The following is a 41113-nucleotide window of genomic DNA, read 5'->3' as shown; positions in this document are numbered from 1 at the left end:
TAATGCCAAATGGTTTAGTTACCTCTTTTATCGATTCGGTTCCATTGGCAGATGGCTCTTATCGTATTGGTGGTACAGAAGCGCCAACAGTACGTATCGAACTGCAAGGAGATCGCTCTTTTGTACGTGAAACGCTTGATTATGGTTATATTCCTGCCATGCGTAACATTACTTTAAAGCGTCAAACAACGTCTACAGCCTCGATAGCTGTAGCAACTGAGGTCTGAGAGAATGCATGACATTCTACTCTGTAAGGTTTGCTTCAAGTTCTTCTTTTAGCAAGATGAAAGAGGAGGTCTCTATGTCCCATCAAGTACAGTTGTTAGAAGTGCTTCGGTTATGGTGGCAAGAGGGTATTACATTGAATGGAATTTTAATGTCTATCACGATTGCAGTATTACGGATGATGTACTCAGGTGCATCATGGACTGCCACAGTTTTTGAAGGGTTATTATGTGGAGCACTTTCGATGACCGCAGTGTCAACGATGGATTATTTTAATATCCCTAAAGATTTAACTGTTGCTATTGGAGGATTTATTGGGTTTATTGGGGTGAAAAAAGTATCTCTCCTCATTAACCGTATCTTAGATAAAAAGTTTAAATAATTATTAGCGTTTAGAAGCTCCTCTTTAAGAAAGGGGAGCTTCTTTTATACAAATAGATATATTTAAATGTTAGAACTTAATCCACATATAAGTTAATCCATTTCGATCTGGAACAACACCTTTTGCTTGGTTTATTAAACCTGTTGTACAATTTCTACTTGAAAATGAATTCACTGTATAGTTTGTGCCATTGGCAAGCTGTAAATTTAGCATAATCCATTGGTTATTTTTAAGATGTCTATTCGATAAACCATAACAAACCCCATCTCGTGCTACCTGAAAAAAATCTGTGCCTACAACAGAAATTGAACCAGCCGCATTCCAATTAGTTTGAATCTGCATCATATGTGTGCCGTCGTCTGCAAATACTGTAGAAGATATAAATGTACTAACCAATAAAGCAAAAATTGTATTTTTCATTCATAAAGCTCTTTTAAGAGAGAAAGTTAAATCATATTAAATGCATCCAAAATTTAGCGGACGCATAATATTTTTGCATAAAAATTAACAAAAATATCTTTATTTGTGACTTATTTAACAAAATACTTTATATGTTCTATTTGTTAAGTAATGTTTAACATAAAAAATCATGTCTCATATAGAAAAGTATTTTGAATCAAAGTAATTTAGTTAGATCTTATTTGCTTTAAAAGTATGGATACTTTGTATTATGAAGACGTTATTTGCCTATACTGTGCTAATGCTTACATCAGTGAATCTCTTTGCACAGGACTGTAAAAGTGCAGTGACACAAACGGATATGAATAGTTGTGCAAATATTGCCTTTAAGACCTCAGATAAAAAACTTAATGAGGCATATCAAAAACTTATGGATAATAAGGATATAAACTTCAAAAATCTTTTGAAAGAATCACAACGCTCATGGATAAAATTTCGTGACAATGATTGTAAAGTACAAAGCTATCCCACTAGAGGAGGTTCAGCACAAGCAATGGTTCGTTTAGATTGTTTAAAAGAAAGAACCGACCAGCGATACAATGAGTTAAATTCAATGCTGACTTGTGAGGAAGGCGATTTGGCTTGCCAACCAAAATTATAAAACTTTAAGTAATATAGATAAATATTTATTCTCTTTGTTAAAAAATCATTATATTACAATAGCTTGTAATTAGGTTTTCTACTGAGTGAATTTATTTATCTATTTAAAATTTAATAATATTATATTGTATGAATGGAGTGCATAGGCTAGAAAATAAAGCGTCTGTAGCGTAATATTGAAGAATAATACAGATTAAGAATTTAATATTATAAGACATGAAAAATTTATTCTATTTTCTCTTAACTACAATATTTTTTTTGTTTATTTCAATAAGATATACTCAATATTTAATTATGAGTCCAATTTGGATTATTAATGTATTTATTTCCTATTATCTAATAAAATTTAGAAAAATTATCAAATCTACTTTTTTTGGCATATGTATGTCTTTTGTGGTTATTTTTGTATCGGCCTATTTTTTTGATCAAGGAAAGGATCTAAAAACTAAGTTTTTGTTAAGTACAATTAGTACAGTAAATATACTTATTTTTGTTTATTCATTTTATTATATTCGACTATTTTTTCTAAAATCAAAACGTTTTTATAAAACAATATTAATTTCCCTTCCAAATATTATTGGAGCGTTTGTAGGGGGAATTTTATTTATGCTCTCTTTTAAAATAGGAGAAAGATACTATGAATTTTTAGACTATTTCTTAGAACAATTTGCCACAGGAATTAGTATTTTTTGTATTTTATAGGGGATAAAAGAATGGTATAAAATTGACTATAAAGATTATATTTTAGTTGCTATATTTCTATTTGTTCAATATGTAATTTCAACAGATTCAATATTTTATGCGTGTTTCATTTTCCCATTTTTAATGTGCTATATTTCTGTTAAATATAAGTTTAAAGAGATCTGTTTTCTATTTGGTTTGTTGGCATTTATATGTAGTGTATATATTACAATTCCACTTTCTGGAGAATATTGGAACCAACAAGAAATATATATGCTTTCTAAAATTAGCTCATATCGTCTAGCGCTTGGTTGCTACTTAATTGTCTTCTTATTTATTAGTGAAATTTATTCTAGAAATAGACAGTTAAATTATGAATATAAAAGAATGATGTTTTGTGATGAATTAACTGGATTAAAAAATAGAAGATATGTAAGAGAAAAAGTATTAGAAAAATATATTTTTCAGGACGGGTACATTCTACTATTAGATATTGATGACTTTAAAAAAGTAAACGATAAATATGGTCATCATATAGGTGATTTAGTAATTAAGCATATTAGTAACCTACTAATTCATTTTAATCTTGAAAATAAGGTTATTTCTAGATGGGGAGGTGAAGAATTTCTTATTATATCGAGTAATAAGACTAAGCAAGAATGTATTGCAACTTGTAACCAGATTCTGGAATTATGTAATAAAATACCATTTGGTAAAGAAAATATTAAAATTCACGCAACTGTAAGTATTGGAGCAGTCAGCTTTAATTCTTTTGACTCTAATAGTTATGAAAAGCTTATTCAGGAAGTAGACCGTTGTTTATATGATGCAAAAGGATTAGGAAAACGACAATATAAATACGGTGGCATTTTTTAATTAAATGAAGAAACATAAGAAGAAGGGAAGGATAATTAATATTACCCTTCCCATAAATTATAGTTGTTGAAGAACAGGAGAAACTGCTTTAAAAGATCCGAATACCACTATAACATCTGATGGATCTGCTGAAATATCTGCAGCTTGCCAAGCATCTTTGATATGTCCATATTCATGTGCATTCGCTAAATATTTGGAAATATCTTTAACATTCGAACTTCTTGGACCATCTTCTAATCCAGCACAGTACCATTGGTCTGACAATGTTTGAGTTAATTGTATAACACCTTCAATATCTTTGTTTTTGAGTAAACCTACAACGAAAATATATTTTCCTATCTTGGGAAAAGCTTCTAACTTTTTACGTAGGTAATCTGCAGAAGCAGGATTATGTGCAACATCTAAAATAACAGTTGCTTTGTTTGGTCGATCTATGACTTGAAATCGTCCTGGTAAATTGTCTTCAATCAAAACCTGTTTAAATACATCTAGTTTAAAGTTAAGTTGACTTTCTTTTAACGCAACTAAAGCCAGTGCAGTATTTTCTAAGGGCATAAGTGGGATTGGCAAATCTGTTGCGTATGTATTTCCCTGAATACTTAAACTCCAACTGGTTTCATTTTTGTTTTGTATAATCCAATCCTTATTACGAATTAATCCTTTTGCCTGAATCTCCTGAATATAATTGATCACAGACTCAGGTGGATTCTGATCTCCAACTAAAGCAATTTTATTTTCTCTAAAAATACCTGCTTTAGTTGTACCAATTTCATCTCTATTCTGACCAAGCCAATCAACATGATCTAATGCAACATTTGTAAGTATAGAGATATCAACATCAATGATGTTTGTTGCATCTGTCGCACCCCCCATACCTACTTCAATAATGGCAACATCACTTTGATTTTGCTGAATGAGAAAAAATGCAGCCAATGTATTAAATTCAAACGGGGTGAGTGAAATATCTCCACGAATTTGGTTAATATATTTAAATGCTTGAACAAAGCTTGCATCATCTAATTGTTGGTTCTGTATACGAACACTTTCATTATATTCTTCAATGACAGGGGAGCTATACACACCTACTTTATAACCAGATTTAAGCAATGTCATTTCTAGAGTATGGCAGGTTGTCCCTTTGCCATTTGTTCCTCCAACAAGAAAAACAAATGGTGCGGGTTTAAGGACATTCATTTTTGCTGCGACAGCTTTAATACGTTCCAATCCCATATCAATATTCTGTCCATGTAGGCTGTCAATATAATTGAGCCACTCTTTCATTGTATTCATAATTTAACCGTCAGATGAAATATTGCTTACATCACTATATTGTATATAAAAGTTATAAAATATACATAATAGTTAAAGATATGTCATATTTCTGAGTAAGATTAACGATTTATTTTTACAATTTGTCGCCCACCAATTCTCAGTAATATTCTTCTAATTAATGAAACTGTTGGTGTAGCAGGACAAAAAACTTGTGATTTTATTGGAACCAATAATCGATGCTTTTTAATCATTGGTCTCATTTTCTTTTCCCAAGCTTCAAGAGCCACATGAATGTTTTCATGTGCACTAATTGCTTCAGCCAACTCGTATCCGCCATCGATCGCTGCACTTGCTCCCATACCTGAATATAACGTTAAGCACCAAGCTGAATCACCGACCAAAACAACCCTACCTTTTGACCATTTTTCCATATTCACCGTATTGACGGAGTCAAATAAATAATCTTTACTGTCTTTTAAACTTTCTAAAGCTTCTTGAATAAGCGCTTGATTTGGCATGTCCTTATATTCATGCTCTAAATTCTCAATCGCTGTACGTTTGAACTGATCTGTAGGATCCTTACAACGATATGCAAAGAGTGCAGTATTTGGATGATCTGCTAATGGAAAAATCCAAAGTGATTTTTGGGGTTGTACAAGCATAATGCCATCATTTTCTTCGGAATGATGTATGCCCGTTTTAAGCTGATAGGCACAAATCATAGAACCCATATACTGAAGATATTTCTCATGTGGCCCAAAAACAATTTTTCTAACGGTTGATCGTAAGCCATCACATCCCACGACTAAATCAAATTGCTCATGGTACTGTGTTTTATCACTATTTTTTTGCAATGTGACCTCTACTTGGTCACCTGACTCTTGGATTGAAATAGGTATAAGATCATATTTTACCGATATATTTTCCTTTTCAATATGTGTCCATAAACCTTCTTCAATATCTCCACGTAGTAGAACCGCAGGTTTAGTTAACTGGTCAGCAAAACCTGCAACACGAATTCGACTCCCATCATCTAGTAAGTCCCAATTGTTTGATTTTGAAGGTGTTCTTGTATGTATATCTGGAAGTACTCCAAGCTTTGAGGCTGCCTGTTTACCAGTACCTTGTAAACCAATGAAATACCCCCCTGTTCTTCTTTCTGTTGCTCGTTCGATAATAAGAGGTTCCCATCCTTTTTTCTTCAAGGCAATCGCTGTTGCCATACCACCAATACCCATTCCAACAATTAATACTTTTTTTTCATTTTGCCAATCCAAAATTTTCTATTATCAATTATTATTACATAGTAAGTTAAACTTGCAAGTTTGGCTTACTATTTTAATATATTGCAGCATAAAGGTATCTTATGGATCATATCTCTTCTTTAGAGCAAAATGTAATTGATCAATTACGCCAAGTGGTTTCAGTTTTAAAAAAGCGTTTATCTACTCAACCTACATTCGCTAGTTTAAGCTCATCACAATTAAATGCACTTATTTATCTCTATAAAAATCATACTGGTACAGTGAGTGAATTAGCAAAAGAAGAAGAGATTTCTGTTCAGTCTATGGGGGTAAATATTCAGTATCTAAAACAAAAAAATCTAATCACAGCCGTGAAAGACCCTAACGATGGTCGGAAAGTATTACTTTCCTTAACACAAGAATGTGCATCAAACATCGAAAAATTTAAAAAGACAAGTGACTTATGGGTTGCAAAAAAAATTAGAAATAAGCTAACAACATCTGAACAAGAAGAGTTATTACGTGGCGTTCAGCTACTTAAGTCTATATTTTCAGAGGATTAAAAGTATTGTTTTATGAGTTCTTTTATATTTCATAAGAAATTTTCTACCTAAAGATCAAAAATTAAGTGAATTTTTTCTAAAAACAACTTGAAGAATTTATATATATATTTAACATACCTACCAAATGGTATGTTTGAGATTTGGTGATGAACAATATTTTATTTGCATATATATTACTGAGCTGTGCAATTATTTCGGAGGTTATTGGGAGTAGCTTTCTTGTAAAGTCCGAAGGGTTCACAAAAATAATTCCCAGTATTATGGTCTTTATTCTTTTTAGTATAGCCTTTTATCTGTTATCACAAGTGATAAAAGTCATTCCACTAGGTATTGCATATGCGATATGGGGAGGTGTTGGCATCGTATTAACTGCCCTCATCGGTTATTTCATATTTAAGCAGACGTTAGATCTAGCAGCAATAATTGGAATAGGATTTATTGTATGTGGTGTAATTATTATTAATGTATTTTCTCATTCTGCTGGACATTAAATAATTAATATATTTAGGTAAAATAGTATTTAGATCCCTTCTTTAAAAAAATCTAGGGATTCTATCTAACTAAATATAGAACACTATGAATAGAATTGTCTCTTGAGAGTACATAAAGTATCTAGTTAGTCCAGATTACTACGCCAATACTCGCTTAGCCAAATTTCATCTATCTATGCTAATACTTCAGAGACTATCGTAGCACCTCATATTAAGATAATGAAAGAATGACTCAAATATAGACAAGAATATATTTATTTTAAATAAGTGGAAATCCCTTGAAGGGTTTAATTTCTTTTAAAACAAACATACTTTGCATTTCTTTAATACCAGGTAATCGACGAATCACAAACATTGAAAAATCTGCATATGTATCTAAGTTAGAGGAAACTATTTGTAATAAAAAGTCTGCATCACCACCCATACTATAACAGGCCACAACGTTATCTAATGCAATTACCTCTTCTTCAAATTTTCTAGCCTCTTTTTCGCTATGACTGTCAATAGATACTCTTATAAACACCATTACACTGAGATTTAATTTTCTACGATCTAAAAATACGCCATATCCCTGAATGATTTTAGTCTCTTCTAACCGCTTTACTCTACGCCAACATGGTGAAGTAGAGAGGTTCAATCTTTCAGACAATTGCGATGTCATTACCCGAGAGTCTGACTGTAATATTTCTAGAATTTTTAGATCAGTTTTGTCTAAATTTTTATTAGGCATCATTTACCTCAAATGAATATAAGATAGGAAATAAATACCTATTTTTTAGAAATTTATAGCATAAATAAGCTAAAAATACCCTTATATTTATTCAAAAATAATTTAAGTATTCAATTAAAGATGTCTAAACATGTCATATTCGTCTCAAACTCTTTTATATGCTGGAAGTTTATTCTTGGCAGCTTTATTACCCGGCCCAGGTATGCTCGCAATCATGCTACAAACTTTGAAACATGGAAAAAATAGTGGTTTTGGTATGTTATGTGGTCTTATTACAGGAGATATTATTTTTTTATGCATTGCTATTTTTGTTGTTAACCCGATTATTCATCAAATATTAGGTATGTCATATTATCTATTTATTACCTGTAGCTGCTACTTATTTTATTTTTCTTACCGACTATGGTTTTTTAAAGGAGATTTACTATATTTAAACCCTGAAATTTCGAAAAAGAATATATTTTCTACCTATGGTAATGGATTATTCATCACTTTAAATAACCCTAAAACCATTTCGTTTTATATTGCCTTTATACCTACTATTTTAAGCTCACCTACAATAGGCATAGAAAGTGGATATATTATCTTCACAACCATATTCATTCTTACAATAGTTGGACTCATCTACATCTTTTCTTCTTTATTTATAAAGAGATATCTAATCCCTCTAAAAAATCAAAAGGTTTTTCTGAAATCCTTAGCTATAGTTATATGTCTATTGGCTTTAACCATGTTATATAACACAATCTAAAATAAAATACGCTTATTTATGCTATCTAAAAATAGTTTTATTATAAAAGCTATTGGCACATAATTTGCTAAAGATATTTACTAAAGCCAGCTATTAAAATCAGGTCTATGTGTATTGTGTATAGCAATAACACCATTAAGTTATGCTTTAGCTCCAACCAATAATGCACTAACACGATATGATTATGAAACAGATATTTTTCACCCTATTCATGCACACAATGGAATGGTTGCATCGGAACAAGCTTTAGCAACGCAAGTTGGTGTAGATATTTTAAAAAAGGGAGGAAATGCCGTAGATGCTGCCGTAGCGATGGGGTTTGCTCTAGCGGTCGTACTTCCTAACGCAGGAAATATTGGTGGTGGTGGGTTCATGGTCTTGCATGATGCTAAGACTGGTAAAGATTTCACCCTAGACTTTCGTGAAATGGCACCAGAAAAAGCAACTCGTAATATGTATTTAGACCATAAGGGCAATGTAATTCCCGATGCTTCACTACATACACATAATGCGATAGGTGTGCCCGGTACTGTAGCAGGCATGGAATATGCCTTAAAGAAGTGGGGAACTTTACCACTTTCAGAAGTGATTCAGCTTTCAATTGCATTAGCAAAAAACGGTATACCCGTTAGCCCTATATTTGCCAAAATACTCAAGGCTGAAGGAGACTATTTAGGAAAGTGGGACAGTACAAAAGCCATTTTCTTTAAAAACAATATGCCACTTCAAGAAGGCGACCTTCTCGTTCAAAAGGATCTGGCAAACTCACTGCAACTGATTGCAAAACATGGTAGTCAGGTCTTTTATTCTGGTGAAATTGGGAAAAAAATTATTGCAGAGATACAACGTCATGGCGGCATTATGACAGAAAAAGATCTACATAATTATAAGGTCGTTGAACGTGCTCCTATTGTGGGTGACTATCGCGGATATAAAATTATAACTATGCCACCGCCAAGTTCTGGAGGTATACATATTGTACAAATGCTGAATATACTCGAGCATTATCCAATGAGTAGCTATGGCGTTAATAGCGCTCAATCGATTCATTACATGGCCGAGGCAATGAAATTAGCCTATGCAGATCGTTCAAAATATTTAGGCGATCCAGATTTTACACATGTTCCAGTCTCTGGGCTCATCTCAAAAAAATATGCAGATCATTTAGCAGAAAGTATTTCACCTGATACCGCCCGACCATCAAATACCATTCAGCCAAATAATCCTGTCCCATATGAGAGTGATCAAACTACACATTTTTCAACGGTAGATCGATATGGAAATGCTGTAGCAGTCACCTATACTCTTAACTTTAATTTTGGTTCAGGTATTGTTGCTACAGGTACAGGGATTTTACTGAATGATGAAATGGATGATTTTTCAGCCAAACCAAGCGTACCGAATGGTTTTGGTCTTATTGGAGGAGAAGCAAATGCAATCGAAGGGAAAAAGCGACCATTGTCATCAATGTCACCAACCATTGTACTCAAAGATAATCAGCCATGGTTAGTCACAGGTAGTCCAGGTGGTTCTCGCATTATTACGACGGTACTACAAACGATTATAGATAGCATAGATTTTAAAATGAACCCTGCAGAAGCTGCCTCTACATCTCGTATTCACCATCAATGGCTACCCGATGAGTTATATATTGAAAAAGGTATCAGCGCAGATACTGTTCGTATATTAGAAAAACAAGGCTATAAAATTAAGCAGAATGCAACAATGGGACGCACACAGACAATTCAGATTTTGCCAGATGGTCTATATGGCTATTCTGACCCACGTAATCTTGATGGTGCAACTCAAGGCTACTAAGTAAAAATCCTACGATGCACAATGTTTAAAGAGAATATCTCTTTAAACATCTTATTCATTATTATGATTGTAGAAATATTTTAAAGTTGATGAGGAGTATTTATCAAAAGAATATCGACAAGATCTTCCGGAAAAATTTGCTCTTTTTTTTGCCTTAAATTTTTTAGATTCCACCACTTGTACGCACAGATTGTTTTTATTTCATTCAAAGTCCAATGACTGGTGTCTATTTCACTTTGTTGTACAAATACAATAAAAAATTGTTCTTCGGCAAAAACAATCTCTGCACTAGGCAGTTGCATTTGAAAATCCCTTTTAGCAATACAAGAACCGACGCTTTTTCTTAAAATTCCTGTCTCTTCATAAAGCTCTCTAGAAGCAGCTTCTTGGAAAGATTCATTTTCTTTTAAACCACCTCCAATTGTTGCCCAATATTTTTTACCTGCCAAAGCACCTTGAATATGAGAAAATTGAAACAGTAAAACTTCTAATTGCTCATTAATAACTAATATTCTTGAAGACTTCCTTGTACGCATTAGATTGATCTCTTTATATTTAAAAATTTTATATTTCCAATTTTTAAACTCTTAATATTCATTTAAATTTAATCAAAAATAAATTTGCTATATAAATTCCAACCAAATAACCAAAAAAAATTAGTGAAGAGGACTTTTAAATACACAATATTATGTGAATAATTTTTTTTTACATATACCGAAAATAATCAATAAATCTAGCCTATTGGTTAAAGTATTTAACTTTCTCTCGCCATTTTCCATGAATAAGTTGTCGACTGGTTACTGTAACTTTATTTTCTGTTGCTTCTTGAATCGTTTCTTCAACCAATAATAAGTCTTTTTTGGGTACAACTATATATTCTGAAGTTGTGTGATAACAGCATCCACTTTTATTAAAAGTTATAATACGTTTACGTGCTTCATCTATGGTGAACATGCCTAAGTTTTCTTGCGTTAGCGACGAGAGCTCTTTACTGAACACAAACTTATGCTTTGTCTTATTAAAAACATAAATATCGTAAACTGGCCCTCCATAAGCGCCATCATTACCATTACGAATAGCAACATCTTCAGTACCATCAAAGTTAAAATCACCAAAAATTAATGGACTTTGCTCACCGTAAATCTGTACAACATTTGCACTAGGCTTCGAATTATTATCTAAATACATAGTCAACTCATCAGAATAGAATTTCTGAAATACAGTCTTTTGACCTTTTTTAAATAACTTAATTTCTGCTTTCGCATCACATAGTTCTTGTTCACATGTGGTATTGATGAATGCATTATATTGTTTTGAACCATCTTGAATTTCAAAACTCTGTGCATATATTGTTGGTAACGATATGATAGAAAAAACACCAAATAGCTTAATGAATAATTTAATCAATTGGTTTCTCCTTTATATTTACCAATATATAATCTAGATTTTACAAAGTAATCTAATCTATTCAGATATCGAATGATTTTCACTTTTTGAAAAGGCTTTCTTTAGAGCACGTACAATATCTTCAGTTGTTTTTTCTTTCACGTAGTATTTACTTTTTTGTGCATCTTTTTCTTTATATAGTATGTTTTCATCACACATTTTCGTTAAATGCTGAGAAGCTGCAGATATGCTCAAATCACACTCCGCCGCAATTTCTCCATTGGTCAGTCCCGGACGATTCATCACAGCACAGATCATAAGTAAGCGCTGAGGATTACTGATAATCTTTAGGAAAGTAGTCGCTTTAACTGCATCTTCAAAAGTATCCGTTAGATCTTTCATAAAGTTCCTTTTCATATATGGGTTCAAAAACACTAAGATTAGAGAGGCATAATTACTGTGTCAAGGCATGTCATCCATTTAAAATATTCATCAAGTTCACTTGCTTCGTTTTATTTCATAAGAGTGACATAAAAAATTAGCGCCGATTTGGCGCTAAAATTAGATATTATCTTTTAAAAATCGAAACTTGCACTGAGCATAAATGTTCTTGGCGCACCTGCATTCAGATAGCCATAGTTTTCATATCCTCCAACAGAAGCCCAGTAGTCTTTATTGAATACATTATTTACAGTAAAGTTAAATTTGGTCGGAATATTAGAAATATGAGTCTTATAAATAGCACCTAAGTCAAATCTTGTCCAACTTGGCACTTTGAGTTTATTGGCATTATCTGCATACGATGCGCCTGTATATACAATGCGACCATTTACAGCAATGTCATTTGGAATAGGTAACTGCCATGTTGTTTCTAAATTCGCTTGGAATTTTGGAACACCAATCACACGTTTCCCATCGTAAGTTCCACTTGTGGTTTCTTTTTGTTTAGCATCCAACCATGTTGCTCCGCCTAAAAGCTTTACTCCATCGGATACTTTTCCATAAGTTGTCAACTCAATACCATTATGACGATCTTTGCCATCTGCAACATAATATAAGCTGTTATTAACAATACCGCGTTGCTTTTCTGTCGAGAAAAAATCAGCCGTCAGACCAAACAGTTGGTTATCAAATTTAATCCCTACTTCCTTTTGTTTAGAAACGTAAGGACTTAGTTGTTTTCCTAAAGATTGAATAGCAGTTGAAGGTGCTGTACCTCCTGCTATTAATGCTTCAATATAATTACCATACACTGCTATTTCAGGCGTAAGCTTATAACTTAACCCAACTGCAGGTGTGAATTTCCCTTTACTATAGCGCGTATTTATACTCGTATTATATGTATAGCTATCTGCAACCATTTTCTGATAACGCCCACCCAACATTACAATGAGTTTTTCATCAAATGCTTTAAGATTATCTCCCAGTGCGAAGCTTTGTGAACGATTCCGTGCCGTAAGTTTTGGATTATCTAAGGTATTTCCTTTAAATGCATTTGCTAATACTGTAGGTTGATCAGATTGAGTGGGCTGATACAAGTTGTTCCTAATATTATTGAAGTAGTCCATCACATAAGCATTTTTAGTATCTTGTTGAAATGCTAATCCAGATAAGACAAGATCATGCTCAACAGAACCGGTAAATGCTTTCATCTTAAGCCCGAGTTCACCTGTATTAATATCATCTTTTCTTGCATTGTCGAACCGATAGAATGTTCCTGCGCCAGTAGAAGCATTAGACAGTGTAAGATTTGCTATACTATTATGTTCTTCTCCATGTCTAAACCCATAAGCAGCATAAGCTGTTATACGGTCTGACAAGTCATATTCAGCACGATAACTCCCAAAAATGTCTTCTTCATTTGAATACGACCATTTTTGAGCAAAATTACTTGAGGCTTTAGGAGCATAAGGTACGGATGTTACTGTACTTCCTAATGTAACATTCGGTCTTGTTGCTTTTAGACGATTATTGCTATAACCCATATCGCCCGATAAACGTAAGCGATCATTATGATAATCTAATCCAACTGCAAATAATCCAAGTGATGCTTTTTCATTATCAATACTGGTATTACCATCTCGAAAAGCCGTATTTACACGTATACCAAATTGTTTTTCTGTACCAAATCTACGAGAAATGTCAGCAGAAACTTCACCACTATTGAAATCACTACCAACTGTTAAACGTGTCATAGGTTCATTTTTTGCTCGCTTAGGCAATAAATTAATTGCTCCACCTACACCGCCATTTCCCGGAGTTGAACCATTTAAAAAAGCAGATGCGCCTTTCAAAACTTCTACACGCTCAAACAACTGAGAAGGAATATATTGACGAGGTAAAATACCATATAACCCGTTATAAGCAGTGTCGTCAGACCCTAAGATAAAGCCACGTATAAAATAAGATTCCTGAAAGTTACCAAAACCTCTTGCAAGTCTTACGCTTGGATCACCCTGTAATACATCGCCTACACTTCTTGCATTATGTTCTTGGATATATTCGTTGGTATAACTTGTAAGATTAAATGGGGTGTCTATATTTTTTTGATTACCAAATAATCCAACTTTGCCACCTACAGCGACTTGACCACCAGCATAACTTGGCATTAACCCATTGGCTGATGCATCGGCACTTGCAACAACTTTAATTACATTTAACTGTTGAACTGCTGAATTTGTATCAGATGACATAAGATCATCACTATGTGCAGCAGTTTGTAAAATGATTGCTCCGATCATAAGAGTAAGTCGTTTAACTTGAAGCATACCAATAGGCCTAGGAAATGTTACAAACATGTAATTATGAATGATAATTATTACTATTAATACTTATTTTTCAGAAATTTTTAATCCCCCCTATCAAAAAATAAAATATAATTAAAATTCAATATCTTATAATTAAAGAATAGTAGATTTTGAGGTGTTCTATATTTTTGTAAGCTTCAATTGTTGTTAATTTTTTATACTAAGAATCTATACTAAAGTAAAACTACTTTATTGCCTTATAGAACTCGCCCTATTTATACTTTTTTTATATATTAAAATATTATGTTTTATCTATTTTTAGTATTATTACAGTGATCTACGTCTATTTATATTTACTATTTTAATGATCGATAAATTTAATTTTACCGTGTAAATGTATACATAATTTAAAATAATGTCTATTGCATCAATATCATGATCGAAAAGACAAGATATTTAGATTGTTACCATCTGAAATATTATCGTTACTAGAATTAAACAATTAAAAATAATTGATATAATAATACTATGTGAAAAAGCTTTAAAAGGCGATTATAAAAAGATTGACCTATAAATCTTGTTTACATCCTTTTTATTAAAAGTTTAGCAAGGTCATATTATGAATAAGGTCTCTTTAGTATTATCAGTAGCTTTAATTAACTTAGCAATAACGAATATAGCGCTTGCAGCTACAGCGACAGGTACGCTAACCGTTAAAGCCACAATTACCAATAGCTGTGTTGTGAATACAAGTGCAACAGGTACCGTAGCTGGCGCAGTACTCGATTTTGGAACAGTAAGCTCATTTACAACTGCTGTAACTGCAGATACCACAACAACTGGTGGTACCTCTATTAAAGTATTGTGTAATAACACTGTGCCATGGACGCTAGCCCTTGATGGTGGTAAAAACGCATCAAGTAGCCAACGTCGTATGATTGGAGGTGCATCAAGTAATGAATATATTCCTTATAACCTTTTTTCAGACTCTGCACGCTCAACAGCAATAGGTATTAGTACAACTGCATCAAGTGGTACGGGCACAGGTGCGGTTCAAACTGTAAACGTATACGGTACAATTCCTGCAGGAACAACTCTTCCAAGTGCTGGGAGCTATTTAGATACTGTAACGTTAACAGTAACATATTAATTCAACTGAGATAAGCATCTCATCTAAAGGTGCTTATCTTCTGTCTATCTATAGTAGCTTAAAAAAATGAAAAATAATGCACTCATCGCTTTTATATTGATGCTATTCCCAAGCATGATATTTGCAGCTTCAATGCGAATTTCGCCAATTAGTGTTGAAATTTTAGATACTCAAAATGCGTCGTCTATTAGTTTGTATAATCAATCAAATGAAAGTACAGACTTACAAGTTAGAGTCTTTGAGTGGACACAAAAAAATGGACAAGATGTGTTGACCCCTACGGATGATATCGCAGTCAGTCCACCTATTCTCAGTTTACAAGCTGATGATTCTTTCAATTTAAGAGTAGTTAGAGTTGACTCTACTCCTGTTTTAAATGAAAAAGCTTATCGTATTATTATTGATGAACTGCCAAAACCTATTGACCATCGTAAGGCAGATCAAGGTTTAAATATTTTATTAAGATCTTCTTTACCTATGTTCATTACAAATAAAAATGCAACGAGCAAAATAGAAGGAAAAATAAATACAGTTTCAGATAATAGCTTTGCTGTCATTAATAATACTGGTAGCAGACACATTTTTTTAAGTAAGCTAGTTATTATTGATAAGACCGAAAATAAAAGTTATCCAATTAAAGTGAATACATTAAATGGATATTTGCTCGCAGGACAAACAAAAAACTACTTCATTGAAAATTTTAAATACCAACAAAGTCACCAATATATGATTTCTACAACGGTTAATGGTAAAGATACTGAGCTCTAATAGGTATATATGAGATATATATTAAATGTCTTATGTGTCACTTCCTTTTCTTGTCATGTGTATGCTGCAACACTACACGATGACACAAATCCAGTGACACCTGAGATACCTGAAATTTTGACAAAATCAAATCGCCTAAACAGCACATTTGACACAGATCAGTATGTCCAACTTTTTTTGAATATTTCCATTAATACAAATAAAACATCAGATTTGATCGCTGTTCGTCAGTATAAGAATGGCGACTTCTACATAAGAAAGAAAGACTTAACTATTTTAAGAATAAAGACAAATGATGATATATCTCCAACTCAGTGGCTGAATTTAAAAGATTTTGCAACCATTAAACCTATATACATAGAAAAAGATCAGGCACTTGTCTTAAATGTTCCTTCAGCGCTATTAAACCCTCTAATTATTGATTTATATGGTCAGAAAAATATTGTAGAAAATTTAAAAAAACTCCCTCACTTAAATGCACTCATCTTAAATTACAGCCTTTATAATACACTTACTAATCGGAAGAACACCTTCTCTGGGGCTTTAGACGCCTTGTACAATAGCCATTTTGGTAATTTCTCATCTGGATTTTTATATAACGGAACTGACAATAATATAAATCATGAAAAATGGGTTAGATTAGAAACGAAATGGCAATATGTAGATGCTGATAAAATCAGAATCTACACTTTAGGTGACTTCATCTCTAACAGTTCCGATTGGGGAAGTAGTGTCCGTCTAGGGGGCTTACAATGGTCAAGTGCATATACACAACGCACAGATATTGTGACATCTGCACTTCCTCAATTTTCGGGTTCTGCAGCTCTTCCGTCTACATTAGATTTATATGTTAATCAACAGAAGATTTACTCAGGATTAGTCTCTTCAGGACCGTTTGACCTAAAGCAACTTCCATTTATTTCAGGAAATGAAGTTACCCTAGTGACCACCGATGCAACTGGAAAACAAACGATAACCAAGAAACCCTATTACTTTTCATCACAAATTCTAAATAAAGGAATTAATGAGTTCTCTATAGATCTCGGATCACCTCGTTACAATTATGGTTTATATTCAAATGATTATGATAAAGATGTAATCTTTGGTTCTGGCAGTATTCGTTATGGATATACAAATACACTCACGTTAAGTAGTGGTATTGAAAGCTCAACTGATGGTTTAGTAAATTTAGGTGCAGGTTTATCAAAGAATTTATTTGGTTTAGGTGTTTTACAACTTAACTTTGCAGCAAGCGACTATAAAAATGAATCAGGTTATTCCACACTGCTTGGACTTGAAGGAAGAATAACCAAAAATCTTTCCTTTAATACAAGCTATAAAAAAATATTTAATGATTATAATGACCTAGCACGTGTTTCTGAATTGCGTTATCAAACAAAATATAATCGTAATACACAGCTAACCGAAGACCTTACATACAGTTCGCTTGCAAGTGAATCTCTTAGATTAGGGCTAAACTATAATTTTGCATCAGGATACAGTGCATATGTTGGCTACAACCAGCTTAAATATGCACAAAGCGCATATCGATTATTGTCTTTAAATTTAAATGCCAATATCAATAAAAATTGGAGTGTATTTGCAACCACTTATAAGGATTTTGACAACCATCAAAATTATGGGGCCTATATTGCTTTACGCTATACCCCTTCTACTCGCCTAAATGCTATTACAAGCTTCTCGAACGATGCTGGAAGCATCAGCTATAGACAAGAAATAAATGGCCTATCAGGCCCGCGTATTGGTGATTTAGGGTGGGGAGCTTATGTGGAGCATAATGAAACCAGTCAAAATAATAATGGATCAATTTATGCAAACTATCGTAGCCGCCCTGCCTATCTTACTGCCAGCTATACCGAATCTGAAAATACACATCAACTTGCACTATCTGCAACGGGTGCTTTAATTGTTACTCAAGGCAATATTTTTACCGCAAATGAAATTGGTGATGGGTATGCATTGGTCAAGAATGCCGGCCCCAATAGTCAAGTACTTAATGGTGGTGTTAACTTGGGTACGACAGATCGTAAAGGGCAATTTCTAATTACAAATTTATCGCCATATCAAGTTCATGAAATTTATTTAGATCCGTCTTACTTACCTTTAAATTGGAGTTTAAACGCAACCAAGCAAAATGCAGTGGTTGGATATAAACAAGGTACTGAAATTGATTTTGGTGCTCATAAAGTTCAATCTGGTATTGTTAAAATCTTAGATAAAGACAAGAAACCACTTTCGCCAGGTTATGAGGTTCGTATTAACCAAGGCCAGCAAAGCACTATCGTTGGTTATGATGGTGATATATTTATTAATAACTTACAAATGAATAATTTATTAGAAATCGATCTATTAGATAAAGGTACGTGTAAAGTTAATTTCACTTACCACGATGAAAAACAACCTATACAAAAGTTAGGGCCATACATATGTCAATAATTACTTTTCGTTGTGATTCATACCCAGATCAGAATTTCTTTATTCTTCGATTATTACAATCTATCTGCGTTATCTTTTTTTTACTACTACTGAGCGTATGTTTTAATTCAGCATATGCCAGTTGTACGACCAGTGGCAGTACATCTGCAACATATACCTATACTGCAGCAAACTTAAATAGTGATGCAACAGTTACGCTTACGGGCACAATTTCATGTGTAGAAGGTACTAGCGCGGTTAAATACGAGAAGTACATCTGTATGAAAACTGTTTTTACTGGCTCAACCACAGCAAATAGTAGCGTGACATTGCCCTATACAGTCACAGCGACCGTTGGAGGTGCAGGTTCAACAACAACAACTCAAACTTCTGACAATTGGTACGGTCCTGTAGCTACTTCTGCAAACTCAAATAATACTCTTCCTTATTCTGTAACAATTAAAGTCCCTGCACGAAGTGGCGCACTTACCGCGTACCCTACAGGCACCTATGTCGGTAGCATTCAACTTTATTGGGATATGCAAGGTGCATCAAGTACAGTGTGTGAGGCGAAGTCTGGTAGTAGTGGTAGTGGGTGGGACTCAGGTACTGTTGCATTAACAGCAAATTATGTTGTTCCAACATACTGTCTTTTAAATTCAACTTCAAATGTTGATTTTGGTAATATTTCCGATATAGGAACAACAACAAAGGATTACACTGCCAATGGCGCTATTGCTACCACATGTAATACAGGCACATCCTATAGTATTTATTTAGGTGATGGAAATAATAGAATTAGTGGTGGTTATCGTCAAATGACGAATGGAAGTGGCCTATATATTCCTTATCAACTGTATCAAGATTCTTCTTATAGTACGATCTGGGATGCCACAGGAGGCACAACGGCAATAGGTGGAACAGGGGGCTTAAGTAAGTCTGGAAATGGTAGTAGTCAAAGTAGTCCAGTTTATGGAAAAATCCCCAAGGGTGTGTCTATTTCTACAACACCAGGGAACTATACAGATAGTGTTGTGGTTACAGTAACTTATTAACTCCGTCATTTTTTAGTACTTAAACTTTTAATCTAGATGATAAGATGTATATCTCATATTTTTTATCATCTAAGCTTCCTACTTATAAATTACATTACTTTTCATGTAATTTAAAAACTACTTTAAAAACATATTTAAATTTAAGATAATGGAATATATAAATAAAAAATAAATATAGATTAAAAAATAATCACACTTGTAAGATTATTCCTACACATCTTTATGCCTTTTCGTATATTTACTTTTTTTCATCTTGTATATATTAGAACAATACAGAGTATGGAAGCTCTAAAGCTTAAAACAACAATAATTTGCTTTTACACCAGGAATGTGAGGTTTATAGGAATGAACCTACCAGTACATATAAAAAAGGCTTCACAGGATGTGAAGCCTTTTTTATATTCGTGTTAATGGTCAATTTTTAAAAATTTAATTCCATTATTTAGCGTACACTTATAAGAGACTTCTTTGCCTAAAATGTTATAGCTTGGAAGCTCTAAAGTTTTCATATTAAAAATAACAGAATTATCTGCATTCAATGTATATCGTATAAACTGCATAATTGGTTGCTGAGCAGCATTCACAGTAAAATGAGTATCTGAAAAACTAATTGTATTATTAGGACGAATCAAGAAAGAATTAACTTTTAATCCTCCTATCATTGTACCATGTTTGGTCACGTCTTCTGTGTTTGTACATTGGTTTAAATCAACCACTAAATTGACAGAATCACCTTTCATTAAGGATGTTTTTATGTCCTGAAAAGTAAATAAATGATCAGATGCATAAGTACTCAAAGAGAGCGTAAATAATACAAAAGCACCAAGTGTTTTTTTCATCATGTTTTTCCTGAATACCGCTGTCTTGAATAAAAGACAAATAAAAATTTAAATAAGAGAAATCCAAAGATATTTTAGATTATCTCTACTTGGAACCTGACCCAATTGATATTTCTGGCGTTCCGATGAACAATCTGTAGAATGATATCCAATAATATTGTAATGGCTATTATCTTCTAAAGTTAGATTGGTCTTTACCCATTCTTTTTTCTGCGAAAAATTTAAAAAACATTTGCCCGATCCAAGTTTTCTTTCAACATCTTTGCCTTGAATATATATAGAACGAATATTTTGATTTGCTTGAATGAGTAACTCATGATTTGCATAAACGTGTTGAGTAAATAGTATTAATAAAATTATTGAAATCTTTTGCATAAATTCCCATTTATTAAAAAATTATTAATATACACAGAATAATTTTAAAATATATTTTCTTTATATATATTTTTGTTTCTTATAAAATATCATTAATACATTTATTTTTAAGTCTTTAATTTTTATCTATTTATTTCCAGTTTGTGCACATCTAAATATCTTTAAAAATAACTGATTAGCAGATATCCCTATATTCTTCAGCTAATAGATATCTGCTATATGATGTAGATTTTTCTAGCAATATAATTGCTGTACAAACCTTTTCACACCAACTAAAGCAAGTGCTTGCGTAGGCGCGTTAGTATTGCCACTTGTAATATTTGGCATTACAGATGCATCCATAACATAGAGGTTTTCAGCGCCTCTAACTTTTAAATTTGCATCCACAACAGACATCTCATCTATACCCATTTTACAACTGCCAACAGGATGCCACATCGTCGTTGCAACACGTTTTACAAAATCTGCGATCTCTTCATCTGTCTGAATATGTTCTCCAGGCATAAGTTCTTCTTCAACAATCTTTGCCAAAGAGGGTTGCTTTAACACGCTTCGAATGGCTTTTACGGCCTGAATTCCAATATTAAGATCGTAAGTATGACCAATAAAATTAGGATTAATTAAAGGCATAGAAAGAGGGTTATCATCTGCAAGACGAATCCATCCTCGACTTTGAGGCTGAAGGACAACCGTTGCGAATGTAATTCCAGATCGTTTTCCTGTAGGACTCAGTCCATTTGTAGAAATAATAGGCTCGTGATAGCACTGTACTGTTGGCTCTAATTCAAAGTTTTCAGGATTCCAGTAAGAAACTGTTTCAATACCATTACTACTCGCAGGTCCATCTTGTGTAAGCATATACCTAACGCCTGCTGAAAGTGCACCAACACCTGAAGCGTATCGTTGATATCCTAGTGTTCCTTTCACATAAGTACTTATAGGAATAATCGGATGATCATGAAAATTCTCACCCACACCCGGAAGATGAATACGCATCTGAATATTAAACTTATCTAACTCAGATTTTGGCCCTATACCCGAATGCATGAGTACTTTTGGTGTTTGTACTGCTCCTGCAGATAAAATAATATGTTTTGCATAAAGTTCTGTTTTCGTTTCTCCAGATATTAACTCTACACCTAAAGCTTTATTACCATCCATAATCACTTTTGAAACAATACGTTCAGATAAAATTTTTACTCTTCCTGATTCTATATGTGTACGTAAGTGTGCGGTTATTGCACTACATCTTTTCTGATGATCTATATTCATTTGAACAGGTGAAACACCTATTTGCTTATCGGAATTATAGTCTGGGTTATAAGGTAACCCATACTCCTGAAAAGCTTTCATACAATACTGATTTAATATATTAATACCATGAGGAAATTGAACAGCTAAATGTCCATTAATTCCATGATGCTTATTATGGAAGGTATCACTCTTCTCTTGTTCAATGAACGCATTCCACATTGTTTCATAAGACCAATCTCCAGTATTACCTACTGAACTCTGCCATGCATCAAAATCTCTCTTTTGACCTCGAACATAACACATCGCATTAATTGATGTACCTCCACCTAATACTTTACCCATACGAAATCTTCGTACCGTCCCATGTTGCGGAGTGGTTTCATATTTCCATACATGTTTATCTTTTTCTAGAATTTTTGAATAGCCTGCAGGGATATGAATCATCATATCTTGATCATTTCCACCTGCTTCAATGACAGCAATCGATAAATTAGTGTGTTTTGATAAATATCCTGCAACAACACATCCTGCTGCACCTGCACCAACTACAATAACATTATAGTCATTTTTCATTTCAACCTTCCTTGTTTTTGAGAAATTCTTTTATATATATAACGAAGTATCCGTATAAGAAATATACGGTATTTGTAAGTAATATAGGTGCAATTCTGATGCTCAATTTCCTTTATTTAAGAATCTTATATTTGTATTTCACTATGAAAATTCTTACTGAGTACAATCGCTTTTCTATTTTTTAAATTAAAAATCTTTCTTTTAAATACTTTTAAATACTTTTAAATACTTTTAAGTGCCTATAAGTCATTGTTTTTTATTTAAAATAATAACTTTATGAATAGTTTTAAGGGGTCAAGTGAATAGTTTTAAGGGGTCAAGTGAATAGTTTTAAGGGGTCAAGTGAATAGTTTTAAGGGGTATTTGAATAGTTAATAGTTTGACTATTCAAATCATTTCTTCTATAAATAACTTGGGGTAAAAAGAGATAATTAAAAAATGGATATTAGTCATAAACTTGTTGTTAAAGATAATGCTTTAATTGATGCAAGTTTTAACTTAAGTCTAGTTGAACAACGAATCATGCTCATGGCAATTGTATCAAGTAGAGAAGTGATAAATTTAAGTGAAAGCACACCTATAGAAATTAGAGTAAGTGACTATATCGACCAATTTAAGGCAAGCGGTAATAACATTTATAAAATTATTAAAGATGCGGCGATCACTTTAAAAAGAAGAGAGTTTAGTTATTTAGATAGGTATAAGGGGCTAGATGGCTATTCTACAGTCAACTGGGTAAATAAAGCCACGTATTTACCTAATGAAGGAATGATCGTACTTTATTTCAGTAAAGAGGTTGTTGAACTAACAAGTATGTTGAGTGAGCAATTCACCAGATACTATTTACATCAGGTAAGTAAATTTAAAAGCAAGTATAGTATTCGTCTTTATGAAATCTTGGTGAAATGGATAAGTATTGGTAAGACACCCAAATATGAAACCTCAAACCTAAGAAGTAAATTAGGTGTAGATGATAATGAATATACAACGATGTCTAACTTTAAAAAGAACGTTCTAAACAAAGCACTTGATGAAATTAATACACACAGTAATTTAACGGTAACTTGTGAGCAATATAAAAATGGCCGTATTGTTTCTGGATTCCAATTTTTCTTTAATGTTAAAAATTCTGAACTTTTTCATTTAAAACCAAATGACGATATTAGAGAGCTGACTGAAAAACAAATTATACTTTTTGCAAAAAAACTTGCTTATGACCAAACTTTTGCTAGCCAGTATGCTGAACCTGGTGAAGAATATTCAAATCTTGAACAACGGTTGAGAAAAAAATTGTGTGATTATACTTTTTTACAAGAAAATATTGATCATTTACAAAGACTTGGTCTTCAAAATAAATCATAAAAATACAAGTAGACGCCTCTCTTTTTTAGATTTTTACAACTAGTTTTATGGTTTATATGAAATTTTTCCATCCAAAATTTTGAGTTTAATAGTATTTTTCTCTCAATGATGAATTTTATTCACAATCATATGAAATAAAATCATTTTTATTCATCTAATGATTCAGGTATAAATAAAATCATACTCTTAGGTATCAATGGTTATTTACTATTTACTTTGCCTTATATTTATACTGAAAAAGAGTTCATCAACAAATTTAGGTTTTAGCGTAGAAATTAGGGTGTGAGATCACAATGACTAAAGAATTTACATTTACGATTAAAAGTATTCGTTTCGATGAAAATTATCGCCCTTCAGATAATACTCGTATCACAACTAACTTTGCGAACTTAGCTAGAGGCGAGAGTCGTGAAGAAAATCTACGCAATACTTTAAATATGATGAATAATCGTTTTAATGCTTTAGCAGATTGGGATAATCCTCAAGGAGATCGTTATACCCTTGAGCTTGATATTATTTCAGTTGATATTGACATTGAAGGTAATGGTAAGACATTTCCAACGATTGAAATCTTACAAACTAATATTATTGATCATAAAAATAATCAGCGTATTGAAGGAATCATTGGAAATAATTTTTCTTCTTATGTACGTGATTACGACTTTAGTGTACTGCTTTTAGAACACAATAAAGATCAACCTAAATTCTCTGTTCCAGAAAATTATGGCGATTTACATGGAAAAATATTCAAAGCATTTGTAAATTCTCAGACTTATACAAATAATTTTAGTAAGTCACCTGTCATTTGCTTAAGTGTATCTACAACAAAAACTTATCATAAAACAGCAAATGTTCATCCAGTCCTTGGTGTTGAATATAAGCAAGATGATTTTTCTCTGACAGATCAATATTTTGCGAAGATGGGCTTGAAAGTACGTTATTTTATGCCTAAGGGGAGTGTCGCTCCACTTGCATTTTATTTCCGTGGAGATCTTTTAAGTGATTATAGTAATCTTGAGTTGATCGGGACAATAAGTGCAATGGAAACATTCCAAAGAATTTATAGACCAGAAATCTATAATGCAAATAATATAGCAAGTAGTGTTTATCAACCAAGCCTTAAGAATTCAGATTATTCATTGACCCAAATTGTTTATGACAGAGAAGAGCGTAGTCAATTGGCTGTTAAACAAGGAAAGTTTACTGAAGAGCAATTTATTAAACCTTATAAAAATGTTCTTGAACAGTGGGCTACAAATTACACGCTCTAACATACCAAGATGAAAATATAGAAGATTGATTATGAAAAAATTACTACCTACCTCGACCGCTGGCAGCCTACCAAAACCATCTTGGTTAGCACAACCTGAAAAACTTTGGTCACCTTGGAAATTGGATGGCGATGAATTGGTTGAAGGCAAACAAGATGCCTTGCGCCTTTCGCTACAGGAACAGCAACACGCGGGCATTGATATTGTGAGTGATGGTGAGCAATCTCGACAGCATTTTGTAACGACGTTTATTGAACACTTAAATGGTGTAGATTTCGAAAAAAGAGAAACTGTAAAAATTCGTGATCGTTATGATGCAAGTGTACCTACAGTTGTTGGTGCTGTATCTCGTCAAAAGCCTGTTTTTGTTGAAGATGCTAAATTCTTGCGTCAGCAAACAGACCAGCCAATAAAATGGGCGCTTCCTGGCCCAATGACAATGATTGATACCCTTTATGATAACCACTATAAAAGCCGTGAAAAGCTAGCTTGGGAATTTGCCAAAATTCTGAACCAAGAAGCAAAAGAATTAGAGGCAGCAGGTGTAGATATCATTCAGTTTGATGAACCAGCATTTAATGTCTTTTTTGATGAAGTTAATGATTGGGGTATTGCAACATTAGAAAGAGCCATTGAAGGACTCAAGTGTGAAACAGCTGTACATATTTGTTATGGGTATGGTATTAAGGCCAACACAGATTGGAAAAAAACTTTAGGATCTGAATGGAGACAGTACGAAGAAGCTTTTCCTAAACTTCAACAATCAAATATAGATATTATTTCTTTAGAATGCCATAACTCTCGTGTTCCAATGGATTTATTGGAGCTCATTCGAGGCAAAAAAGTGATGGTCGGTGCCATTGATGTTGCAACACATACCATTGAAACACCTGAAGAAGTTGCCGATACATTACGAAAAGCACTTCAGTTTGTAGATGCAGATAAGCTTTATCCATGTACAAATTGTGGTATGGCACCTCTACCTCGTGCTGTTGCAAGAGGTAAGCTTCAAGCACTTACTGCAGGTGCTGAGATTGTAAGAAAAGAGCTCCTGAGTCAGTAAAAGATAAGTATTTTGGTTTGATTATATCTATAAATACTTAATTTAAATTATATTCTTACCGTATGAGAATCATGCGGTAAGATCAAATGCTAAAGAAAATGTAGAATCTAGGAACAGGTCATGGTTGAAGTAACAGACTTTAGAAATGCAATGTCATTATTAACAAGTGCAGTTAATGTAATTACTACGATAGGTGCATCTGGTCGTTATGGATTCACAGCATCTGCAGTATGTAGCGTGACAGATACGCCACCTACACTACTGGTTTGTATGAATAAAGCTTCTAGTTCACATCAGTATTTTGTAGAAAATAAAATTCTTACAGTCAATGTACTCAAAGCAGATCATCAACATATTTCTAAAGCGTTTTCCTCTAAGATGACGCCAGAAGAGCGTTTTGCTTGTGGTCATTGGACTACCTTAAAGACAGGTGCTCCTGTTTTAGAAGATGCGCTCGTAAGTTTTGATTGTGAAATTGATCAGATTCAGGAAGTTGGTACACATACAATATTTATTTGTCGTATTGTTGCACTTCAGCAAAGTGATCATGATCGAAGTCTAGTATATTTTAACCGTGCATATCATCATGTTGGTCAAAAAAAAGTTTCATAATTTAAACTATAAATTTATGTGATAATGCAATTAATAGTACTTTAATATAAGTTTTTCTTGTTTTTAAAATTAAATATTATCAATTTATTTGATATTAGATTGAGTTTATTATTTATCTAACTTCCTTATTTAGGAATACTAAATGAATAAATTTAATCTGAAACTCAATATAATCAGACATTTCACACCGAATTGGTTTACTGTCACAATGGGGACAGGAATCGTCTCTTTGTCTATTTCAGAGCTACCATTTCTACACGATGTATTTTTCTTTGTAGGTACATTGCTTTGGATCTTAAATATATTGCTATTTATTCTATTTTCAGGAATGTATGCAGCAAGATGGATTTATTTTTATCAAGAAGCAAAACTGATCTTAAACCATTCTCAAATGCTTTTTTTTCTAGGTGCAATTCCAATGGGATTAGCAACTATTATTAATGGTTGCTTAAAGTATGGATCTAATTTACTGAATAATCAGATGATCTTTATTGCACAAAATTTGTGGTATTTAGATGTTTTCTTAGCAATACTGGTTTCTCTTTTCGTTCCAGCAATGATGTTCACCCGACAAAATCATGAGTTAAAGACCATGACGGCTGTTTGGCTTCTTCCTATTGTCACAGCTGAGGTTGCAGCCAGTTCAGGGGGACTTCTTTTAACAAACCACCTTTCTCATGGACACGCATTAACAGTTCTTATTGGAAGTTACATGTTGTGGGGACTGTCTGTACTACCTGCCTTTTGTATTTTAGCTATTTTATTTTTAAGAATGGCATTGCATAAATTACCTGAGCAAAGCATGACGATTTCTGGATGCTTAGCACTTGGTCCTATAGGAACAGGAGCACTTTCGATTCTTCTATTGGGTAAACAGGCTCCTCAGGTACTAAATCCTATTCATATGGCAAAATTGGGCGAATTTATGCATTATTTTGGCATACTAGGCAGTTTAATTTTAATTGGTTTTGGTTTCTGGTGGTTTATAATTGCATTATTCACAATTTACAGACAAAGAAATCAGCATTTAAACTTTAATTTAGGATGGTGGGCACTTACATTTCCATTAGGTGTTTATAATTTAGCTATCTTGGAGTTAGGTCGTCAAATTAGCTTACAGCCAATTCAATATATTGCGTATTTATTGATAATTTTGACAATCATTATATGGTTAGTTGTAATATTTAAAACGATACTGGGTGCTTACCATAAGACCCTATTTGTTTCTCCATGCCTTATCGCTGAGTTAAATAAGTACTCATCGTAGTCGTCAAGATATGAACAATCAATTTATTGGTATTAGAAAGGAAACTTCTAAAAGTAAATGAACAATCCGATCTATTTCAAATAGATCGGATTGTTCATGCCCACCCTCTTATGTGTAGTTCTAATTATGTTTTATTTATTGGGCAGATTTAGAATAGTAAATTTTTAAAGCATTGAACAGACTAAACAGACAATTTTGTCTATTTTTTATTAATACTATTTTTTATCTAATTGATCTATATTGAAAATCACTTTGTAACAGTATGTAATTTTCAACAGATTTCTGTATTATTTATATAATAAAAATATTGTTGTGCTTATTTTGACCATTTTTATTTAAAAAATTACTTTTCTCTTTACTAACTCTTAAGAATGATTATTTAGCTTTATGACGATGAAGATGCTTTAAACTAGATAAGGCGTAAAGACCATAAAGATTAAAACGCTTAACCTTTAATTTGTTACGTCATAGGTCGCATGTGATGAATCTACCCTATCTTTTAAAATAGAGATGCAACAGATTCTGATTGAATTGATGTCGTATCTGATGTATATCATAGATTATTCAAAGATCCAGCTATGCCATTTATTTTAATTTCTATGATTGATTATTTTATGTGTAAATGATGTTTTGGCACTCCTGTGCTTGTGTGTAGAGGTTTATAATCTCTGCGTCATTATGAATATGCTCTGTGAATATGAAGGTCACTCAATGAAAGAAATCCAACAACCTAAGAAACAACCTGAAATTATTCGTAAACGCATCATTGAACAGACAATTATATTAGCTTCAGAGAAAGGAATTTCTGGTATATCTCTTCAAAGTGTTGCAAATGGGGTTGGGGTTACCAAGGGGGGGATATATCATCATTTTGCAAATAAAGATATTTTAATAGAAGAAATGATTCATGAAATTATTCGTCATCTAAATCGCAAAGTTGAAGAGATTATTTCAAATGATGATACGGAATATGGAAAGTTTACAAGAGCATACATACATATTACGTTTATGGAGGAAATTGATGGATTGGTGAGTCCATGGTCTGCATTAAGTATGACGATGATTACAGATAAAAAATTTAACTCAATCTTTGGGAAATGGCTAAAATCTAAGTTAGATTTTTATCAAAGTACAGATGATTCTGCAGAGTTAGGAATAATTCGATTAGCAAATGAAGGATTATGGCTTCAAAGCGTTACTGAGATTGTAGACTTAACACAGACTGTGAAATGTAAGCAGGATCTAATTAGAAGAACTTATAAAAATAATTGCAAATAATAAATACCTATATTTTATTCTATAAGACAAATTGATGAATTTTGAAAAATTATAAAGTTAATTTCTATTTTATCCATACCATAAAATAGCTCTTCAGACGATTGTAAAAGACATTGTTTGAAGAGCTTTAATTTCTTGTCTTAGAGTATACTTAATAGAATGAACTACTTTTCTATAAGCTCTTTATTCTAGAAAAAGATAAAATATTTATTTAATATTTTGGTTTTAATTTAGTTCTAAATTGGTTTTAATTTAGAGCTAAATTAGATGCAAATTAGTTCTATTTTTCATTCAGAGCTTTTAATGCGTATCGAATAATTCCACTATGAGTCTGACCATATTTTTCTGCCAATGATTTAAGCAGATCATATTCATATTCATTCATGGGTAGAGTGTGATTTTTATATTTTCTCGGTGCTTTAGGGTCTTTTATTTCTAAATATTTTTCTTCTGAAGAAGATCCATTGATAAAGGTATCTATGTCTAAACTTTGTTTAGATGTTTCTCTTTTTTTAATCATTTCAAAATTTCCTTCATTAATGCATTAAATTCATCTCTTGCTTTCAAATTATTGGATTCAATAACCCCTTTACCCTCAGAAATAGAATCTCGATAAATCTTACGATCATGAATAATAGATTGAAGTGCAATAAAAGTTGGGAAATCCGATAAGTATTCATTCGCTTGTTGAACTTCTGAAACTGTTGGATGAGTCGGTGCTAATGTTAATAACCCATATGCTTTCAATTTTTCATTAAATGACTGTGCTTGTTCAATGACTTCTGTCAAATGTGGCAATGTATCTAGGTCAAATTGGGAGGGTCTAAACGGTACAATAATTTTATCTGCAGCGAGCATAGCAGTTCTTAGTTCCTTACTATCATGCCCTGCAACATCTACAACAATGTATTCATAACGAGTATATAAATCCTTCAATGTTGTTTTGACATCATCATAACGCTGTACACAATGTACTTTATTGAGTGAAGTTTCATCGCGATCTTTTACCCAATTTGCTGAACTTTGTTGTCGATCTGCATCTACTAACACAACATCTTTACCTGCATCTGCTAGGTAAGCAGCAATATTAATAGCAATGGTAGACTTTCCACATCCACCTTTTTGGCTTCCAATAAGTAGTATCATTTTGGTTTCATATTAGAACTAAATTAAAACTAATATAATTCTAATTTAGTTCTAAATAAATGGGTATTAATACAAAATATACAATTTTAGAAATAATAAAAATAAGAGATCTTGAAAGTAGATTTTTAAATAAACTTGACATTAATGTTAGTATTTACTAACATTAGAAAAAGTTAACATTATTGTTATTTAACTAAGGTTTCTATTAATTGATTTCTTTTTTAGAAACTTACGTGAGTTGGTCATTAGATCCTTATGAAGAAGAGGCCTTTTGAATGATGAATTTAGATACATGCGATTTAATTGAACAAGCAAAAGCTTTAGCAACTGAACTAGAAGTAGGGTTTTGCATGTCTATTCTTAATGAGAAAGGACAAAAAGAATTCTTTATTAGAATCGGTGAAATTAGACCTTGCAGTATTGAATTGGCTGAAAAAAAAGCAGTTACAGCTTATGAGTTTAGTCATGACAATCATGAAATCTATAGATTATTGAAATCTTTAGGTGATATGCCTTTGGTTTCTAAAGCCTACTGTTTTATTCCTGGAGGAAAAGTGGTTTCAAGTACTTCAGGAATAAAATATTTTTTAGGCATTTCATCGAGTGATCCACATAAAGATCTAGATATCGTAAATCAACTTGCAAACTACTTAGACTGAGGAGATATAAAATGAAAAAAGTTTTAGTGACTGGTGCGGGTAGTGGTTTTGGTAAACTTTATACTATTGAGCTTGCTAAACGTGGATATGATGTTTATGCAGGTGTAGAAATTGCAAGCCAGATTACTACGCTAAAGAATACGCTTTTAGAAAATAATCTAAAGGCAAATGTATTTAAGCTCGATATTTGTAGTTCTATTGATCAGAACTATGTGAGTCATTTAGATCTCGATATTTTGGTTAATAATGCTGGAATTGGTGAAGGTGGATCATTGGTTGATATGCCAAATCAGGTATTAAGAAACCAATTTGAAGTTAATTTTTTCTCTACTATTGAATTGACACAAAAGATAGTTCGTCGTTTTATGGAAAAGAAATCAGGTAGAGTTGTGTTCATATCGTCTATAGGTGGCATTATTTCTCTTGAGAAATATGGTGCATATTGTGGTTCAAAACACGCTCTAGAAGCTGCTGCACAGGCATTGAAACAAGAGGTCGAACCTTTCGGTGTAACGATTGCAACAATTAATCCAGGACCATATGCGACTGGTTTTAATGATCGAATGACAGAGGCATCGAATGCATGGCATCATCCTGAACATTCTATGATTAACCATGACAACCCATCATTTGATCAAGAGCAATATCCAGAAGATATGGATATTACCAAGATGGTTGATGTTATTGTGGACGAAAAATCAAATTTCCGTAATTTGTTTCCATTGGAAATTCAACAACCTATTAAAGAAGTACAAAATAGTGTATGGGAACAATAAGTTCATCGAAAAAAACCGACCAAATGGTCGGTTTTTTAAAGCCTATATTTATGCATAGCTCTGAAATATTTAACTTCAATCTTTACAGTTTAATCATTCATTCTGTTAAGAGTTTATTCAGAGAGTAAACCGAAATTAAATATTAATTATGTTATTCGGTCATTAATAACAAAAATATTAAGCATTTACTTTTATTAATTTAAAAGAAGGTTTTAACTTATTTCTTAAATAAATGCCTTCCTTATATAAAACTCAGCATATTGCAATGTTAGATTTTATATTGATTAAAAAGTAATACATCGATCGCTTTAATAGAGCGAGCAAAAATATTAAGTTCTTATTTAGACAACAGCTGTCATGCCACCATCTACAAATATATTTTGACCCGTGACAAAATCACTTGCCGATGACGCAAGAAATACTAAAGCTCCTACAAGCTCTTCAGGACGACCCCAACGTCCAGCGGGTGTTCTCTGTTCAAGCCATGCTGTAAATTTTTCATCAGCGACAAGAGCATTGTTCATATCTGTTGCAAAGTAACCAGGGGATAATGTATTTACTTGAATATTATGACGTGCAAGGTCTGCTGTCATTCCTCGGGTTAGCATAGCAACGCCACCTTTGCTCGCAGCATATGGCGCAATTGTTTGGCGTCCTAACTCTGATTGCACCGATGCAATGTTAATGATCTTACCTGAGCCACGAAGGATCATATGAGGTACAATAAATCGCGATACATAAAAAACACTAGATAAATTTGTGGCGATAACGTCATCCCAATCAGAAATGGCAAACTCTGCAAAAGGTGATCGACGCTGAATCCCAGCGTTATTTACTAAAATATCTGGTATGCCAAACTTCTCAATCAGGTCACTGACAGCTGCTTCAACACTTGCAGCATCTTGTACATCAAATAAAATAGTATCTGGTCGTACACCATGAGATTTTTCCCACTCAACCGCAGCATTATCAAGTGATTTCGAATCACGACCATGTAAAATAATACGTGCTCCAGCTCCAGCCAATGCACTGGCTAAAGTATTGCCAAGGCCCCGAGAGGAGCCAGTCACAAGAGCGAGTTTATCGCTAAGATCAAACATAAAAACTCCTTAAACAATTGCATAGATGACAAGTATGATGGCGAAGCCGATTACTGATTCTAAGGCTTGCTGCATGGTCCAAGTTTTTAATGTCGTTTTAACATCCATACCCATCAAACGTCCCATAAGCCAAAAACCACCATCATTAACATGACCAGCAAATACAGAGCCTGCTGCGGTTGCCATCGTAATACAGGCAAGTTGAACTGGTGAGAAACCTGCCCCAGCTATAGCAGAACTAAGCAGACCAGCTGTTGTTACCAGTGCAACGGTAGCAGAGCCTTGAGCAACACGCAGAATGAGGCAATAAGGTAAGCTGCGAAGATTAAGGGTAAACCAAGGCCATTGAGGCTATCAGCAAGAGCTGTACCAATGCCTGATGCACGAAGAACGCCACCAAACATTCCTCCAGCACCTGTAATGAGTACTACTGAACAAATTGGGCCTAGTGACCGATCGACAACTTTTTCAAGTGCACTACCATGTAAACCACGACGAGTTCCTAGTACAAACATAGCAACGATAAGTGCAATTAGAAGAGCAATCTCGCTAGTACCCATGAGAATAAGAGCACGTACCCAAGTATGATTGCCATTAAGTACACCTGCTGAGATAAGTGTGCTTAGACCGGTGTTCATGAAAATGAGTAATAATGGAATGGCAATAATCCCAATAACAGTACTGGCTGATGGTGGATTATTGGGCTCAACATCATCTGCAGGACTACCAAAAAGAGCCAGAACAGGCAACGGAATACGCTGATTAATAAATTTTGCCCAAAGATAACCTGACAAATACCAAGTTGGTAGGGCTACGATTAAGCCAAGTATTAGTACAATGCCAAGGTTTGCACCATAGGTCGCGGTTGCAGTAATTGGGCCGGGATGTGGTGGTAAAAAAATGTGCATCACGGAAAGGGCAGATGCAGAGGTAATGCCATACAACACTAAGTTATTGCCACCCAAACGTCTTGCAACAGCAAACACGATAGGAAGCATGACGATGAGTCCTGCATCGAAGAAAATGGGAAATCCCATAATTAAAGAGGCTATACCAAGAGCGAAAGGTGCACGCCTTTCACCAAATATACTCACCATTTTATCTGCGAGGATGCGTGCTCCACCACTAGATTCGACCAAACTACCTAGCATAGCACCAAGACCCACAAGGAGTGCGATATGTCCTAGCGTACCACTAAAACTTGTGACAAGAACATCAGCAATATTTTTAAGTGGTATACCTGTAGTGATTGCTGTAAGCAGTGATACGAGAATGAGTACCAAAAAAGCATGCAATTTAAGCTTGATGACCATAAATAGAATAAGCACGATCGCTCCAGCAGCAATGCCGAGCAAGGGGAGCGTTCCTAGTGTTTGCGTCCAGTCTTCCATTTCAAATTCTCCATTGAACGACGCGGCCACAGTGATATAAATATCTGTGGTTGATACTTAATACAGGGTGCTGTTCACAGGCACCGTATAAAAAGCTTACTTCCTCTTAAAGCAACTCTTTTATAGAAATTTAGATTTTTATTCTTTCTATATACTGAATTTAGATGATTTACATCATGCGTTCTTCTCAGATGAACATATTCATATTCAATTTCTGAAGATCAGATTTTTTAAATACGGGTACCACAATGACTCATAGCTAATTAAATTAACTATGAGTTATAAAATTGATTTATCTTAATAAGTTGATTTAGACCTTAGCTATATTGTGGATTGTTTCTAGTTTTTTACTAATTTCTTCAACAATCTTTTTAGGTGTGTGGGTAATATCAATGATAATTGCTTCACTCGCATCTGGTTCTTCTAATGTATCGAGCTGTGTTTGTAATAAATCAGGATCAAAAAAATGATCTTTTCGCTCTGCAAGGCGTTGCTTTAGCAACTCATATGAGCCTTTTAGGTAGACAAAGATTATATTTTCATCATGACCACGTAAAATATCACGATATATTCGTTTGAGTGAAGAGCAAGTAAATACGGCTGTTTGCCCCATGTTTTGTTTATCTTCTATGACATTACGGATGGCATGCAGCCAAGGAAAACGGTCTTCATCTGTTAAGGGGATACCTTGGCTCATCTTGCTTTTATTTTCGGCAGAATGATATGTGTCACCATCAATAAAGTCACAAGCCAACTGTGCAGACAATAACTCACCAATTAGCGTTTTGCCTGTTCCACAGACACCCATTGCAATCACAATCATGGATACTTCCTTTTTAATTAAGTGGTCAGGTGGAATACAAAGCCAACACAAGACCCTTATCTTTTAAGTAAGATCAAAATCCCTTGATCTTGTTCGTAGAGCATTTTTTAAACTTGCAATGACTAACCGTGTAGTTGACTTGCTATTTGAGCCAAACGTGTAATCTCCGCCCAATCTTGCGAAGCAAGTGCTGTTTTTGGCGTGAGCCAAGAACCACCAACACATACAACATTTGGCTGCTTTAAGAAATCTGGAGCTGTTTCGGGTGTAATCCCACCTGTTGGGCAAAAACTTAAATTAGGGAATGGGCCATAAAATGCCTGAAGCATTTTGGTACCGCCTGCTTGTTGGGCAGGGAAGAATTTTACAATCTCGTAGCCGAGCTCAATCGCTTGGATCAGATCGCTTGGTGTCATTACGCCTGGTAATAAAGGCAAGCCAGCATCTTGGGCAGCCAAGTGTAAATCTCGAGTTAAACCAGGTGACACGCCAAATTGAGCACCTGCTTTTTTAGCCTGAGCACAGTGTTCCGGCTTAGTAATTGTACCAACGCCTACCACAATATCATCTGCTAAATGACTTGCACGCTCAATCGCTGCAAGTCCTGCAGCCGTGCGTAAAGTAATTTCTAGAACTTTTACACCACCAGCATGTAGAGCACGAGAAACATGCTCACCTTGTTCTGCCGAGTCAAATGCCAATACTGGAATGACTGGCCCTAATTGAACAATATCTTGAATTTTAATCATCACTTATCCCTATTATTCTTAAAATCTAAGATTGAATCTGTTCACCAGTGAGTGCACCAAACACAGAAGCACCATGCTCTGCTGGTGCAGCTGCTGCACGGAATACGCCAAATAATTCACGACCAAACCCAACTTCATTTTCTGCTTGATGCTCTGGTTGAGCTACAGGACGTGATTGCCAGACGTGTTCATCTAACTCGATCTCGAGTATGCCAGCTTCTGCATCAATGATGATCATATCTCCAGTTTGCACTTTGGCAATTGGACCATTTAATAATGCTTCAGGAGATAAATGAATTACGGATGGAACTTTACCTGATGCACCAGACATACGGCCATCGGTTACTAAAGCGACATGAAAACCTTGATCTTGCAAAACACCAAGTACAGGCGTTAAACGATGTAACTCTGGCATGCCATTGGCACGTGCACCTTGGAAACGGACAACAGCAATAAAGTCTCTGTTTAATTCGCCACGATCAAATGCAGCTTTTACCGCTTCTTGTGAGTCAAATACGATTGCAGGTGCTTTAACTTTACGGTGTTCAGGGGCTATGGCAGAAACTTTAATTACACCACGGCCTAAACGGCCTTGCATTAAGCGTAAACCACCATCTGGCTGAAATGGTGCATCAATACTTCGTAGAACCTTATCATCAAGACTTTGAGCTACACCATCTACCCAAGTGAGTTTGCCATCAATCAATTTTGGCTCTTTGGTGTAATGCTGTAACCCTTTTCCTGCCACGGTCGTTACGTCATTATGTAGAAGACCCGCTTCAAGTAAATTTCTAATGAGAAAAGCAATACCACCTGCAGCCTGAAAATGATTTACATCGGCTTTGCCATTTGGATAAATTTTCGCAAGTAAAGGAACCACAGCAGACAATTCATCAAAGTCGTCCCAATCAATTAAGATGCCTGCAGCACGGGCAATTGCAACAAGATGTAAGGTGTGATTGGTTGAGCCACCAGTAGCAAGCAATGCCACGATTCCGTTTATGATCGCTTTTTCATCAATAACATGACCGATAGGTGTATAATTTCCACGATCTACTGTTAAGTCGAGTACACGCGCGGCAGCTTCAGCAGTCAATGCATCACGTAATGGGGTATGAGGATGAACAAAGGCAGCACTTGGCAGATGTAAGCCCATCACTTCCATGAGCATTTGATTACTGTTCGCTGTGCCATAAAAGGTGCATGTACCTTGTCCATGATATGCAGCAGATTCAGCTTCTAGTAGCGCATCTCTGCCAATTTGACCTGTTGCAAATTGCTGACGAATCTTTGCTTTCTCATCATTAGACAAGCCACTTGTCATTGGACCTGCAGGTACAAAAATGGTCGGTAAATAACCAAATTGCAGTGCGCCAATCAATAATCCTGGCACAATTTTGTCACAAACACCTAAACATAATGCCGCATCAAACATGTTATGAGACAGTGCAACAGCCGTGCTCATAGCAATTGTTTCGCGAGAAAAAAGAGAAAGCTCCATACCTGCATTACCTTGGGTAATACCATCACACATTGCAGGTACACCACCAGCAAATTGTGCTACGCCTCCGTTCTTTAAAGCAGCTGTTTTAATTAAATCAGGAAATGTTTTAAAAGGTGCATGTGCCGATAGCATTTCATTATATGAAGATATAATGCCAATGTTGGGTTCATTGCCAACTTTAATAATTAATTTTTCGGTGTCATCCATACTGGCGAAGCCATGTGCCAAATTAGCACATGAAAGTACTCCGCGAGCAGGAAATTTACCTTGTGCATGTTCAATATGCTGTAAATATGCAGAACGTGTTTTTTGACTACGTGCGATAACACGTTCTGTCACTTTTCCCACTATGGGATTCTGCATGTCCATGCTGAAAGCTCCTTGACGACCGGGGCAGCAAAATTAAATAGATCAAACGATTTTATAATCATTTAAAATAGATAAATAATATTGTTTAGATAAAAGCAATATGCTGCGATACAGTAGATACTACTTTAATACCTACATTTATTAATGGTATATAGAACTTAAGTTTTAGATCGAAAACTTAATTAGAATTGACCATAATTATATTAAAATATGATTCTGAAGTTACAATAAAATCATTGTAATATCAACACTATGAAATATATCGAATTGACGTGATTTTGTAATTCAAGTTTAGGATATAAATTATTAGTTGATAATGATTATTATTTAAATATATTGGGTTTATTGGTTTGAATCACTAAAATTAAATTTTCTATAGATTTAACTATATTTTTAGTTAATTAATATCATTAAACTACAGTAATTTTTTTCAAATTATGAATTATATATTATATAAAATTAATAAATAAAGTTTTTTATATGTAATAAGACATTGATTTTTCTTATATTTAATTCAAATAAGTATTTGTGGTTAAAATATTTTTACTGTTTCTCTTAACAGTTGAATTCCATCTTGATCATGAATTTCATATGTTAATCTAGTAAAAAAATCTGGATTATTAACTAAATATGTAGGAGTTTCTGTAGTATCGGAGTGTCTATATAATTGATTAAGAATACATATTGCATCATATAAAAAATCTTTTTTATAAATATTTAACTCTATGATAGACATAACTCCAGAAACTAGTTCGAATGAAGTGCTCGTTGAAAGTGGCTTAATTTGTGAATCATAAAAGTCTGATAGATACCATTCATTTGTATTATTAGTCAGCTCAAATAAAAGGAAAGATAATTCATTTAAAAAAGATTCTTTTTTATATAGATTTGTCATAGTTGGTTTATTCATTAAAGTCATAAATACTATTCAATTGAATAGTACAATATAGATTAACTCTAGATTAGATATCACCTAACCAAACGAGTAAGATTTTTTAAAAAAATAATGAAAGAATTTTTGTAAACGTCACTATTTATTTCCATTTCTGAGGTCATTTCAAACTATCGTTAAATTTTTGTACAAATGCTTACTGGAGGTGAGTGTAGTCTCTATCTAAAAAGTATAGCCAATTCATAAAATCTTCAATTTTGTATATAAATATCATTAGACTATCATTTAAAAGAAAAAGATGGCAAAATTCTAATTTTATTACTTTACTCACTATTTTAAGTCTAATTGATATGAATATAGTTAGAATTTATGTTAGAGCATCCACCAAAGATCAAGATGCTGAACGTGCCTTAGAAGATTTAATCAAATTCAGTATGCACTATTCGTCAAATTATCTGTCTTATATCGAAAACTATTCAGGAACTAAATTAAATCGACCTCAACTCAATCAGTTATTAAATGACTCTCAACAAGGTGATATTTTATTGGTTGAAAGTGTCGATCGTTTATCTCGTCTCTCACAAGATGACTTTGAAATACTCAAACAAAAAATAAAAGATAAAGGTTTGAAACTAATAGTTGCCGACTTACCAACAACTCATCATTTAATTCAAGAAGGTATGACAGGCGATATCTTGTATGTCATTAATGCGATGTTAATTGATTTACTGGCCACAATGGCAAGATTAGATAATGAAAAGAGGACAGAACGTATTAAACAAGGGTTGCTACGCTCAGGTTACAAACCTAAAGGTAAAGCACCCAATAAAGCAAAACATACACGAATTAAACAACTTTTAGCTTTAGACACGATGACCAAAGAAGAAATTTCAAAAGCTGTTGGTGTAGGCATTGCGACAGTTTATCGGGTTGCGAAGCTTAAAGAATAGTTGTGATATATGTCACATTTAATATTATTATTCGTTAATTATTTGACTTATTTTAATTCAAGTGTTTGATTTGTAACCAGACAAATCTGTATCTTTATATATAAAAAAAGAATTAATATAGCTAAGTTTTTTAATTATAAATTGTTTTAATACAGTTACTTGATTGTATTAATGAGGCTAATAACATCAATATATCATAGTTTTTACTTATATAATAAAAGTATTTTTATAAATCGCTCTTTTTATACACAATGGCCTTAGTCAATAGATATTGGCTCACCCTCTAGTGAATTTGCATATTATGCAGTTTTTCAGCTCAGTTGGTCTCTTCAGCTGAGCTTTTTTTATGGCCGCAAATAGTCTCTATCTTTCTCTGCAAAGCGCCATCCTTTATTGTTGTGCCAATCTATAAACAACTGAATATCAAGCAATCTTTCTCTCTTTGTTGTGTCAGTTCCTTTACACCTCAATTGGTTTTTTATTTTTTCTCTTCTGATCTATTTTCTAAATGCGGTTTCGCAAAATATTTATAAAATAAGGATCACTAGAGATGATTAATACAAACTATCAATCGACAATTTGGACACGTGCTGACGCTTTAAAAGTGAATGAAGATGATCCAACAACAACTCAGCCGATTGTTTCTGCAGATTTCCCTGTGATGAATGATGAACTCTTTATCTGGGATACCATGCCTTTACGTATTTTAGACGGTACTGTGGTTTCAATTGATGGCTGGTCAGTAATTTTCACCCTGACAGCAACTCGTAGCCCTGATGAGTTTAAAGATGCTAATGGCAATTATGATATCACAGCAGATTGGAATGATCGTCATGGTCGTGCACGTATTTGCTTTTGGTACAGCCGTGATGGAAAGAGCTGGGTCTTTGGCGGTCGTGTAATGAAAGAAGGGGTTTCTCCAACATCACGTGAGTGGGCAGGTACACCTATCTTACTAAACGATAAAGGTGATGTTGATTTGTACTATACCTGTGTGACACCAGGTGCAACGATTGCAAAAGTACGTGGTCGTTTAGTGACTTCTGATACAGGGGTGACGGTTGAAGGTTTCAGTACCGTTAAATCATTATTTTCAGCGGATGGAAAATACTATCAAACTGAAGCACAAAACCCATACTGGAACTTCCGTGACCCATGTCCATTCATTGATCCAAATGATGGTCGTTTGTATATGGTCTTTGAAGGCAATGTTGCAGGTGATCGCG

Annotated in this window: 43 protein-coding genes; 23 read left to right on the top strand and 20 right to left on the bottom strand. The window is 33.8% G+C overall.

What is annotated here, in order from left to right; all coding sequences use genetic code 11:
• Together I2F23_RS09040 and I2F23_RS09035 are read left to right on the top strand one after the other, a co-directional pair.
• The coding region (locus I2F23_RS09040; RefSeq protein WP_195772274.1) for a glycoside hydrolase family 68 protein at positions 1-227 on the top strand (227 nt) is incomplete at its 5' end.
• A gap of 74 nt (positions 228-301) precedes the next feature.
• Positions 302-607, top strand: coding sequence for a phage holin, lambda family (locus tag I2F23_RS09035; protein ID WP_195772273.1), 306 nt, complete (start codon positions 302-304; stop codon positions 605-607).
• 69 nt (positions 608-676) lie between these two features.
• On the opposite strand, the gene I2F23_RS09030 is transcribed toward I2F23_RS09035, so the two are convergent.
• Positions 677-1027 (bottom strand): hypothetical protein, encoded by a 351-nt coding sequence (locus tag I2F23_RS09030; RefSeq protein WP_195772272.1) that lies wholly within the window; start codon positions 1025-1027, stop codon positions 677-679.
• 250 nt (positions 1028-1277) lie between these two features.
• Here I2F23_RS09030 and I2F23_RS09025 point away from each other — a divergent pair, with 250 nt between their 5' ends.
• The 3 genes from I2F23_RS09025 to I2F23_RS09015 all read left to right on the top strand — a co-directional run bounded on the left by I2F23_RS09025 (position 1278) and on the right by I2F23_RS09015 (position 3223).
• Positions 1278-1667, top strand: a complete 390-nt coding sequence (locus tag I2F23_RS09025) for a lysozyme inhibitor LprI family protein (RefSeq protein WP_195772271.1) — start codon at positions 1278-1280, stop codon at positions 1665-1667.
• 383 nt (positions 1668-2050) lie between these two features.
• Complete coding sequence (locus I2F23_RS09020; RefSeq protein WP_195772270.1) at positions 2051-2368, top strand: hypothetical protein; 318 nt, start codon at positions 2051-2053, stop codon at positions 2366-2368.
• Between the two features lie 252 nt (positions 2369-2620).
• Positions 2621-3223, top strand: coding sequence for a GGDEF domain-containing protein (locus tag I2F23_RS09015; RefSeq protein ID WP_195772269.1), 603 nt, complete (start codon positions 2621-2623; stop codon positions 3221-3223).
• A gap of 57 nt (positions 3224-3280) precedes the next feature.
• On the opposite strand, the gene folC is transcribed toward I2F23_RS09015, so the two are convergent.
• Together folC and I2F23_RS09005 are read right to left on the bottom strand one after the other, a co-directional pair.
• Complete coding sequence (gene folC / locus I2F23_RS09010; protein ID WP_195772268.1) at positions 3281-4513, bottom strand: bifunctional tetrahydrofolate synthase/dihydrofolate synthase; 1233 nt, start codon at positions 4511-4513, stop codon at positions 3281-3283.
• A 101-nt stretch (positions 4514-4614) separates the two neighbouring features.
• Positions 4615-5772, bottom strand: a complete 1158-nt coding sequence (locus I2F23_RS09005; protein ID WP_195772267.1) for an FAD-dependent monooxygenase — start codon at positions 5770-5772, stop codon at positions 4615-4617.
• An 89-nt stretch (positions 5773-5861) separates the two neighbouring features.
• On the opposite strand from I2F23_RS09005, the gene I2F23_RS09000 reads away from it, so the two are divergent.
• Positions 5862-6302: a MarR family winged helix-turn-helix transcriptional regulator gene (locus tag I2F23_RS09000; RefSeq protein ID WP_195772266.1), complete on the top strand. Its 441-nt coding sequence runs from the start codon at positions 5862-5864 to the stop codon at positions 6300-6302.
• 146 nt (positions 6303-6448) lie between these two features.
• The gene (locus I2F23_RS08995) at positions 6449-6793 is read left to right on the top strand and encodes a DMT family transporter (RefSeq protein WP_195772265.1); all 345 of its coding nucleotides are present in this window, start codon (positions 6449-6451) and stop codon (positions 6791-6793) included.
• Positions 6794-7052: 259 nt separating this feature from the next.
• Here the strand turns inward: I2F23_RS08995 and I2F23_RS08990 are convergent, their stop codons facing one another.
• Positions 7053-7523, bottom strand: a complete 471-nt coding sequence (locus tag I2F23_RS08990) for an Lrp/AsnC family transcriptional regulator (protein ID WP_195772264.1) — start codon at positions 7521-7523, stop codon at positions 7053-7055.
• Between the two features lie 175 nt (positions 7524-7698).
• Between I2F23_RS08990 and I2F23_RS08985 the strand changes: the two genes are divergently transcribed.
• Positions 7699-8274, top strand: a complete 576-nt coding sequence (locus I2F23_RS08985; RefSeq protein WP_195772263.1) for a LysE family translocator — start codon at positions 7699-7701, stop codon at positions 8272-8274.
• Between the two features lie 114 nt (positions 8275-8388).
• On the top strand, positions 8389-10092 hold the full coding sequence (ggt, locus tag I2F23_RS08980) for a gamma-glutamyltransferase (protein WP_228285406.1): 1704 nt from the start codon (positions 8389-8391) through the stop codon (positions 10090-10092).
• 80 nt (positions 10093-10172) lie between these two features.
• Here ggt and I2F23_RS08975 read toward each other — a convergent pair whose 3' ends face one another.
• The 4 genes from I2F23_RS08975 to I2F23_RS08960 all read right to left on the bottom strand — a co-directional run bounded on the left by I2F23_RS08975 (position 10173) and on the right by I2F23_RS08960 (position 14246).
• Positions 10173-10628 (bottom strand): NUDIX hydrolase, encoded by a 456-nt coding sequence (locus I2F23_RS08975; protein ID WP_195772262.1) that lies wholly within the window; start codon positions 10626-10628, stop codon positions 10173-10175.
• 202 nt (positions 10629-10830) lie between these two features.
• Positions 10831-11496: an FG-GAP repeat protein gene (locus I2F23_RS08970; protein ID WP_323127197.1), complete on the bottom strand. Its 666-nt coding sequence runs from the start codon at positions 11494-11496 to the stop codon at positions 10831-10833.
• A gap of 60 nt (positions 11497-11556) precedes the next feature.
• On the bottom strand, positions 11557-11880 hold the full coding sequence (locus I2F23_RS08965; RefSeq protein ID WP_195772260.1) for an ArsR/SmtB family transcription factor: 324 nt from the start codon (positions 11878-11880) through the stop codon (positions 11557-11559).
• Between the two features lie 173 nt (positions 11881-12053).
• Entirely contained in the window at positions 12054-14246 is a 2193-nt protein-coding gene (locus I2F23_RS08960) for a TonB-dependent receptor (RefSeq protein ID WP_195772259.1), read from the bottom strand.
• 598 nt (positions 14247-14844) lie between these two features.
• On the opposite strand from I2F23_RS08960, the gene I2F23_RS08955 reads away from it, so the two are divergent.
• The 4 genes from I2F23_RS08955 to I2F23_RS08940 all read left to right on the top strand — a co-directional run bounded on the left by I2F23_RS08955 (position 14845) and on the right by I2F23_RS08940 (position 19634).
• On the top strand, positions 14845-15375 hold the full coding sequence (locus tag I2F23_RS08955; RefSeq protein ID WP_195772258.1) for a Csu type fimbrial protein: 531 nt from the start codon (positions 14845-14847) through the stop codon (positions 15373-15375).
• Between the two features lie 66 nt (positions 15376-15441).
• Complete coding sequence (locus I2F23_RS08950) at positions 15442-16143, top strand: fimbrial biogenesis chaperone (protein WP_195772257.1); 702 nt, start codon at positions 15442-15444, stop codon at positions 16141-16143.
• A gap of 9 nt (positions 16144-16152) precedes the next feature.
• Entirely contained in the window at positions 16153-18600 is a 2448-nt protein-coding gene (locus I2F23_RS08945) for a fimbria/pilus outer membrane usher protein (RefSeq protein WP_195772256.1), read from the top strand.
• The gene (locus tag I2F23_RS08940; RefSeq protein ID WP_195772255.1) at positions 18591-19634 is read left to right on the top strand and encodes a Csu type fimbrial protein; all 1044 of its coding nucleotides are present in this window, start codon (positions 18591-18593) and stop codon (positions 19632-19634) included. Before I2F23_RS08945 ends, I2F23_RS08940 begins: the two co-directional genes overlap by 10 nt.
• 407 nt (positions 19635-20041) lie before the next feature.
• Here the strand turns inward: I2F23_RS08940 and I2F23_RS08935 are convergent, their stop codons facing one another.
• The 3 genes from I2F23_RS08935 to I2F23_RS08925 form a co-directional block, all read right to left on the bottom strand.
• A complete protein-coding gene (locus I2F23_RS08935; protein ID WP_195772254.1) occupies positions 20042-20476 on the bottom strand; it encodes a VirK family protein in 435 nt (144 codons plus the stop codon).
• A gap of 45 nt (positions 20477-20521) precedes the next feature.
• Positions 20522-20848: a hypothetical protein gene (locus I2F23_RS08930; protein WP_195772253.1), complete on the bottom strand. Its 327-nt coding sequence runs from the start codon at positions 20846-20848 to the stop codon at positions 20522-20524.
• 234 nt (positions 20849-21082) lie between these two features.
• Positions 21083-22675: a GMC family oxidoreductase gene (locus tag I2F23_RS08925; protein WP_195772252.1), complete on the bottom strand. Its 1593-nt coding sequence runs from the start codon at positions 22673-22675 to the stop codon at positions 21083-21085.
• 438 nt (positions 22676-23113) lie between these two features.
• Between I2F23_RS08925 and repM the strand changes: the two genes are divergently transcribed.
• The 6 genes from repM (at position 23114) to I2F23_RS08895 (ending at position 29528) form a co-directional block, all read left to right on the top strand.
• Positions 23114-24037 carry a replication initiation protein RepM gene (repM, locus tag I2F23_RS08920; RefSeq protein WP_195772251.1) on the top strand — a complete coding sequence of 308 codons (924 nt, stop codon included), beginning with the start codon at positions 23114-23116 and terminating at the stop codon, positions 24035-24037.
• Positions 24038-24330: 293 nt separating this feature from the next.
• Entirely contained in the window at positions 24331-25308 is a 978-nt protein-coding gene (locus I2F23_RS08915; RefSeq protein ID WP_195772250.1) for a DUF1852 domain-containing protein, read from the top strand.
• Positions 25309-25339: 31 nt separating this feature from the next.
• The gene (locus tag I2F23_RS08910) at positions 25340-26371 is read left to right on the top strand and encodes a methionine synthase (protein WP_195772249.1); all 1032 of its coding nucleotides are present in this window, start codon (positions 25340-25342) and stop codon (positions 26369-26371) included.
• A 120-nt stretch (positions 26372-26491) separates the two neighbouring features.
• Entirely contained in the window at positions 26492-26983 is a 492-nt protein-coding gene (locus I2F23_RS08905; protein WP_195772248.1) for a flavin reductase, read from the top strand.
• 142 nt (positions 26984-27125) lie between these two features.
• Positions 27126-28250: a TDT family transporter gene (locus I2F23_RS08900; RefSeq protein WP_195772247.1), complete on the top strand. Its 1125-nt coding sequence runs from the start codon at positions 27126-27128 to the stop codon at positions 28248-28250.
• A 678-nt stretch (positions 28251-28928) separates the two neighbouring features.
• Positions 28929-29528, top strand: coding sequence for a TetR/AcrR family transcriptional regulator (locus tag I2F23_RS08895; protein WP_228284806.1), 600 nt, complete (start codon positions 28929-28931; stop codon positions 29526-29528).
• A gap of 280 nt (positions 29529-29808) precedes the next feature.
• Here I2F23_RS08895 and I2F23_RS08890 read toward each other — a convergent pair whose 3' ends face one another.
• Positions 29809-30048 carry a hypothetical protein gene (locus I2F23_RS08890; protein WP_195772246.1) on the bottom strand — a complete coding sequence of 80 codons (240 nt, stop codon included), beginning with the start codon at positions 30046-30048 and terminating at the stop codon, positions 29809-29811.
• On the bottom strand, positions 30045-30674 hold the full coding sequence (locus tag I2F23_RS08885) for an AAA family ATPase (RefSeq protein WP_195772245.1): 630 nt from the start codon (positions 30672-30674) through the stop codon (positions 30045-30047). The genes I2F23_RS08890 and I2F23_RS08885 overlap by 4 nt, the downstream gene beginning before the upstream one ends.
• Positions 30675-30949: 275 nt before the next feature.
• Between I2F23_RS08885 and I2F23_RS08880 the strand changes: the two genes are divergently transcribed.
• Both I2F23_RS08880 and I2F23_RS08875 read left to right on the top strand, forming a co-directional pair.
• A complete protein-coding gene (locus I2F23_RS08880) occupies positions 30950-31333 on the top strand; it encodes a heme-binding protein (RefSeq protein WP_195772244.1) in 384 nt (127 codons plus the stop codon).
• Between the two features lie 11 nt (positions 31334-31344).
• Positions 31345-32109 (top strand): SDR family oxidoreductase, encoded by a 765-nt coding sequence (locus I2F23_RS08875; protein WP_195772243.1) that lies wholly within the window; start codon positions 31345-31347, stop codon positions 32107-32109.
• Positions 32110-32450: 341 nt separating this feature from the next.
• Here the strand turns inward: I2F23_RS08875 and I2F23_RS08870 are convergent, their stop codons facing one another.
• From I2F23_RS08870 to I2F23_RS08845, 7 genes are all read right to left on the bottom strand, one after another.
• Complete coding sequence (locus I2F23_RS08870; protein ID WP_195772242.1) at positions 32451-33209, bottom strand: SDR family oxidoreductase; 759 nt, start codon at positions 33207-33209, stop codon at positions 32451-32453.
• Between the two features lie 9 nt (positions 33210-33218).
• Positions 33219-33395, bottom strand: coding sequence for a GntT/GntP/DsdX family permease (locus I2F23_RS14000; RefSeq protein WP_266096418.1), 177 nt, complete (start codon positions 33393-33395; stop codon positions 33219-33221).
• Between the two features lie 71 nt (positions 33396-33466).
• Positions 33467-34600 carry a GntP family permease gene (locus I2F23_RS08865; RefSeq protein ID WP_266096417.1) on the bottom strand — a complete coding sequence of 378 codons (1134 nt, stop codon included), beginning with the start codon at positions 34598-34600 and terminating at the stop codon, positions 33467-33469.
• A 310-nt stretch (positions 34601-34910) separates the two neighbouring features.
• The gene (locus I2F23_RS08860; RefSeq protein WP_195772241.1) at positions 34911-35423 is read right to left on the bottom strand and encodes a gluconokinase; all 513 of its coding nucleotides are present in this window, start codon (positions 35421-35423) and stop codon (positions 34911-34913) included.
• Positions 35424-35545: 122 nt separating this feature from the next.
• On the bottom strand, positions 35546-36172 hold the full coding sequence (gene eda / locus I2F23_RS08855; RefSeq protein ID WP_195772240.1) for a bifunctional 4-hydroxy-2-oxoglutarate aldolase/2-dehydro-3-deoxy-phosphogluconate aldolase: 627 nt from the start codon (positions 36170-36172) through the stop codon (positions 35546-35548).
• Between the two features lie 25 nt (positions 36173-36197).
• The gene (edd, locus tag I2F23_RS08850; RefSeq protein WP_195772239.1) at positions 36198-38045 is read right to left on the bottom strand and encodes a phosphogluconate dehydratase; all 1848 of its coding nucleotides are present in this window, start codon (positions 38043-38045) and stop codon (positions 36198-36200) included.
• Between the two features lie 532 nt (positions 38046-38577).
• Positions 38578-38964, bottom strand: coding sequence for a hypothetical protein (locus I2F23_RS08845; RefSeq protein WP_195772238.1), 387 nt, complete (start codon positions 38962-38964; stop codon positions 38578-38580).
• Between the two features lie 323 nt (positions 38965-39287).
• Here I2F23_RS08845 and I2F23_RS08840 point away from each other — a divergent pair, with 323 nt between their 5' ends.
• Both I2F23_RS08840 and I2F23_RS08835 read left to right on the top strand, forming a co-directional pair.
• The gene (locus I2F23_RS08840) at positions 39288-39887 is read left to right on the top strand and encodes a recombinase family protein (protein ID WP_195772237.1); all 600 of its coding nucleotides are present in this window, start codon (positions 39288-39290) and stop codon (positions 39885-39887) included.
• A gap of 550 nt (positions 39888-40437) precedes the next feature.
• Positions 40438-41113, top strand: a 676-nt coding sequence (locus tag I2F23_RS08835; RefSeq protein ID WP_195772236.1) for a glycoside hydrolase family 68 protein, incomplete at its 3' end; no start/stop codon positions are given.

This window comes from Acinetobacter pollinis, from assembly GCF_015627175.1.
Classification (GTDB): Bacteria; Pseudomonadota; Gammaproteobacteria; order Pseudomonadales; family Moraxellaceae; genus Acinetobacter; species Acinetobacter pollinis.
Note: the sequence above shows the minus strand (reverse complement) of the source record. Positions and strands in the feature narration are given on the sequence as shown.

Excerpts from the sequence above, each read along its gene's own strand:
- I2F23_RS08990 (WP_195772264.1), bottom strand. The coding sequence starts at position 7,523 with ATGCCTAATAAAAATTTAGACAAAACTGATCTAAAAATTCTAGAAATA.
- I2F23_RS09020 (WP_195772270.1), top strand. The coding sequence starts at position 2,051 with ATGTCTTTTGTGGTTATTTTTGTATCGGCCTATTTTTTTGATCAAGGA.
- edd (WP_195772239.1), bottom strand. The coding sequence starts at position 38,045 with ATGGACATGCAGAATCCCATAGTGGGAAAAGTGACAGAACGTGTTATC.
- I2F23_RS08930 (WP_195772253.1), bottom strand. The coding sequence starts at position 20,848 with ATGCAAAAGATTTCAATAATTTTATTAATACTATTTACTCAACACGTT.
- I2F23_RS08885 (WP_195772245.1), bottom strand. The coding sequence starts at position 30,674 with ATGATACTACTTATTGGAAGCCAAAAAGGTGGATGTGGAAAGTCTACC.
- I2F23_RS08940 (WP_195772255.1), top strand. The coding sequence starts at position 18,591 with ATGTCAATAATTACTTTTCGTTGTGATTCATACCCAGATCAGAATTTC.
- I2F23_RS08860 (WP_195772241.1), bottom strand. The coding sequence starts at position 35,423 with ATGATTGTGATTGCAATGGGTGTCTGTGGAACAGGCAAAACGCTAATT.
- folC (WP_195772268.1), bottom strand. The coding sequence starts at position 4,513 with ATGAATACAATGAAAGAGTGGCTCAATTATATTGACAGCCTACATGGA.
- I2F23_RS08955 (WP_195772258.1), top strand. The coding sequence starts at position 14,845 with ATGAATAAGGTCTCTTTAGTATTATCAGTAGCTTTAATTAACTTAGCA.
- I2F23_RS08880 (WP_195772244.1), top strand. The coding sequence starts at position 30,950 with ATGATGAATTTAGATACATGCGATTTAATTGAACAAGCAAAAGCTTTA.
- I2F23_RS08945 (WP_195772256.1), top strand. The coding sequence starts at position 16,153 with ATGAGATATATATTAAATGTCTTATGTGTCACTTCCTTTTCTTGTCAT.
- I2F23_RS08900 (WP_195772247.1), top strand. The coding sequence starts at position 27,126 with ATGAATAAATTTAATCTGAAACTCAATATAATCAGACATTTCACACCG.
- I2F23_RS09025 (WP_195772271.1), top strand. The coding sequence starts at position 1,278 with ATGAAGACGTTATTTGCCTATACTGTGCTAATGCTTACATCAGTGAAT.
- I2F23_RS08975 (WP_195772262.1), bottom strand. The coding sequence starts at position 10,628 with ATGCGTACAAGGAAGTCTTCAAGAATATTAGTTATTAATGAGCAATTA.
- I2F23_RS08890 (WP_195772246.1), bottom strand. The coding sequence starts at position 30,048 with ATGATTAAAAAAAGAGAAACATCTAAACAAAGTTTAGACATAGATACC.
- I2F23_RS08925 (WP_195772252.1), bottom strand. The coding sequence starts at position 22,675 with ATGAAAAATGACTATAATGTTATTGTAGTTGGTGCAGGTGCAGCAGGA.
- I2F23_RS08875 (WP_195772243.1), top strand. The coding sequence starts at position 31,345 with ATGAAAAAAGTTTTAGTGACTGGTGCGGGTAGTGGTTTTGGTAAACTT.
- I2F23_RS08840 (WP_195772237.1), top strand. The coding sequence starts at position 39,288 with ATGAATATAGTTAGAATTTATGTTAGAGCATCCACCAAAGATCAAGAT.
- I2F23_RS09000 (WP_195772266.1), top strand. The coding sequence starts at position 5,862 with ATGGATCATATCTCTTCTTTAGAGCAAAATGTAATTGATCAATTACGC.
- eda (WP_195772240.1), bottom strand. The coding sequence starts at position 36,172 with ATGATTAAAATTCAAGATATTGTTCAATTAGGGCCAGTCATTCCAGTA.
- I2F23_RS14000 (WP_266096418.1), bottom strand. The coding sequence starts at position 33,395 with ATGGCAACCGCAGCAGGCTCTGTATTTGCTGGTCATGTTAATGATGGT.
- I2F23_RS08870 (WP_195772242.1), bottom strand. The coding sequence starts at position 33,209 with ATGTTTGATCTTAGCGATAAACTCGCTCTTGTGACTGGCTCCTCTCGG.
- I2F23_RS09030 (WP_195772272.1), bottom strand. The coding sequence starts at position 1,027 with ATGAAAAATACAATTTTTGCTTTATTGGTTAGTACATTTATATCTTCT.
- I2F23_RS08910 (WP_195772249.1), top strand. The coding sequence starts at position 25,340 with ATGAAAAAATTACTACCTACCTCGACCGCTGGCAGCCTACCAAAACCA.
- I2F23_RS08995 (WP_195772265.1), top strand. The coding sequence starts at position 6,449 with ATGAACAATATTTTATTTGCATATATATTACTGAGCTGTGCAATTATT.
- I2F23_RS08960 (WP_195772259.1), bottom strand. The coding sequence starts at position 14,246 with ATGCTTCAAGTTAAACGACTTACTCTTATGATCGGAGCAATCATTTTA.
- I2F23_RS08965 (WP_195772260.1), bottom strand. The coding sequence starts at position 11,880 with ATGAAAGATCTAACGGATACTTTTGAAGATGCAGTTAAAGCGACTACT.
- I2F23_RS08845 (WP_195772238.1), bottom strand. The coding sequence starts at position 38,964 with ATGACTTTAATGAATAAACCAACTATGACAAATCTATATAAAAAAGAA.
- I2F23_RS08895 (WP_228284806.1), top strand. The coding sequence starts at position 28,929 with ATGAATATGCTCTGTGAATATGAAGGTCACTCAATGAAAGAAATCCAA.
- I2F23_RS08905 (WP_195772248.1), top strand. The coding sequence starts at position 26,492 with ATGGTTGAAGTAACAGACTTTAGAAATGCAATGTCATTATTAACAAGT.
- I2F23_RS08915 (WP_195772250.1), top strand. The coding sequence starts at position 24,331 with ATGACTAAAGAATTTACATTTACGATTAAAAGTATTCGTTTCGATGAA.
- I2F23_RS08865 (WP_266096417.1), bottom strand. The coding sequence starts at position 34,600 with ATGGAAGACTGGACGCAAACACTAGGAACGCTCCCCTTGCTCGGCATT.
- I2F23_RS08935 (WP_195772254.1), bottom strand. The coding sequence starts at position 20,476 with ATGATGAAAAAAACACTTGGTGCTTTTGTATTATTTACGCTCTCTTTG.
- repM (WP_195772251.1), top strand. The coding sequence starts at position 23,114 with ATGGATATTAGTCATAAACTTGTTGTTAAAGATAATGCTTTAATTGAT.
- I2F23_RS09015 (WP_195772269.1), top strand. The coding sequence starts at position 2,621 with ATGCTTTCTAAAATTAGCTCATATCGTCTAGCGCTTGGTTGCTACTTA.
- I2F23_RS09035 (WP_195772273.1), top strand. The coding sequence starts at position 302 with ATGTCCCATCAAGTACAGTTGTTAGAAGTGCTTCGGTTATGGTGGCAA.
- I2F23_RS08950 (WP_195772257.1), top strand. The coding sequence starts at position 15,442 with ATGAAAAATAATGCACTCATCGCTTTTATATTGATGCTATTCCCAAGC.